The sequence below is a fragment of the Persicirhabdus sediminis genome, from assembly GCF_016595495.1.
Lineage (GTDB): Bacteria > Verrucomicrobiota > Verrucomicrobiia > Verrucomicrobiales > Akkermansiaceae > Persicirhabdus > Persicirhabdus sediminis.
This window is the reverse complement of sequence record NZ_JAENIM010000032.1, coordinates 1-57671: the sequence shown is the minus strand read 5'-3', so window position 1 is coordinate 57671 and position 57671 is coordinate 1. Positions and strand designations below refer to the sequence as shown.

Below are 57671 nucleotides of genomic sequence, written 5' to 3'. Positions count from 1 at the left end.
CAGCAGCTTCATGTCGTAGTGCAGGGCGGTATCGCCAGAGTAGTAGAAAGTGCCGCGCTCAGACTCGATGACAAAGCCACCTGGGTTGCCGCCTGAGTTGCCGTCAGGCAGGGTGGATGAGTGTACGGCATTGACGTAGCGTAGGTTGCCAAATGGGAAATCGAAGCAGCCGCCGTGGTTCATGGCGTGTGAATTGTCGATGCCCTTATGCTGGTACCATGAGACGATTTCGAAATTGGAAATGAGCTTGGCGCCGGATTGTTTGAGAATGGTTTCGGCGTCAGCTAGGTGGTCTTCGTGGCCATGGGAAATGAGCACGAAGTCGGGGTTGATCTCGGCGATGTCAATGTGCTCAGCATTGGGGTTGGCGGAGATGAATGGGTCAAAGAGAAGTTTGTGACCTGAGATATCAACGAGGAAGCAGGAGTGACCGTAATAGGTGATATGCATAACAAAATAAGGCTGTTGGTACAGTTACCAACAGCCTTAAGGAAAATAGGACATCTTGCAACGATGAACGTTACAAAATGAGATTTAGCGAGTTGCTTATTCAGCAGCTGGCTTAGGTACTTCGATAGCAGGAGTTGTTGCGCTAGCAGCTGGCTTTGCTTCTGGCTTCACGATCTCAATGAGCTCGAGGTCAAAGATAAGTGTGCTGTTTGGCTGGATAGCTGGACCTGCACCGCGCTCACCGTAGGCGAGGTCTGCTGGGATGAAGAGCTTCCACTTAGCGCCAACAGGCATGTTTGTAAGAGCTTCTTTGAAACCTGGAATCACTGCGAGAGGCATTGCGAATGGCTGACCTTCTGGTGATGCGTCAAACTCAGTACCGTCGATGAGTGTACCACGGTAGTTTACCATGAAGCGTGTGCCTTCGTCAGCGCCACCTTCTGGTGCTACGTACTTCTCTTCGCCACCTGGCTTGATGATTTCGTACTGGAGGCCAGACTCAGTAGTGATGATGCCTTCCTTTTTCTTGTTCTCTTCGAGGAATTTCTGACCAGCTTCGAGGTTTTCAGTAGCCATCTTGGCTTGCTCTTCAGCAGCGCGTGCTTGCATCTTGGCTTGGAATGCCTGCATTGTCTGCTGCATTTGCTCTTCGCTAAGCTTAGGCTCTGTGCCTGCGTAGCCTTCTCTGAATGCAGCTACGATAGCGTCCGCATCGAGGTCTTCAGGTGTGAGGCCGCCTTGGGCAAACTGTGAACCGAAGCTGTGGCCGATGATGTATGATGCGTTAGCCTTGAGAGTGGCTGCGTCAATAGCTGGTGCAGGAGCTGCTGGTGCAGCAGGAGCTGCTGGTGCGTTTTGAGCTTGAGCGAAACCGATTCCAGCTAGGCCAGTGATCAATGCGATAGTTTTGATTTTCATAAAATTGATAATAAGTATTACGAGATGAGGGAAACTAGGGAGCACAGGATCGTTTGTCCAGATGCATTTTTCCTATAAAACAGCGATGCCAATGTGCAAATATTTTTAAGAGAATCTATGCTAATTGGCAACAATGTGTGATTTCAATCCATTGAACCGAGCAATTGATAATCTAGCATGTGTTTGCTTGAAGCCCATAGGGCACAAGGCGCCAATCTGATAACAGATTTTGTTATGTTAGTTTGGTGGGAAGGGGAATCTACGCGAGCAAAAAAATACGCCTTCTCGAGAAATTCGAGAAGGCGTAGATAGAAATTCTAGCTGGCTATCAGATCAGCATGAGCGCTGGGTTCTCAATCAGCTTCTTAATGTTGCTGATGAACTGAGCGGCTACAGCGCCGTCTACCACGCGGTGGTCGCAGCTTACGCCGATGTCCATGCGCAGACCTGGAACGATCTGACCATCCTTAACCACTGGCTTTTCTACGATAGCGCCGGCGCTAACGATGGCTGCTTGTGGTGGGTTGACAATCGCATTGAAATCATTGATTCCCCACGCGCCTAAGTTAGACAGAGTGATGGTGCCGCCGTCAAATTCAGCTGGCTTGAGTTTGTTCTCACGAGCGCGTCCAGCCATGTCCTTGATCTCTTTAGAAATCTCGAGCATAGATTTTGACTGAGCATTTTTCACTACTGGAGTGACGAGACCGTCATCCACAGCAACCGCTACAGAGAGGCCAACGTTAGCAAACTGCACGATGCTGTCACCATTGTAGGCAGCATTCACAGCTGGCACGGCTTGGCATGAGTTGATGATCGCTTTGACAATGAAATCATTCACGGTGTACTTGTTGCCGTGAGTTTGCTCAGCTTGAGCATTGATCTGCTTGCGCAGCGCCATCATTGGAGCGGCGTCACATTCTACGTGTAGGTAGAAATGAGGAATGGTTGTCTTCGAGGTGAGCAGGCGATCGGCAATGATGCGACGCATGCTAGAAAGTGGTGTCACTGTGTCCTCTGGACCAACGTGTGGCATGATAGCTGGTGACGCTGGAGCTGCGGCTGCTGGCTGGGCTACTGGAGCTGCTGCAGGTGTCGCCGCAGGTGCTGGTGTAGCTGGCGCTGCAGAAGCACCATCGAGGTCAGCTTTGACAATGCGACCGCCAGGGCCTGAGCCTTGCACAGTAGCGAGGTCGATTCCTTTAGCTGCGGCAATCTTGCGAGCTAGAGGAGAAACTCTGAGGCGGGAGCCATCTTCTGAAATTGGTGATACTGAGGTGGGAGCGGCTGATGGTGTAGCTACTGGCTCAGCTGGAGCTGCAGTTGGGCTAGCTGGCGCGGCAGCTGCTGCTGGAGCAGGTGCATCACCGGCTTCTTCGCCGTCTTCGAGCATGATAGCAAGAACTCCGCCTACAACGACTCGAGATCCCTCAGGCATGACGATTTCTACAAGAGTTCCTTCGTCAAAGGCTTCCATTTCCATGGTGGCTTTGTCGGTCTCGATCTCGGCAACAATGTCACCAATCTCGATTTCATCACCAACTTGCTTGCACCATTTAACGAGTGTGCCTTCCGTCATCGTGTCGGAAAGCTTTGGCATTTCGATATTAATAGGCATAGGAGAAAATAAAATTAAATTTGCGTAGCGCATTCATCGGGCATGCAATCGCATATCGCAAGCTCGAATATCAATTTTGGCCAAGGAAATCGCAAGGAAAGAGCGATTTCATCAGCTAGCGGGGTGAATACGTGAGCAGAGCTTGCCGCTGTGGCTAGAGAGAATATCTTGCTCATCTTTTGAGCATTCTTTGCCCTCGGGTTGACTAATGAGGGGAAAATGTGCATTTCGCCGAGGTGGAATTTGTTGATATTGTTGAGTTTGCCGCGGTGGTTGCTTTTGCAGTCTATGGCATCATCCGTGGCGCTGAGCGCAAGATGGACGTTGTCGGTCTGTTTGCGGTAGCATTTATGGCAGCATTTGGCGGTGGTACCGTGCGCGATTTGGTGCTCAACCGTCAGCCATTGTTTTGGGTGGAAAATAGTCACTATACGGTAGTGGTTTTCTGGCTGGCTGTGTTTGCTTCCTTTTTCCCGCGCCTGCTGGTGAAGTGTGAAAAATACCTCGTTTTCCCCGATGCGCTGGGGCTCGGGTTGTGGGCGATTGCTGGCACCGTGTATGCGCAGGAGGCTGGAGCTAGCTCATTCATCTCGGTGCTGCTTGGCGTAACTACCGGTACCTTTGGCGGTGTGCTGGCTGATATTATCTGTAATAAAGTGCCAACGATTTTCCGCAAATCCAACATCTACGCAACCTGTGCCTTTGTGGGCGGGTATTTATACCTCGGGCTGCGGGCGATAGATCTAGCTGAAAATGCAGCCATGTTGATTTCTATCACCGTGACCGTGGTGCTGCGTCTGCTGGCGGTGCGCTACAAAATCATCCTGCCGCAGCGTGAGTATTATGAGGGCGACGAAAAATGACCTGCTTAGCTGACGCGCTCGAGCAGCTAGCTGGCCGCTGATCGCAGCGCTTTGTGATGGACAATCCAGCTGGAAACACAGACCTTGTCGCCGAACTTCAACTCTTTACAGGCTTATTAAAAAGAACTTCAGTCTTCTGCTAGCGACTCGCTATTTAAATCCGCTGCGCACCCATGCCTCGGTGATCACCTTGATCTCTCTGCTAGGCGTCGGTTTGGGCGTGATGGTGCTGGTTGTGGTGATGTCGGTTTTTGGTGGCTTTGAGAAAATGGTCTACGAGCGCGTGCTCTCACACACCGCCCATGTGGAGGTGCGCATGACTAACTGGGCCGCCGTGCCAGATGATCCGGATGCCGAGATCAGCCCTGTAGTAGCTGAGTGGCGTGGTATGCAGAAGCGGTTAGAATCTCTGCCAGGTGTCACCAGCACCTATGCCATCGTGCAGGACTACGCTATCATTGAGGATGCTTATACTCGAGCTATACCATTGCAGGTGCAGGCGATAGATACGGATGATGATGTCCAGCTGGCAGCTCTCGCCGAGGTGATAGAAGCTGGCGACGCCAACATGGGCGTGGGGGATGTTGCGGTGATATCTTCTCTTGTAGCGAAAAATTTAGACCTACAGGTGGGCGACTCTATTCAGGCTCTATCCAGCCGCAACTTGAAAAAAGTGAAACCGATTCTCGAGAGGTTAGATGCTCCGCCAGCCGCTGAGTCATTCCAGCCAGAGATTGAATTTATCAAAACCAGCCTCAACAAGGCGAAGGTAGTAGACGGTGAGCTGGAGATCTATCAGCTGAATGATCTCATCCCTATCAATGGCACTGCACAAATGCTGGCAGACAACCCTCTGCTGCGTGAACAGGAAAAGCAGGTGGTGAATGATTTCCTCGATCTTCTTTATCGTGGTGATAGAGACAGCGATGAGGATCCTGAGAGACGTTTTCCTGCGGGAGCAACAGCTGAGATGGTGACAACTTTAGACCAGCTGGCTGATGTGGATATTGATCAAGCCACGCTGGATGAAATCAAATCTTCAACCGACTTCATCCTGCCTAAAGACCTTGAGGTGATTGGTATTTACACCGATACACCACACGCGCCAGGTCCTCCTCTCATCATTCCTCTACCAGTTGGCCAGTCGCTCTTTGGCATGGGGGACATGGTACAGGGCATTGGCGTGCGCATGGAAAATCCAGCCCTAGCTGAGCAATTTGCTAGAGAAGTAGTGGATCCAGCTATCGCTGATAGTATGTGGGTTGCTTCCTCGTGGATGCAGCGCTACCAGCAGCAATTTGGCCTGATCAAAATGCAGCGCATCATGCTGAGCTTTGCCTTATTTTTCATTGTGATGGTTTCCGCCTTCTCCATCTCAGCGGTGATGTTCACCGTGACGATTCAGAAAAAACGTGAGATCGGCGTGATGAAGGCGCTCGGTGCGACACCATTCCAGCTAGTAAAGGTATTCCTCTATCAGGGATTGATTATCGGCTTCATAGGTACTCTGCTAGGAGTGATCTCTGGACTGCTGGTGATCTGGAACCGCAAGCCAATTCAAGGGCTGATGGAAAAGGTCGGCTTCGATCCATTTCCAGCTGACTTCAATGGCTTCACGGATGGGCTGCCAGCTGAGATCAACTCTATCGAAATCGTCGTTATCAGCGTGATTGCCTTCCTCATGTGTGTGGTCGCTACCATCTTCCCGGTGATTGGCGCTGCCCGTAGTGACGCCGCTCGCTCGCTTCGCAACCAGTAATTTACCAACTAACATGCAAGTTTGGGTATTAAAAGACGGCGAAAAACAAGGGCCAATGGAGACCTACCAAGTGGTGGGGAAAATCCAGCGCAATGAATATTCAGCTGAAGATTTAGCGTGGCACCGCGGATTAGACAAATGGATGCCGCTCGCTGAAATGGGCGCCTTCTCGTCGCATTTCATCAGCCAGCCAGATGGGATCGACTCAGGCGAGGGTGAGTTCGACGATCAACCGTCATTAGATCCCTATCGTGAAATTCTAGCGAAGAAAGGGCCGCCAGCATTACCACAGTCACCACGGCTGATGCGTCGATTTTGGGCGCGCTGGTTAGACCTCATCATTTACATGACGATGGTGTCCGGATACATCTACTTTGCTGATGTGGACATTGTCACTTACTATCAAGAGCCTAGTGAAATGCAATTGTTCTTGCTGCTGCCGTGGTTTGTTATTGAGGCGGCGCTGCTACACATGTTTGGCACCACGCCGGGCAAAGCCATTTTGGGCATCAAGGTGCTCGCTGACGATGGCAATCGTTTGGGTATCGGCGCTGCTTTGTTACGATCTGTGCGCGTCTGGGTGATGGGCCTAGGCATGGGCATGGGCCCAATTTTTGTCATCGCTCTAATCGTTTCGTATTTTTTCACCAAGAAGTTTGGTTATGCCATCTGGGATTTGCGCGCGCGCACCCAAGTCCATGGAACTAACATCGGGCCAGCTCGTATCGCTGTTTATGTGGCCTGTCTATTTCTGGTGGGTACCGTGAATGGCATACTTGCCGAACCGTGGTCACAACAGATGATGAAGGAAATGCTGCCTCCCGAGGTGTACAAAAAATACGAGGAGGCGCTCAGAGCAAGCCAACCAGCTGGGCATACTGAGCCAGCTGAGAAATCCGATCCAGCTGAGAAATCCGATCCAGCTGAGAAATAGCGGCGATTGTTAGTTGGCTGTAGCTAGTTGATGTTAGGTTCTAGCTGCTGCTGATATATTTCGTTTTTTATCCATGTCTGCGAGTTTGTTTTCGTGTATAGGTGTGGGATAGTTGTCTTGTTGTATTACAGGTATCTATCTTATTCTATTTGAACTCTATCCGAGCCCCGTACGTCGGAGGCGAGATACAATTATGAAGAAACGAAACCAATTTTTCTCTGCCGCATGGGCTGCCTCAGCCTGTGCTTGTGTGATGAGTGCTCCGCTGGCGACTTCGCTAGATGCTGCAGACAAACCAAACATCATCGTCATGATTACTGACGATTTGAACTACGAAGCCTATAGCTATACAGGCAACGAGAATTTAAAAACTCCACACGTAGATAAGCTGATAGAAGACGGTGTGTTTTTCCGCCAAGCCTACACGACTCACGCTGTCTGTGCGCCATCGCGTGCTGGATTGATGACTGGCCGTTATCAAGCTAGATTTGGTTATGAGACTCTAACGGGTAATACCGAGGAAGCGGCAAAATTCGATCGTGGGGTAGATACCAAAGAGGTCTTCATTTCAAATATTCTTAAAGATGCTGGTTACACGACAGCGGCAATTGGCAAGTGGCACCTTGGTGTAAATGAAAAGTATCAGCCTAACGCTCGTGGTTTTGACTACGCTTTCAACTTCCTAGGCGGCTGTAGCTACGACAGGTGGGATGGCCTACGTGAGAATGGCAAGCCGGTAGATGGCTCTGGCTACACCACAGACGCCCTTACTGATAGAACGCTATCATTCATCGAAGAAAATAAGGACAAGCCATTTTTCATCTACTACGCGAGCTTCAACGTGCACAGCCCGTATACAGTTGATCCGAAGTACCTACCAGAGGGCGCAACAGTCAATAAGGTGAGAAAGCCAAAGGAAGTTAGTGGTGAATACGATGATCTGCAAAAGGTCTACGATGGCATGATCACAGCCTTTGATGTGCAAGTAGGTAGAATCAACAATAAGCTAGAAGAGTTAGGCCTAGCAGAGAATACTATCGTGGTGATCACTAACGATAATGGCGGCACCAAGATTCGTCCTTGTAAGCAGTTTTCTGGTCATAAGGCGACCTACTACGAAGGTGGAGTTAGAACTCCATTTGCCATTAAATGGCCAGCTCAGCTGAAGGCTGGAACTGTAGATAAAGATAATGTGATTTCTAACCTAGATCTGCTGCCAACTCTAGTAGCAGCTGCTGGAGGCAAGCTCCCAACAGATCGCGACATTGACGGGGTGAACATTTTGCCAGTTCTCAAAGGGGAGTCAAAGATAGCCGATGACCGTCAGCTATTCTGGCGTGCTGGCTCAGGCAGCTTCACTCGTAAGGGGAAATACAAACTGCACTGGCCGCTCAACCGCAAGAAACACGCTGAAGCCTATCTTAAGCTCAAAGGTAAAAAGCAAGGACGTGAAGATCCGCCACTATACGATCCAGCTAACTACGATGCGCCTTTGTTATTTGATCTCAGCGTAGATGAAAAAGAGCAGAACGATATTGCAGCCCAACATCCTGAGATTGTTCAGCAGTTGTGCAAAGATCTTGAGCGCTTTAATACCTTTAAAGAGACTGATAAAATCCAGGGCTCAGGGAAGTAGTTTGTTTCATTGAATTTATTAGGCTCTTTGGTTGTCCTGCTACCAAAGAGCCTTTTTTGTTTTTAGCTGGCAAATTTTCTAGCTGGCTGGCGAATTGGCTAGCGATTTCCAGCAAACGCTTTATTTTGCCTGCATGCAGATGCGCGAGGCAGCCGAGAGGATTTTGATGGCGACCACTCTGGAGGAGAAGTTAGAATTACCGCCAGAAATTGCCATGGACGACCAGCCTGGCAAGGCGTGGAAAACACCGGAGGCGCCGGGACGACCCGCCGAGCTGCGCATTTCAGATAAAGGTGTGCGGGCTGATTTTCCTGGCGTGAACCGTATGGACGAAGATAGCGAACGGGGGAAAATGATGCACTTCCTCTGCAACCACGAATTGATGGCTGCTGAGCTCATGGCATTGGTTCTGCTGAAATTTCCCGACGCGCCCAAGCAATACCGCGCTGGTGTGTATGAGGCGATGCGCGAAGAGCAAATGCATACGCTGATGTACATGCGGCGCATGCGTGATTGCGGCATTGAGTTTGGCGAGCTGCCTGTGAATGATTATTTTTGGCGACTAGTGGCTAACATGGAAACGCCTATGGATTTTGTCACTCGGTTAAATCTCACATTTGAACAGTCTAACTTAGATTTCTCAAAACACTACGCAAAGCTATTTCGTGAAGTGGGCGATGGCGGCACAGCGGCTGTGTTAGAGAAGATTTATTTGGATGAAATCAATCACGTTGGTCACGGCGTGAAGTGGTTCCGTAAATGGAAGGCGCAGGGGCAGAGCGACTGGAATGCATTCAAAACCTATCTGCAATTTCCGCTAGCGCCAGCAAAGGCTAAGGGCATGGCGCCATTTAATGCCGAGGGGCGTAAGCTAGCTGGATTGGATGAGGATTTTATTCGCCATCTAGCTGTGTGCGAGCAGTCACGTGGACGCACGCCAGTAGTGCATTGGTTCAACCCAAATGCCGAATCGTACGTAGCTGCGGCAGCTGGCGGAGGCAACTATCAGCCAAACAAGATGGAGCTAGCGTTAGAGAAAGACCTCCAGCTGATATCTCTGGCGCTGAGCCGCAAAGATGATTTAGTTCTAGTAGATGAACTGCCAGCAGTTAGCCATCTTGAATCGCTTCAGCTAGCTGGCTTTGATTTGCCTGAATTTGCGACGCTGGAAGATTTACGCGAGCGTAAGTTAGGTGGGCTACGACCATGGGCGTGGTCGCCAGATGCGGTGAAATATTTAGCTCCGCTGGCAGATCAGGTTTCAGATAGTGTGGACTTCCAGCTGCAGGATTCTGTACCAGCTGAGTATTTCTCTAAACAGATGGGCGTAAAGCTGCTCACGGCGCTCGGTGATCGTTCAGCTGGAGTTGTTATTGATCGTGTAGACGTGGACGAGTTAGATCAACAGCTAGCTAGTTTACAAACTATCTCGCCAGCAGGCATCTTGCTGAAATCTGACTATTCAAATGCTGGACGCGGTCATCGATTGTTAGTTGATGGTAAACTGGCTGAGGCAGACCGCCGCTGGCTAGAATCTCAGCTGAAAAACCACGGGGCCGTGGTCGCCGAGCCGTATCTGAACAAGGTTTGTGATTTCTCAGTACAATACGAACGTGATACTGCTGGCTGTGTGCAGTTGGTCGGCATGACGCATGTGCTCAATGATAAACAGGGGCGATTTTTGGGCTGCCGCGTGCTGCCAAAATGGGCATCTGGATTAGACCCAGAAGTGGCTAAGTTTTTATTCAGTGAGGCGAAAATTGAGTCACTCTATCGTGAGCAGTTAGCTGAAATACTCGCTAGCCAGCTGGATGGGTATGTTGGCCCGCTAGGTGTAGATGCCATGGTCTATCGAGATCTAGACGACCGACTACAGCTACGTGCTGTGGTGGAGCTCAACTGTCGTGTAACGATGGGGCGTGTAGCTTTGGGATTGATGAAAAAATCAAATCAAGCAGGCGTCTATCGAATCCTTCGTAAGGCAGCACTGGCTGAAGGGGAGTTGGATAAGATGATCCAGGTTGGCGCTACTTGCCTGAATGACCCAAGGCAGGCGAAGGCGTTCATTGGCATTTGGCAGCCCGTTAGCTAGACCACTTTTCTGCTAAAAGAAAAAAAGCTGGTGAACCATGATAGATTCACCAGCTGGCGGAAAGCTTATGAGCTATTTTAGCGGCGACGGCGTCTCAGCGTAGCTGCAGCAGCTCCAAGCCCAAGCAGTGCTAGTGAGGTTGGCTCTGGGATTTTGTCGGACACGGTGATCGTCCAGCTGTTGCTGTCGCGGTCAATGATCCACTCGAGGCCATCTTCTAGCTTAGGCAGTGTGATAGAGTCGAAATCTCCAACAATACCTCCATCAGCTTGGAATAAGGTGTAGCTGTCTCCTGATTTAAAGTCGCCAGTTCCTAGCGTATTAATCACTAGATTGCCACCTAGTGTTAGTTGACCTTTGATTTGGAAAACGTCACTGAGATCCGTTCCTAGCTCTACAGTCATTCTCACATCACCGCCGCCAAAGATGACATTGAGGGCGCCGGTGCTGGTCTGTACAAATGAACCCAGACCGCCTGATCCATCAGCATTAGCTCCTATCGTTAGGTTTTGAACGGTGAGTGTATTTTCAGTGCTGCCACCGGAAAAAAATCTACCGCTACCGCTGAGGTGGTTGATGCTAGTATCTTTCTGTACATCGAGAGCTTGGCCAGTCATGCGTAGCGTTGCATTCGAGAGATCGGCTCCCTGCAGGCGCACGCCGGTGGTAGAGCTGGTCATGGTGATGGTGCCATAGATGGTCGCGCCGCGGTTATTGTCATCACCTCCTTCTAAGTTTAGGTGGGAGATATTTCTAACTTCAAAATCACCATAGACGTCTAAATTGCGGCCAAATGACATGTCTTGTTTTGGGTCATTAGGGTCTCCCTGGATAAACGAATTGATGGTGATGCTGGTATTTGTCGCACTATTGTTTTTGCCCAAGATGCGGAACATCCCACCCTCACCAGCTAGGGTATTGAGGCGCGTGATGCTGTTGACCACGATGTCTTGGTTGACGTTTACTCCTCCATTTTTATCGATGTAAAAAATGGCATCATTACCGTCTTCCCAAGTAGCGTCCTCACCAGTTTCTGAATCCGTCCAGCCGCCGCCATTTTGGATCCATGATAGCCAGTTTCTTTGTTCGTCCTCGCTGCCGATTACTAATGCAGCGTGTGAAAGAGCCATGCCTGTGGCATAGCAAGCCAAGCCTGTGAGTATAGATTTATTGTTCATTGTGCTATTGGTTAGCCATAAACAGCTGGGGATTAGAATCAGCTAGTAAATGGATTTACACTTCAATTATAAGTGTAGGACAGGCGGGGCTCTCAAGGCTAAGCTCAGACTAACAGTCGGATAAACGCATGAGGTAAACGGTTGTATCTCATTCTAACTAAGTTGCTTAGATGTTGGTGTTAGCAGATCTTGTATGAGATTTTTTTTTACTGCCTCAGAGCCGCTCTAAACTGGCTATCAAAGGGTAAGACACACTTTTTCAAAAAAAAGCAGCTAAGCTAACAGTTGTATTAAGCACAGGGAAATCAGCTGTGAATACGGGCACTAGGAGCCAGCTGGCTGGAGATGCAAGCTAGCTGCGATGGGCGATGTCGCAAGTCACTATTATTCAAACAAACGCGGGTAGGATTTCATCGCTAGATCTTTGGATAAGGATAAAATTTCTGGGCTGGATGACGCGCGCAATGCTTCGTCAGCCATGGCTGAGCATTCGGCATGTGACAGCGAACGCACCGCTTGTTTGATGCTCGGAAGCTGGTGTGAGCCGACAGATAGTTCTTCGATTCCTAGGCCGATGAGTAGTGGTGTTAGGTCGAGATCAGCAGCCATTTCTCCACACACGCCGGTCCAGATGCCATGGTTGTAGGCGGCATCGACGGTCATCTTGATGAGGCGGATGACAGCTGGGTGAGTTGGTTTGTAGAGGTCAGCCACGTATGGATTTACGCGGTCAACGGCTACGGTATATTGGATGAGGTCGTTAGTGCCGATAGAGAAGAAGTCTACCTCTTTGGCAATTTCGTTAGCCATGAGAGCGGCAGATGGAATTTCTATCATCACGCCGATATCGATATCTTCGTCGAAGTCGATGCCTTCTTTATCGAGCTCGAGCATGCATTCATCGATGATTTTTTTAGCGCTTTGAACTTCCCGCAGTCCAGAAACCATGGGGAACATCATGCCGATTTTTCCAGCGGTACTCGCTTTGAGAATGGCGCGGATTTGTTCTTTGAACATCGCCTTTCTAGCTAGAGAAACGCGGATGCCGCGCCAGCCGAGAAATGGATTCGGCTCGTTGTGAGTGAGTGGTTCAGCTGAGAGTTTATCACCACCGGCGTCGAGCGTGCGGATGATGGTTTGGTGTGGGCGCATGGCTTTGGCCACACCGGTGTAGACGCGAGCTTGCTGCTCGGAGTCGGGCAGTTCACCGCCGTTGAGCAGATAGAATTCGGTACGATAGAGGCCGATGCCTTTGGCGCCGGACTTTTGCACTTGTGGCAGCTCGTTGATGAATTCGATGTTAGCTGCTAGAGTGATTTCGCGCCCATCAATGGTGGTAGTTTCGCGGTCGCGCAGTGATTCTAGCTCGTTTTGTAGTTTGAGTTTTTGCAGCTGGCGCTCGCGGTAGATAGAAATCGTTTCGGGTTCTGGGTTGAGGATTAATTTTCCAGAATACCCGTCTAGAATGCAGAATGAAAGTGTCTCTACTTCCATCATGGCGCGGTTCAGTCCGACGATACTTGGGATGCCGAGTGAGCGAGATAGGATGGCTGTATGAGAGTTGATGCTGCCTTGCTCGGTGGCAAATCCTAAGACCTTTTTGCGGTCCATTGTGGCGGTGTCTGATGGGTTCAGATCGTAAGCAACGATGATATGGCTGTGGTCTGGGCGGTCGCTATTTTCCTCAGTTTCTTCTTCGAAATTGCGCAGTACTCGCTGACAGATGTCATCGACGTCTGACGCCCGCTCTTTGAGGTACGGGTCGTTGATGCGGCGCATCGCTTCGAGAAAATTTTGCATCACCGCGTAGAATGCGTATTCGGCATTTTGTTTGCGGTTGGCGATGGCGTCTTTGACTCTGCTCAGCAGGGTATTATCCTCTAGCGTCATCAGGTGGGCTTCAAAAATCTTGCCTTCACCTTCGCCTGAAAGTTGTTCAATTTTGGTTTGCAGCTCGTCGATTTGGATCTTTGTTAGTTCGAGCGCGCGCTCAAACCGTTGCTGCTCGGTAGCCACATGTTGGTCTTCAATTTCATACACCTCAGGGGCGGAAAATCCACGGGCGACACAATGCACTGGAGCGAAGGCGATTCCTGGTGAGGCAGGTGTCCCTTGAATGATGATTTCTTTTTTTCTCTCAGGCATGCGGCGTTATCTTGCAGAGAATTAACCGCTGGGTCAAAGGCGAATATATGACAATTTGCAAAAATCCTCTAGTTTTTTGCGAATTATGCATGGATATAGGCAAAAAAAATCGGCACTTGGTAGAAGTGCCGATCGTCATTGAGCTGAATAATCGAGCTGGCTCGTCGCCAGTGCCGGTGAATTTTAGTTTTCTTCAAAGTTGCGTTGGATCAGATCTCCAAGCGCTTTGAGAGCATCATCCGCTTGATCTCCATCAGCGGTCACGAGCAGCACAGATCCGTGTCCAGCTGCCAGCATCATTAGGCCCATGATGCTTTTGCCGTCCGCTTCTTCACCGTCTTTTTCAACTACGATATCGCACGGATAGGCGCTGGCAGTTTTTACAAATTGGGCGGCAGGACGGGCATGGATTCCCAGTTTGTTGTTTACGGTAAATTCGCAGCTTGGCATGATGATGGATCAGTTATTAATGATGACTTCATAAAATATTAGTAAATAGGCATGCATGGGGGAAGGTAAAATTTTGGAAATTTACTTCTATGATCAAGATAACTGTTTCCGCTGATATTTAGCTGACGATAATTCAATGACTTAGATTTTTTCATGGCGAGCTACTTATGAGTGAGCTGCGACGATGTTGTCGTTGCTAGTTAGGCTCAGCGGCACGCTTAGCTAGATGATGTGGGCTATGCGCTGGCTAGCTCGCACTGGGATCTGGTGAGAAATTTCTTTTATTCAGGTGACTGCAAGCTGCTGATCAACAAGCTTTTGTCGTGACTTGTGTCGACTGTCTGAAAAATTCATGAAGAAAGGGGATTGCCAAAAATAAAAATTCTGCTTTATTGGCGCCGCTCTACGCCAAAACAAGCCGAGATGGTGGAATTGGTAGACACGCTAGATTTAGGATCTAGTGCCTTCGGGCGTGCAGGTTCGACCCCTGTTCTCGGTACTTTTTGTTTCGATGCGTAGACTATTTTATTTAGCTGCTAGTAAGTAGCTGTTGGGCACAATTGTTTGCTTAAGCCATATAGGTTTTTCCCCATTGTCGAAACCTGTGCATATTTTGCTTTTGCGCCGCTTGATGTTGTCATCACGAGACTTTTCTGGTCTAGGGTTAGTATGCAACTAGATACAAGGGCACGGGCTGCCCGAATAATGGGGGAGGTTGACCACACCGTGATTCGTGGTCTGGTAAAAATTGCATTATGTGCTTTGGTGGCGTGGTTAGTGGCAATGTGGGCTCACAGCGGCGCGCCGATGTTTGATAACCTAAGTAATGCTGGTAGAACCACATTATGGATTATGGTTTTTGCTGCGCTGATGTGGATTACCGAGGCGATTCCAGCTTATGCGGTGGCCTTGTTAGTGATGGGCATGCAGATTCTCATTCTTGGTAGGCCCGGTGGTGTTTTTGCAGAAGCTGGCGATACCCATGCTTGGCAAGCCTTTGTGCAGCCATGGTCTAGCCCGCTGATGTGGCTCTTTGTTGGTGGTTTCACTCTAGCTATTGCGGCTAGCAAAACTGACCTGGACCAAGCGATTGCGATGCGGGTATTGAAACTTTTTGGAACCAAGCCTGCTGCGGTGTTAGCGGGTTGTATGACGGTGACCTTCGTCTTCAGTATGTTCATGAGTAATACGGCTACGGCGGCTATGATGATTGCTGTAGTGGCTCCTGTAGCTCGTGCGCTGCCAAAGGGGGATCCATTTATCAAAGCTCTCTATCTGGGGATTCCTGTTGGAGCTAACATTGGTGGTATGGGCACTATTATTGGCTCGCCGCCAAATGCGATTGCTGCGGGTGCATTAGAGGCTGCTGGACATTCTATCAGCTTCCTTGGCTGGATGCAGTACGGCTTGCCACCAGCTCTTTTGTTAGCTGTGGTCGGTTGGTATTTCCTGAAAAAACGCTACCCGTGCGAGCAGGAATCCATCGAGCTCAAAGAGGTGGAGAAAAAGGAGCTGGAAGAAGAAGCTCGCAACCCATACTCAATGCTGCACCGCCTCATGGTAGGTATCATCTTTGTTGCTACAGTGGCATTGTGGATGACTGAGAAGTGGCACAAGATGCCAAGTGCGGTGGTTTCCTTTATTCCTATTGTTGGGCTCACTGTGACTGGTGTTCTAACTAGTGCGGATGTACGTAAGCTTCAGTGGGACGTTCTCTTGCTGCTGAGTGGTGGTTTGTCGCTCGGTGTCGCCGTTGCTAAGACCGGTCTAGCAGCATGGTTTGCTAGCTTGTTGCCTGTAGGTCTAGCAGTTTGGATTCTGGTGATTGTTGTTTGTTACCTTGCGGTGGCTCAGTCTAACTTGATGAGTAATACCGCTACCGCATCGATTCTCATGCCTATCTGTATCGGTCTAGCATCTGGTGACCCGACGATGATGGCTGTGGCTGTGGCGCTGTGTTGTTCATGTGCAATGATGCTGCCAATTTCCACCCCGCCAAATGCGGTGGCTTACGCAAGTGGCTATCTAGAAACTCGAGACTTTATCAAGACGGGGGTGATGTACGCTCTCTTGTCCCCGCTCATTATCTATCTCTGGGTCGCGGTTTCAGGTAGCCCTGATTTATGGAAAGTCATTACCAGTTTTTTAACATAATAATTTGTTGGCCATAACAGCTGGCGGGGGCTCCGGTCCTCGCCAGTATTTTTTTGCCCAACTGGCTGGAGTAACTTCTTATTTCCATTCCCACTTCGTGGGATTTTCTTGTTAGCGGGGCTACCGTGGGGGGCGGTCGCAGGCTCCCTTACCCACGGCTAAAGTCTGTAAACCCTGCGGGTTTCGTATGGCTATAATATATGGATCGTTAGATTGGGTCAGTTAGCTGGAGTAGACGCGACGTTATTTTTCAGCTAGCTGGAGTAGCTGTTAGCCCGGCGGGCTGGAGGATTTTAGCCGTGGGTCAGCGAGCTCAGCGAGTGCAACCCACGGAGACGTTTCGTTAGTATGGTCTGCCGAAGGCAGAATGGAGGCTCTGAGGGCGGGGCCAATTAGCTGTCTCAGATTTGTGTTGCTTGATGTGGAGATTTTGTGTGATGATTTAATTAACTTAAATAATTATATCCGTCGCGTATGTGCGCGTGGATTGGTTGGTTCTTTGTGACAGGGAGTGTTAGCCATTTCAGCGGGTGCAGACGCATCATTAATCACTAACCAGCCAACTCTAACGCCATGACGGCCCCAGTCCAAACGAACCTATTTGAAGAAGCCTCACAGTCTAAAAAGAAGAAGATGAAAAAGCCCAGTATCAGCGAATACGGGCTGAAAGCTCCGTCGCAAGTAGCCAAGAATTTTGTGCTGGATACCAATGTGCTGCTGCATGATCCCGGATGCCTTGGGCGGTTTAAAGATAACCATATTTGTATTCCGGTTGATGTGTTAGCCGAGCTGGATCGCTTCAAAAATGAACAATCCGAGCGCGGGGCCAATGCGCGACAGGTTCACCGCAAGCTCACTGAGATGTTTTCGGTTAGCTCTAATGTGACTCACGGCGTGGCGACTGATGGTGGTGGTAGTGTTAGGCTGGTGATTTACGATCCAGATTTTTGTGAAAAGAACTCGTCGGCGCTGGCGCAATTTTTGCGAGTATTTCCCGATCATGAACGAGTCGATCACCGCATTCTAGCAGCTAGCTTGTTGCTGATGGAGTATAACTCAGCGCCAGTGGTGTTAGTGACAAAAGATCTAAACATGCAGCTGAAGGCACGCGCGGTGGGCATTGTCTGTGAGGATTACCTCAACGACAAAGTTGAGCCGCAGGAGGTGACCAGCTACGATCTAGCAACGATTGATGTGGATGGCAGCGAGCTGCAGAACTTTGCTAGCTCGGGCGATTTAGAAGTCGAGCCTGAGCGGGTATCGAACATTGTGCTCAATCAATACGTGATGCTGCGCGCTGGCGAGAAGCAGACGATGCCTGGCCGCTACGATGGTGACAATACTATCGTTAGGTTACAAATTCCTGATGTTTTGAGAATCCCCGACGGTCATCATTTGAAGCCGCTGAATCTCGGTCAAAAGTGCCTGATAGATGCTCTGATGAATCCTAAGATTTCCTGTGTGACCTGCTACGGTCAGGCGGGTACGGGTAAAACATTGGTGGCGGTGGCAGCTGGTTTGCACGAGATGTTCAACCGCCAATACACCGGGCTAACAGTGAGTCGCCCAGTGGTGGCAATGGGTGACCAGTTAGGATTCTTGCCCGGTGGGCTGGATGACAAAATGCGCCCGTGGCTGCAGCCGATTTACGATGCGCTAGATTTTCTCATGCAGCCGGCGACGCAAAAAGGCCCACGCCGCAAGCAGGGGAAAAACCAGCCACAGGGAGGAGACCCATTACGCAAGCCATACGATGAGATGCTAGAGCAAGGGGTGATAGAAATTGAAGCGCTTTGTTATATCCGCGGGCGCTCTATTCCTAATCGATTCTTCATTCTCGACGAAGCCCAACAGCTGACGCCGAAGGAGGCTAAAACCATCGTCACGCGTATGTCAGCGGGCTCTAAGTTAGTCTTAGTTGGTGATCCAGCGCAGATTGATAACCCGTACGTCGACAGCCGCAGTAATGGTCTGGTGTACACCCGCAACCGTCTGAAAGGTCAGCCATTTGCCGCGCACATCGCGCTGAGTAAAGGCGAGCGTAGCCCGCTGGCTGAAGCGGGTGCCCAGCTGATGTAGCTAGCTGATAGGTAGAATTTCTCAGCCAAAGAAAAAGCCTCTAAGCGATTTGCTTAGAGGCTTTTGAAATTTGTTGTTGGAGTGATTACCCTTTGACCTGCTCGTAGGCCCAGTCGAGCCAAGGCACGAGAGCTTCGAGGTCTTCGGTATTCACGGTAGCACCACACCAGATGCGTAGGCCAGCTGGCGCGTCGCGGTAGGCGCCGATGTCGTAGGCGGCTTGCTCGCTGTCTAGCAGCTTGACCATTTGCTTCACTTTATCAGCTTCTAGCTGGAGGCTGAGGCAAACAGAAGTGGTTGAGGCGGTAGCAGGATCTACAGCGAGGTTGCTCACCCAGTCGCGCTCAGCGATGAATTTCTCGATCACCGCAGCGTTGCTGTTAGCGCGAGCGATCATAGCTGGAAGACCACCGATAGAGTCGGCCCAGTCGAGGGCGTCGATGTAGTCAGCCACTGCGATCATGGATGGTGTATTGATCGTTGCGCCTTTGAAGATGCCTTCGATGAGAGAACCACCTTTAGCGAGCGTGAAGATTTTTGGCAGCGGGCGATCAGCTGTGAATGACTCCAAGCGAGCTACTGCGCGTGGGCTGAGGATGACGATGCCGTGGCCACCTTCGCCGCCGAGCACTTTCTGCCATGAGTAAGTGGTGACGTCTAATTTTTCCCAAGGAAGCTCCATGGCAAATGCCGCTGATGTGGCGTCACAGATGGTGAGGCCTTCGCGCTCAGCGCTGATCCAGTCGCCGTTAGGTACGCGCACGCCAGAGGTGGTGCCGTTCCATGTGAATACGCAGTCGTTAGCTGGATTGACCTGTGAGAGGTCTGGCAGTTGGCCGTAGTCAGCAGTGATCTCGTTGACGGTTTCCAGCTTGAGCTGTTTGGTGATGTCGGCAAACCAGCCTTTGCCAAATGATTCCCAGTGGCAGACGTCCACAGCGCGCTCGCCGAGCGCACTCCAGAGGATCATTTCCACAGCGCCAGTGTCTGAGGCAGGAACGATGCCGATGCGGTAGTCGTCAGGGACACCAAGCACCTTGCGGCTTTTATCAATAGCCTCTTGAAGTACTTTTTTGCCAATGGCTGAACGGTGTGAGCGACCGAGGCAATCCGTGTTGAGGTTTGCTAGGCTGTATCCAGGGCGCTTTGCGCATGGACCAGATGAGAAAAAGGGTCTTGCCGGTTTGGTGGTTGGTTTAGCCATAATCTGAATGATGTTGCTTACTCGAAAATCGATGCGAATTAGCGATAAGTTTACTCTGCCGCTTCGTCAAGGGTGGGTTGAATTTATCTTCGAAATTGGCTGTTTAAGAATGTTAAACGGCGATTGGGGAAATGGCGTGATTTGGCTGGTCTAGCTGGCTTGTTAGCGAGATTGATTTAAACGCATTTTTGATCTTGAGGCTATGGTGTGACTTGCTAGATCTAGGAGATGAAATTCACCACTAGTTTATTGACCACCGTTTTTGCTATCAGTTCTCTATCAGCCTCAGAGCTGGAAGTTCCACATATCACCGTGACTGGTATGGCTGAGGAAAGGGTGGCTCCAGATGAAATGAGCTGGAGGCTGCGGGTGGAAAGCAAGGGAGAAAAGGTGGCTGAAACCGCAGAAGTTCACGACAAAAAGGTGGCGAAGGTTTTGGCCTTTCTCAAGCAACAGGGCGGTGATGAAAAGAAGATTAGTACCTCGTCTATCAGTCTTGAGGAAGAAAGGGAGCGCCAAGATTGCAAATACGTGCACCTCGGCTATAAGGCGCAGACGGACATCAGATATGTGAGCCAGGATTTACAAAAATACCGTGAGCTGTGGATTGGGCTATCGCAGCTGGATGGGCTGAGCGTGCGCTCGGTTGAGCTCCAGCTGGCGGATCCGATTCCCCATCAGGAAAGCACTAGGCTAAAGGCGCTAGCTGCGGCGAAAAAGAAAGCGGCAAGCATGGCTGAGGTATTGGATTCGAAAATTGGCAAGCCGCTGATTATTAAAGATAGACCGGTTAATGATGGTTTTTATGGTGTCAGGATTACGAGGAATTCTATAGATTCTGTTTTAGACGGAGCATCCTCAGCTGGATCGCTAGCTGCGGGCACGGTATCTATCAGCTCAACCGTAGAGGTGACCTTTGCGCTGACGTCAGCGGAGTGATATTGAGGGGGTATTAGTAGGGCTGGTTCTTTGTAGTTGGCTGGTTCTTTGTAGTTGGCTGGTTCTTTGTAGTTGGCTGGTGGTTTGCAGTTGGCTGGTGGTTTGCAGTTGGCTGGCGGTTTGCAGTTGGCTGGCGGTTTGCAGTTGGCTGGCGGTTTGCAGTTGGCTGGTGTTTTGCAGTTGGCTGGCGGTTTGCAGTTGGCTGGTGGTTTGCAGTTGGCTGGTGTTTTGCAGTTGGCTGGTGTTTTGCAGTTGGCTGGTGTTTTGCAGTTGGCTGGTGTTTTGCAGTTGGCTGGTGTTTTGCAGTTGGCTGGTGTTTTGTAGTTGGCTGGAGGTTTGCAGTTGGTTGGAGGTTTGCAGTTGGTTGGAGGTTTGCAGTTGGTTGGAGGTTTGCAGTTGGTTGGAGGTTTGCAGTTGGGCTGAAAGCCCTCAAGATCAGAGCCCATGGCTTTAGCCATGGGGGGGAGGTGTTTGAGTATGCGCGCTGAAAGTGCGCTAGAAGGGGTGTTAAGGCGGAGAGGAGGATCTTTGTAAGGAGGCGCCATTTTTGACCAGATGAATGGGAGGTGGTGGTCGCCTTTTCTGGCGCACTTTCAGCGCGCGGGTTTTAGGTTTGGCTTGGCCCCAGGGTTAAAACCCTGGGCTTTGATCTTATGGGCTTTCAGCCCAGCGGAGGAGGTGACCGGCTTTCAGCTAGAATATAATCCTGCTAGCTTTAATTTCGGACAGAGAATGATGTTGTGGCTTTTCAGCTGGGGGGATGTCGCCGGTCTTCGGCTAGAACATGGTCCTGCTAGATTTAATTTCGCACAGAGAATGATGTTGTAGATTTTCAGCCGGGGGGAATGTCGCCGGTCTTCAGCCAGAACATGGTCCAGTTGGCTTTAATTTCGGACAGAGAATGGTGTTGTAGATTTTCAGCCGGGGGGAATGTCGCCGATCTTCAGCTAGAAAATGGTCCTGCTGGCTGAGATTTCAGCTTGAAGGATATTCTTGTGGAAATTCAGGGAAGAGAATGACCTGATGATTTTTAATCACATTCCGGTGGGAGCATTTGTGTATTTTATCCCTAGCTAAGCCAGCTATGCGGGAGGTGATTTCATCATCGATGTGCTACAAGTTGCCCCCAAAAAAAGCTGGCAACTCCGCGGGGGAATTGCCAGCTGGTGAGATCTAGCTGAGGGGATTATTTGGCCGCTTCGAAGGCGGCTTTGATGGCCTCGAGTTCTTCCCAACGGGCGTAGAGTTCGGGCACTTTATTTTTGGCGTCTTCGAGTTCTTTTTGCAGTTGTTGCCAGTTGTCGCCGTGTTTTTCGTAGAAGTCAGGGGCGTTGAATGCCTCTTCTAGCTGGCTGACATTTTCCTCTGCTTCCATGATGATTTCTTCGATGCCCTCGAGCTCGCGTTCCTCGTTCCAGCTGAGCTTGCGTGGTCGCTCGGTGGATTTTTTCGGTGCGGCTTTTGGTTTCTCGGTGAGCTTGGCGTAGCTGGCGGCAGTGGCTTCGCGCTGGGCTTTCTTTTCTAGATAATAGTCGTAGTTGCCGACGTTGTAGCTGACCACACCGTCGCCTTCAAACGCGAGGATGTTGGAGCATACGCGGTTGAGGAAATAACGATCGTGGCTGACGGTGATGACGGTGCCGGTGAAGCCGTCGAGCGCTTCTTCTAGCAGGCGCAGGGTGGATAGATCCAAGTCGTTGGTAGGCTCATCGAGTACAATCACATTGCCACCGCGGCGGAGGATTTTGGCTAGCAGAACGCGTGATCGTTCGCCACCGCTGAGCAGCTCGATTTTGGTATTGATGCGTTCCTCGGTGAAGAGGAAGCGGCGTAAGTAAGCGCGCAGGCCGATGGTTTCTTCGCCGAGGCGGACATTTTCCTGACCTTCACCCACTTCTTCCCAGACGGATTTTTGATCGTCGAGCATGAGGCGCCCTTGGTCGATGAAGTTGATCTCGGTTTTGTTGCCAATTTCTACCGTTCCGTGTGTTGGTTCAATTTGCCCGAGGATGATCTTGAGCAGGGTGGATTTGCCCATGCCGTTGCGGCCGACGATGCCGAGTTTTTCACCTGGCTCGACCTTGAGGTTGACGTCGGCAAAGAGTAACTCGCCATTGTAGCCGTGGGCCACGTCGGTGACTTCAATGACTTTTTTGCCCAGCTTAGGTGGTGTCGGGATGATGAGCTCGACGTTCATTTCCTGCTCAGGAGCCTCTTGGTCTTTGATTTCAAAGTAGCGGTCGAGACGGTCGCGCGACTTGGTGCCACGTGCTTTTGGACGGCGGCGCACCCAGTCGAGTTCCTTTTGTAGGAAGCGCTGGCGTTTGTGCTCGGTATTGGCCTCGTTGGCGGCGCGCTCGGCGCGGGTGATCATGTAGTCGGTGTAGTTGCCTTGGTAGGAAAGACACTGACCGCGGGCGATCTCAACGATGCGGGTGGTGACACGATCGAGGAAGTAGCGGTCGTGGGTAACAAACAGGCAGGTGCCGGTGTAGCGGCCGAGGAATTTTTCCAGCCACTCGATAGATTCGGTATCAAGGTGGTTGGTAGGCTCGTCGAGAATAAGGAAGTCTGGCTGGCCGATGAGCGCGCGGCAGAGTGCGACACGGCGCTTCTCGCCACCTGAGAGGGTGCTGACGATGCGATCTTGGGCTGGCGCATGCAAGTTGGTGATCAGGCTCTGGGCGCGGTGGTCGAGCTCCCAGCCGCCATGAGCGGTGATCTCGTCGAGCAGCTCAGCGGACTGAGCGCTGTCAGCTGGAGTTTCTTCGTATTTCTCAATGAGGTCGAGAATGTGGCGCGCGCCATTGAGCACGTTGTCGAGCACGTTGAGTTCTTCTTCTAGCTCGAAGTTCTGCGGCAGGTAGCCGGTGATCAATCCGCGTTTGCGAGTGAAGGTGCCGGAATCTGGTTTGAGTTCGTCGGCGGCAATTTTTAGGAATGTGGATTTTCCACATCCATTTCTGCCGACCAGACCGATGCGTTCACCGTGATGAATGGCAACCGTGGCGCCGTCGAGCACGACGTGTGAGCTATAGCGCAGGCTAAGTTCGCTGGCGCTGGCAATGGCTTCGAGTGATTTCTCTGACATGTGTGATGGCTGTGTAACTGAATGAGAACAATGCGATCAAGTGCCAAATAAAACTTGCGTAAACTCAAAGTGAGGGAATTTTTTTTATGAAAAAATCACAATTCTGGCTTGCCAGATAGCGGGAGTCTGCTAAATGAAGCGCCCCGCAATACACCCAACTGGTTGGAGTGTATCGGAGTATCTCGTAAAATTATAGGTATCATGGCACGTATTTTCGGTATAGAAATCCCGAACGAGAAGCGCATCGAAGCTTCTCTTCCTTACATCTATGGCGTAGGCCGTTCAACGGCTAAGCGCATTCTTGAGCAAGCTGGTGTGGATGCAGACATCCGTACTGGTGAGCTTTCTGAAGAGCAATTGGTGAAGATCGCACAAGTGATCACTTCTGAGGGCATCATCATTGAAGGTGATCTCCGTCGTGAGAAGCAGACCTTCATGAAACGCCTTCAGCAAATTAACTGTAACCGCGGAATGCGCCACCGTCGTGGACTTCCAGTCCGCGGTCAGCGCACTCGCACAAACGCTCGTACTCGTAAGGGTAAGAAGAGAACTCAAGGCGTAGTAGCTAAGAAGTAATCATTAACTTTTCTCATCATGTCTGAAGAAGAAATCAACAAAACAGAAGAAGCTGCCCCGGCAGTAGAAGAGACTCCTGTTGCTGCTGAAGCTCCTGCCACTGAGGCGCCAGCTGAACAAGCCGCCCCACAGGAAGCCGCCCCAAAGAAAGAAGAACGCAAAGACATCTTTGCTGAAATCGCTGGTGGCGAAGAGGAAAAAGTTAAGGTTTACAAAGCCAAAGGTAATAAGAACGTCCGCACAGGTATCGTTCATATTCAATCTACTTTCAACAATACTCTCGTTAGCGTTACTGACGCCCTTGGCAATGCCATCGGTTGGTCTAGCTCCGGTAAAATGGGCTTTAGAGGTTCTCGTAAGAGCACTGCATACGCTGGCCAAATCGTCGCACAAGACGCATGCCGTCAGGCAATGGGTCACGGTTTGAAAGAAGCAGCTGTTCGCGTTAAGGGACCTGGTTCCGGTCGTGAGTCTGCTGTTCGTGCCGTACAAGGTCTTGGTATCGAAATCACATCTATCCAAGATGTGACAGCGATTCCTCACAACGGCTGCCGTCCTAAGAAAGCGCGTCGCGTCTAATCCTAATCGAAACTATTTAACTAACTTTACTTATGGCACGTTATACAGGCCCTAAAGACAGAATCAACCGTCGCTTTGGTGTGGCATTGTTTGGCCCATCAAAGGCGCTTGAGCGTCGTAACTTCCCTCCTGGTCAGCACGGTGTTCGCGCTGGTCGTCGCAAGAAGTCCGATTACTCAGTAGCACTTGGTGAGAAGCAGAAGCTTCGTTTCCAGTACGGTGTTCTTGAAAAGCAGTTCCGTCTCTACTTTGCTGAAGCACAGCGCCGTCGCGGTATTACCGGTGACGTACTTCTTCAGCTTCTCGAGCTTCGTCTCGACAACGTTTGCTACCGTCTCGGAATCGGCAATACACGTTCAGCAGCACGTCAGATCGTAAACCATGGCCACGTCCAGGTTAACGGTCAGAAAGTGGACATCCCATCTTACCACTGTAAGCCAGGTGATGTGATCACTGTACGCGAGAAGGCATCTTCTCAGCAGCTCGGACTTCGTTTCCTCGACCTGACTCAAGCAGTTCCACTTAAGGACTGGTTGACTCTGGACCGCGCAACCATGAAAGGCCACATCGCTCGCATGCCTGAGCCTGAGGACATGGATGCACAGGTGAACGTGCAGCTCGTTGTTGAGCTTTACTCACGTTAATCGCTCTGCGATATCTAAGTTTACGGGAGCAGCGAATCGTTTTATTACGGTTCGCTGTTTTTTTCGTAAGCCAGAAAACCTCTCAATCACTCCGCAATGGCTCATCGCCAGTTGCGGATTTTTGCTTTAGTGACTCGATGATTGCGCGCGATCATGGGATATACTATAAGCAACGAAGTTCGCAATTAATCCTCATAGAGGAAGACTTGAGCACACTATTACGAAAACTGATTTATGAATTCGGGAAAAGATTTTGAGATTCGGCTGAACTTAAAACACCGGGTGCGATTTACGCGCGACGCATTTGCCGGCAGTAATCGCTTGCTCGATGGATTGCTGGAAACCAATGGTAATGCGAAGATCTTGGTTTTTCTCGACCGTGCGGTAGCGGCTGCTTTTCCCGAGTTGGAAAGCCAGATCCACGATCGCTGTAAGCGTCTGCAAGGGTTCCGTTTCACTGAAACCGTCCTGATTGACGGCGGCGAAGGGTGTAAGCGCGATGCCAATACATTACAGCTGGCGTGGGATAAAATGGAGAATGCTGGCATCGACCGCCATTCCTACGTCTTTTGCATCGGCGGCGGCGCGCTGCTGGATGTGATTGGTTTTGCTGCGGCTACTTGCCATCGCGGTCTGCGATTGGTCAGGTTTCCCACCACCACATTGTCGCAAGACGATAGCGGGGTAGGGGTGAAAAATGGTATCAATGCCTATGGCAAAAAGAATTTCTTAGGGGCATTTAGTGTTCCTTATGCGGTGGTGAATGATTTTGCCTTCCTCTTTTCCCAGCCAGAACACGATTTTCGCGCTGGTTTGGTGGAAGCTGTGAAGGTGGCTCTGGTGAAAGATGGCGATTTTTTCGACTGGCTGGAAGATAATGCACAGCTGCTGGCGAAGCTAAAACCGCACGCGGTGGAAGAAGCGGTTGAGCGATCTGCCATGTTGCATGCAGCACATATTGCTTATGGTGGCGATCCATTCGAAAACGGCAATAGCCGACCACTCGATTATGGCCACTGGGCGGCTCACAAACTGGAGCAAATGACAGAATTTGCCCTCACACATGCTGATGCCGTGAGCATTGGCGTGGCATTAGACACATTATATTCATGGAAATGCGGCTGGCTGGATAAAAAATCGGCCATGCGCGTGCTCGATGTGCTGAAAAACTTACGTTTACCTCGCTGGCATGACGGTCTGGATGAGAAATTAGCCGACGGAACACGAAAATTGTACGCAGGTCTTAATGAATTTCGCGAACATTTGGGTGGTGAGCTGACCGTGTTGCTGCTGCAAGAAGTCGGTCGTGGAGGCGACGCACATGCGATGGATCACGAGTTGCTGGATGAATGCATCGATTACCTACGATTGCTGGAACTTGGCGAGCTCGAGCTGGAGAAATAATTGCTCATAGATACAACCGAATTATGCAGCGCTTAGCCGTTCTCAATGTGGTCGGATTGACCCGCAGCCTGATTGGAAATCATACCCCAAATATCCAGGCATTTGCCGACGCTGGTCAGCTATCGTCATTCAAACCTGCCTTTCCTGCGGTTACTTGCACCGCGCAGTCGACTTACCTTACCGGCTTGAGCCCAGCTGAGCACGGCATTGTTGCCAATGGTTGGTACGATCGCGTCGATGCGGAACACAAATTTTGGAAGCAAAGCAACCATCTGGTACGTGGTGAAAAACTCTGGGAAAGCCTGCGCGCTGACCACCCAGACTTCACCTGCGCGAAGATGTTCTGGTGGTACAACATGTATTCTAGTGCTGACTGGAGTGTGACGCCGCGGCCAATGTATCCAGCTGACGGGCGCAAATTTTTTGACGTTTACACCCAGCCAATGGACATGCGCGAGCAGGTCAAAGCGGACTTGGGTGAGTTTCCATTTCCTACTTTCTGGGGGCCAAAGGCGGACATCCCGAGCTCGCAGTGGATTGCCAAATCAGCCATGTGGGTGGAGGAAAAACACCAGCCAAGTTTGAATCTCGTTTACCTGCCGCATCTCGATTATTGCCTGCAGAAATTTGGCCCCGGCGCCGCAGAAATCCCAGCTGAGCTGGAGCAGATTGACCACGTGGTTGGCGAGCTGATTGATTTCTATCAAGCGCGCGACATCAAGGTGGTCATCCTCTCTGAGTACGGGATTTCCAAGGTCGACCAGCCAGTTTATCTGAACCGTCTGTTCCGCGAAAAAGGCTGGATCACCATCAAAAATGAACTTGGTCGCGAGCTCATGGACTGCGGAGCCAGCAAGGTATTTGCCATTGCTGACCACCAAGTGGCGCACATTTACCTCAATGATGAAAGTCTGCGCGATGAAGTTATTCAGCTGCTAGAATCGACAGCTGGTGTGGAAGAAGTGCGCAGCCAGCAAGATGCTTTTGGCGGCGACTCGCGAGCTGGTGATTTGATAGCTGTGGCTGAGGGCAATGCTTGGTTTGCCTACTACTACTGGCTGGATGACGCGGTGGCTCCAGATTTTGCCCGCTGCATCGATATTCACCGCAAACCTGGCTATGATCCAGTTGAGTTATTCATCGACCCAGAGCTGAAATTTCCGCTGGGGAAAATTGCCAAGTTCTTGATCAAAAAGAAACTTGGTTTCCGTGGGTTGCTAGATGTGATCCCGCTGGATGCCACTTTAGTGAAAGGGTCGCACGGCCGCGATAATGTCGATGCCGACGAACAACCTGTGTACATCAGCCAATCAGCTGGCGTGAATGTGCAGTCAGCCGAGCAGGTATTTGAATGCCTGAAAGCTGAGATCTTGGCCAGCTGATTGGCTGGCGAGCTAGCCGGATGACCCAGCGGAATTTGTGGCGTTTCCAGCTGGGTAAAAAAATACTCTGAGCCGGAAATTTCCAGCTCAGAGTTTACTATGAATTATCCTACTGTGTGATTAGGCGCGGGTATTTCTACGGCGCATGATCATGGCCACACCTGCTAGACCAAGCAGTGCTGCTGAGCTTGGTTCTGGGATTTCAATCACTTTGAGTTCACCTGTAGTAGGGTCAAATTCCCACCCCCAGTTTTCATTGATGCTGGCGAGGTAGCCACCATCGTTGATGCTGTCGAAATCACCTGATGAGTTCGCTACATCGAAGAGTTTGAAGGTGTCACCCAGCTCAAGGTCAGTGCCTGCGATATCTTCGTTGATTTTGAGCAGCAGTTCACCGCCGTAAACAAGGGTGAATGATGCGTCATCTGTGCCGATGAATTGGTCACTATCAAGCGTATCGCCAATCTTAGTGAGGTCGAATTCATTCACGCCAGCTAGCTGGAAGGTATAACGACCTGCATTACCTGGACCTGTATTTTTGTTATCAACATACATGCGGCCAACGCCTGAGCCATCAGCATTCGCGCCGATATTGAGTGACATGGTGATCACGGTATTGGAGCCAGTTCCACCGTCTAGCTCGATGTTGCCATTGCCGCGCAGAGCGCTTAATGAGTCAGAAGCGAGCGTGCTGCTGATTTTCAATGTGCCGCCGTTGAGACCAAGCGCTGCGCCGTTGAATTTAGCCGATTGAGCGATTCTCAGGATGCCACCAGCTGCCACAGTCAGGTTGCTATTGCTAGCGAGCATGGTGTTATTGTTTAGGTGGACTTCAGCTCCTGAGATGGTGCCGCTGCCGCCTAGCTGGGTTCCTATACCGTTAAAGGCGATTTTATCACCTAGATTGCTTGTTAGTTCACCGTTTACCGTGAAAGTCGCGCCGTTACTTCCGGTAAATGCATGGACCTGCTTGGTGTCGCCTATCTTATCGAAATGTAAGTTGTTGACGGTCACATCTTGGCTGAAGCTGAGCCTAGTTGTTGCTCCTGCTGAATTAGTGATGGTCGCGTCGGAGTTATCTGACCAACCTGCTGAGTTGCCGTCGTTGAGCCAACTAGCATCGTGCCAGTCGATAGAATTTCCGTCGGATAAGTCCAGCGAGAGGTTCGCTGCACTTGCGCCGATGATACTGGCGCCGTATAGCATTGATAACAATGTGGTTTTTTTCATAACCGCGGCAGTATTATCGGTGAGTGACAGGAGTCAAAATTGTCCTGTGTGACAGATGTTTGTGTGAGCTTTCGAGTCGTCAGATGGTCGCTATGAAAATCGACAAAATTAACGATTTAGTTGCCCGTCACGTGACTGCGCTTGTTATATTTAGCTAACAGCGAACGGGTTGCGTGTTAGTCTAATGAGTCATTTAGATAGGGGGTATCAGGATGAAAAGTTAGCAATCAGGCGTTTGATGTGCGCTGGGGAAATTGCACGCTAACAGATTACTTGGTGGCCAGCTGGATGGCTTTTTCCAAAATGACGTGAGCGAGGTGCTCTTTGCTGGCTTTGGCGAGTGGTTCTTCGCCTTGCTCGCTGACGAGCACGATTTCGTTGTCATCTGCATGGAAGCCGATATCAGCTCTACTTACATCATTAGCGACGATGAGGTCGCAGTTTTTCCGCTGAAGTTTGTTGCGAGCGTTTGTGATAAGCTTCTCAGTTTCAGCGGCAAAACCTATCAATGTGCCGGTGAAGTTCATCTGCTGGCGAGCTGATCCAAGGATGTCGCGAGTTTTTACCAGCTGGAGGGTGAGAGTGTCTTGATCTGCAGATTTTTTGATTTTCTGCTCGGCGACTTGGGCCATTTTATAATCAGCCACTGCAGCTGCCATGATAGCAATGTCAGCTTTTTTGATCCAGTTGGCGACCGCCTCATACATATCGTCGGCGCTCTCCACGGGGATGAAGTCGACACCGTCTGGCACATCCAGCTGGGTTGGGCCACTGACCAAAATCACTCGGTGGCCCATGGTGGCTGCTGCTTCCGCCAGCGCGTATCCCATTTTCCCCGACGAGCGGTTGGTGAGGTAGCGCACTGGATCAATGGCTTCGACGGTTGGCCCTGCGGTGATGAGAATGGTCATGGTGGGAAAGGTAGTTTTTCAGCTATTAGTGTGCCGTTTTCAGAAAACAGCAAGCGCGTCAGGGAGGGGGGAGGAGTGAGAGTTTAGCTAATTTAGAGTTTTAGCTAAATAGAACTCAACCTTCACCCTCACTCTGCAGACGAAAAGTCTGTTAAGCGTCGGCGCGCAGACGCACGGACTGGCCGTGGGCGTCGAGCCCTTCTACGCGAGCAAATGTCTCGACGTGATCGACGGATTTTTTCACTGCAGCTTGGTCCATTCTGACGATGGATGTGCGGCGCTGGAATTGGTCGGCGCGGATGCCGGAGAATGATTTGCCTGATCCGCCAGTTGGCAGTGTGTGTGATGGTCCAGCGAGGAAATCGCCGACAGCCACAGCAGCCATGTTGCCAACGTAGATGGCACCAGCAGTTTTCACTTTTTCCAGCCAGCTATCTTCATTTTCTACAATGAGAGAAAGGTGCTCTGGCGCGAATGCGTTGCAGATTTCCATGGCTTCATCGAGGTCCTTGGCCTGTAGGCAGAAGGTGCTGTTATCGAGCACGGTTTGCATGTAGTTGGCGCGGCTGAGTGATTTCAGCTGGTCTTGAATGGCGGCATCTACTTTGGCAATCAAGGTATCAGAAGTAGTGACAAATCCAACGATGCTGTCGCCGCCGTGTTCGGCTTGCGCAAGCATGTCAGCGGCGATGAACTCAGGCACGGCTGAGTCGTCAGCAATGATGAGCACTTCACTAGGTCCAGGCAGAAGGTCGATAGAAACCGCGCCAACGAGCTGGCGCTTGGCTTCCACCACAAAGCTGTTGCCTGGGCCGAAGATTTTTTCCACTGGGCGCACCGTTTGGGTTCCCAGAGCTAGCGCGGCAATCGCCTGCGCGCCGCCCACTTTGATGATCTCGGTAGCGCCAGATTGCTGCAGCGCATAGAGCAGTGCTGGGTTGACTTTACCGTCGGCGCCAGCTGGTGTGGCGGCGATGATTTCTTTCACGCCAGCTGCTTGAGCAAAGGCGGCTGTCATCAGCGCGGAGGAAACCAGTGGTGCTTTACCGCCTGGAACGTAGGCGGCAATGCGGTCGTATGGCGTGAATCGTTCGCCAAAGGTCACTCCTTGAGCATTCTCGGCGCTCCAGTTTTGTCTAAAACTGCGGCGGGAAAAATCGTGGATGTTCTGGCGTGATGCTTCAATCGCGGCTTTGACATCGTCATCGACGCTGGCGGCGGCTTCAGCCAGCTCGTCAGCGGAGACAAAAAGTGATTCATCAGTCAGGTGCAGGTGGTCGAACTTTTTCGTATACTCGTAGACGGCTTGGTTGCCGTTTTCCTTAACGTTAGCAATGATATCGCTGACGAGATCTTCGACGCCTTTTTCCGGGATGGCACGGCGGTCTAGAGTCGCCACAAATGACGTATATTCTGAGTCCTTATATGAAAGCACCTTCATGGTGCTTTGCTCATATCATACCCCGCCCAATCTGCAAGCCTTTGAAGAGTGTGTGGTGAATAGAGAGCTGTGAATTCTGGGACGATGAAAGACTCTATTTGGTCTTCACCATTCTGCGTCTGGCTGGAATTTTCATGCACTATTTTGCATTCTAAAATTACTCATCAAACCCTTCGCGCTCCATGACGATGTAGATGGGCCTGCCTTTGACCTCGGTGAATATGCGCGCGAGGTATTCGCCGATGACGCCAAGGCTGAGCAAGATGAGCCCAGACATGATGCAGGTGACGACCATGAGTGAGGCGTAACCGGGCACATCAACTCCCCACATCATGGTTTTGAAGACCATCCAGCCACCAAATGCGAAGGCGATTAGGGCGATGGTAGCACCAATGTAGGACCAGACTTTGAGAGGGAATGAGGTGAAGGAGATGAAGCCTTCCATCGCCAGCTGGAAGAGTTTGCGATAGTTCCATTTGGTGGTGCCAGCGGCGCGCTCAGGGCGGGTGTAATCGAGCGTATACTCGCGGAATCCGAGCGAGGCGAATAGCCCTTTCATGAAACGCGATCTTTCTGGGTAGCTATTGAGCACGTCCAGCGCTTTGCGGTCGATAAGGCGGAAATCTCCGACGTTTTGTGGCAGCTCGATTTCGGAGAACTTGCCCATGATTTTGTAGAAATTGCCAGACGTCCAGCGTTTGGAACGCGAGTCGCTGGAGCGGTCGATACGGCGGGCGAGCACGACGTGGTAGCCTTGCTGCCATTTTTCAAACATCTGGGGGATGAGCTCGGGTGGGTCTTGCAGATCGCAGTCAATAGGGATGGTGGCGCGGCCAGCTGAGTGGTCGAGGCCCGCGGTGAGGGCGATTTCTTTGCCAAAGTTGCGCGATAGGTCGATGAGCTTGATGCGCGGGTTTTGTTTGGCGTGCGCTTGCAGTTTTTCCCAGGTGCTATCGATGCTGCCGTCATTCACGCAGACGATTTCGTAGTCATCAGTGGCGAGCTCCAGCTGTGGGATGATGGTGTCAAAAAAGACTCCGACGACATCTTGTTCGTTGAACATCGGTACGACAATGCTCAGCTGGCAGCTGACCTTGGTTTGAAATCGAGTATGCATGTGGGTGAAGCGGTGGGTGAGCTGCACTATGTGGCGCTTGAGCTGGCGTGCAAAGCGTATTGTGTGGCCTGTGGCGATTTAGGTATAGAGTTTGACGAATTGGGAATATGTGAAAAATGACATGGTACTAGAGGTTCTGGGAGTAGCAGGATGTGCGGGATTTCTGACTTAGTTTGCACATGTGCACGATAGGTTTCATAGTATACCTAATAGCATAGAAGCGAACTACCAAGGGGGCTCAGGTGTCTATGGAGAGGTAATTGTATAATCGATTGACTCGGTGACGCTTTTTCATCAACCAAGCACCCCTTGAGGAGCCATTGCAAATGATCATGAAATCCACAAAATACTGTCTATCTACCGCAATGATTGCGGCATTAGCGTCAAGCATGGCGCTGTCAGCGGCTGATGTGCCGCAACTATTACTGGCTGTTTATAACAAGCGAGAAGCGGTAGTCCGTGAGCCAGACGGTAGCATTTCCCAACGAGTAAAGCTCACCGGCTCATGTCAGGATGCATGGATGCTGGATAATGGTGGTATCGCTGCGTCTGGTGGTGACCTCTGGGTGATGACCGATGCCGATGGTAAGCCGACAACTAGCTACACCGCGCCAGCTCTGGGCAATACCAATAAGGTTGAGCTGCACAACGGCCACTTGATGGATGATGGTTCTGTATGGATTGCTGAAGGGGGCAATAGCCGCTTAGTTCATGTGGGCGTTGATGGAAAAGTGGCCGAGCAGTTTGAATTTAAAGTAGCTGGCAATCATCACGGTCAGTTCCGTAGCTTGCGGAAAACCGACCGCGGCACATTCTGGCTGGTAGCCAAGCAGGAAAATACACTCTACGAGCTAGATAAAGACGGCAAGGTGCTGCGCAAGATCACGCCGCAAACCATGAAACGACAAGGGGTGGAGTGGCGTGCGCTGCATTCCGCAGTCGAGCTGGAAAATGGCAACCTGTTTGTCGGCGGTGGCTACAATAGCTCTTTTTGCGAAATCACCCCAGAGGGCAAAGTTGTCTGGGAGCTGAAGAACTCTGACCTGCCTGACATCAACATGACCTTCTGCGCTGGGGCGGAAATCCAGCCAGACGGAACCATGGTTTTGGCTATTTTTAATAGCTCACATATGGTGATTGCGGTGAACCGCGATAAAGATGTGTTATGGGCTATTGAGGCAGATGACAAATTCGGACGACCAACACACGTGCAAGTTTTGAAAGACGGAAAAGCAAACAACAAATCAATTAGATAAGATGAGAAAATATATAGGAACGGGGATTATTGCTGTTTCCATGCTCAGCATGTCGCTGGCACTGGGAGCTGATGGCGATCTTTATTGTCTCCCAAAAGATGTCACCTTTGATGGGCCAAAGGCGCATGTGACTAGAGGCGAAGATAGCCAGATTACAAGTTGGCCAGGCAATGCGGTGGCTAAGTGGTCATTTGAGGTGCCTGAGAAGATGAAGCGCAATATGCTCATCGAGTACGCAGCTCAGCGCGGAGTACCAGCTGAGCTGTGGGTGAATGGCGAGCGTGTCTTGCATAGACATTTACCAAATGGTGACGATTGGTCAGATTACCGCTTGGTTTCCATGGGGGAGTTGGAGTTGGAGGCAGGCACTCATACGATCGAGCTGAAAACGAGCGCCAAGCATGTGCACGCATTTATCAATTTCAGACAACTTCGCTTCACCAAAGCCGCAGCTCCACCGGAGACCGATATGTTTCCGAAGCTCTACGAAAATAAGGGTAGCTGGGCGGCTTCTATGGCCAACCTGCGCTCTAAGGTGAACTCGGATGAAATCGTGGCTTATCGCACCTATGAAGGTGAACTGCTTGAGTTCTACTTGCATACTGATGATGGCAAGCAAATGTGGGCAGATTACCCACATGAGATGGATTGGTTTCTGCAAGACAACCAAATTCACGGAGAGCTCGGCAGCGGCGTTTATGATGCCCGTAAGGATTTCACAAATTACTTTGATGCAAACCGCTCTGCTGAGCTTGAAGTCAAACTCGTCAAAGAGGTGATCAATGACCTTGGCGACAAAGGCGCTAAGGTAGCTAAGAAACTCGATGCTTTGGTGAAGAGTGGTCAAGGCGCTGGCAGTAGTGAATTGCTCCAGCTGTATGTGGATGCATGTAAGGTGCGCCGCCAAGATCGCATTGCTCCGCTGCTCAACGAGACGCAGCAGATCATTTACGCCACTCACCAAAACTTTGGATCGGTCGCTGGTATCTATACGCAAACTGAAACCGAAGGTTTGCCTGTAGGTGAATCTCAGTTGCGCATCATCGACCTCTCGCCTGAGGGCAATGGCCACTTTGCTAAAGATGAATTATTGTTCGACTCTAAAGGTGGCATCGTGCGCGACCCAGAGCTGTCATTTGATGCCAAAAGGTTGCTATTTGCTTGGCGTAAGACTAATCGATCAATTGGTACGATCGCAGAAAGTGCGCCAGAAACTGGCAACTATTGCATTTACGAAATGGACCTAGCATCGCGTGAGATCCGCGCGCTGACAGATGACGAAAACTACGGTGCTGACATCGAGCCAACTTATCTGCCAAATGGTGACATCATATTCAACTCATCCCGCATTGTGCAGGATGTGACATGTGGCTGGGGTGATTGCTCCAACTTCTTCCTGATGAACAAGGATGGTAAGTACCAGCGCCGTGTCGGTTTTGACCAAACGAATACCACTCAGGCTACCATGCTCAATGATGGACGTGTGGTTTACAACCGCCGTGACTACAACGACCGTGGTCAGACTTACGCTCACTCATTGTTTGCGATGAACCCAGATGGTACCAACCAGACTGAGTTCTACGGGAACCAAACTGCCGAGCCGACTAGCTTTCAGCACACACGCGCCGTACCAGGCAGCCACAAGGTGCTAGGTATTGCTGGTGGTTACCATACCTCTCAGGGTGGTAAGCTGGTGGAAATTGATATCCACAAGGGCCGTCAGAAATATGAAGGTCTGGAGTTCATTGGCTGGGATCACGAGAAGAAACGTCGTGGTGGTGACCACTACGGACGTGAAGGGGATCAGTATTCTTATCCATATCCATTTAGCGAAAATGACTTCCTCATCAGCTACAGCCCACTAGGTGGCTACATGACCACTAAAAGGGGGTTTGTTGATAAGCGTAAGGAGCCAGAGCACATGCGCTACAAGCTCTACTACATGCAGCGCGACGGCACTCGCGAGCTCTTAGCTGCTAACCGCGACTTGTCTGTGCTACAGGCGATTCCTGTGCGCGAGCGTCCAGTTCCAGTATTGAAGCCATCTAAGGTGGATTACAAGAAGGACACAGGTACCATGTACGTGCAGAACGTCTACCACGGGCCAAGTGCTGAAGGCATCGAGCCGGGTAGCATTGATAAAATCCGTGTGATCGAGCTCGACTACAAGCCTGTCACTCTAGGTGGCGCGCTGTGGGGACCTCCTCGCGACGAAATCGGACCTGGTAAAAAGTACTCCAGCTTTGGTGTGCATACCGTGACTCCAGTAGGTGTGGGTTCCGCTACATTTGATGCCAAGCGTATCTTGGGTGAAGTGGACGTGCACGAAGATGGCTCTGCTATGTTTGAAGTGCCAGCTCGTAAGCCAATCTACCTTCAGCTGATTGATAAAAATGGCCACGCCGCGCAGACCATGCGTAGCTGGGCTACTCTGATGCCGGGTGAGAATTTCTCCTGCATCGGTTGTCACGAAGATAAAAAAGATGCGCCACTGCCAAGTGTGAACATGGCAATCAGAAGTGCGCCTCAGCAGATCAAGCCATTCTATGAAACCGACAAGGAAGGATTCAGCTACGCTAAGCTGATCCAGCCAATCTGGGACAAACATTGTATTGAATGTCACGCTCCAGGTAAGGAAGCTAAGGAAATTGATCTGACTCGTACACCTGTGTTCGACCTCGTTGAAGAGCGTGGTGCCAATACCATGAAGCGCGAGCTCTACCAGTCATACCTGACATTGCTCAAAGTGGGCAGACGTCCAGATGGCAAAATGGGTAGCGGTATGCCAAACGAGTGGGTGGATTATTACACCCGTCTAGCTACGGTGGAAGCGACTCCTCCATACTACGCTGGCTCTGCGAATAGCGGCATGATCGAGATGCTGGAAAAAGGCCATCACGATGTGAAGCTCAGCAAGCGCGAGAAAGACCTGATTGCTGCTTGGATCGACCTGAACGTGCCATTTATCGGTGAATACGACGAAAATAACGTTTGGACCGACAAAGAGAAAGCATTCTACGAGCAGCGCATGAAACTGCGTGAGCGCGAAGCTGAGATCGAGAAACGCAATATCATGGAGTTCATCAAAGACGGTCAGCCGTAATTTGATAAAAATAGGGCAGCTGGAAACCAGCTGCCCGATACATGAAAATTATCATTCACCAGCTGCAATGGCCAATGGCCTGACCAGCTGGTGGATTTTTTTTGCCTTGGAAAAGGGGGAACGTGCCGCCTGATCTACTAGCTGGGAAAGAGGATTATTCTCCCGCTTCCACTTTGCCTACAATGCGGCCTTTTTCGAAGTCGAAAGGCGTCATCTCCAGACTCACCTGATCTTCTGGCTGCAGCGAGCTGTGTAGCTCCTCAAGGTAGCTGGGAACGTGGCCAATGATCTTTTTGCCATTAGGCAGAGAGACTTGATAAACGCCATTGTTGTAGCGCTGGATGATGGTGCCCGTGGTCGTGATTGGTGATTCGCTGCTCATAGCTGATGGCTGTATTTAGCAACTGACCCGCGCGATGGAAAGGGTGAATTTTCCCGCCACCTAGCTAGCTACTTAGCTGGCCAACTGACGGGCGTGCGCGGCGGGAATTTCTCCAGCTCAATTACATTGGCAGGTCGATGTCCTGCCAGCTGACGAGTTCAGCAATCGATGCATAGCCGTCGTGGTGCCAGAAGAGTGTTGGGTTTTGCGACTCACCCAGCGCGCACAGCCGGCTGGCTGGTAAATGGCTGAATGACTCGGCGACTTCCGCAGTGAATGGGTGGACAGCCGCAGTCGATAAGTAGCGCAGCTCGGGGCCGAGCTGGCTGAGATCATCGGGCAGAGGTCTGACGTAGATGAAGCGGTTCAGCGGGCTGGCTTTCAGCACAGGTGATTGTTCATAAATCACCGTCCACGAGGTATCATCGGCGCTCTGCCAGATGTCGGCGTCGGGGCAGTTGGCTGCGAGAAATCGATAGGTTTCGCGTGCATTGCTGATCGCTCCAGCTGAGGAAATGTCGATCTCTCCACGTGGGTTTTGGATTTCATATTCTGCCATCACATCGGCCAGTTGGTTGGCAAATTCACGCACGCTGAGCTGATCGCTGGATTTGACGTAAATCGCTTGGCTGGAAAGGCAGCCGTGTTGGTTGTAGCGGCAGATGTCATTCACCGCAAGTTGCGCGAGTTCGCGCAGCGATTTGCCAGCTGGCTCGGCGATGATGCCAATGCTCAGCTTGTGCCCGTGGGTGATGAATTTCTGCCCAGGCTGAATTTTTTTCTGAATCTCCGCCATGCTGGCGTCGGATCCGGTGGCGATCACCGCATCAGCGCGCGCCCACCACGAGTCGGGAATAGTCGGGCTCAGAGTGACTAGTGATTTTAGCTCAGTGGGCAAGGCGTCGACGTAGGCTTCCAACTCCGGCAGGCCGCCTGAGGGAGTTTTGACAAAATTATAGGCCCCCAGGATGAGCCCGTTGAGCAGGCTCTGCATGCCGCCGTGCGGGGTATTGCCGCTGACGATGTGGAGGATATTTCTAGCTGGAATGGCGCGGCTGCGGATGCGCCCGTGCGGGATGAAATGCCCTAGCGCTGAGTGGTTGCCCAGCTCGCCGTCGAGCCAGTGGATGAGGTCGTTGGCGCGGAAGCTGCCGAGGAATTCGCTAAATGGTGCGCTCGCTCTGGCAATCAATCTAGCGCGGTGGTGAAGAGGTGTAGGCATGGTGGTTTCTAGCTGGAAATTATTTGGCGGCTTGCAGTGATTCTTGGGCGCTGCGTGAGCACCCGCGCGGCAATGCGGATGGATCGCGGCCTATTAAGATGAATTGGTTTTCGCCGCAGGAAATGGCGAGGTCTTGGGTGCGGATGGCGCTGACCGAGTGGACATTTGCCAGATCGTAAATCACCAGATATCCCAGCTCACCTTGCGCCACCTCGGCGCCGGTATTTGGGTCGATGACGCGTGTGCGCGTCCATCGTGGACCGCAATGGGCGTTGCCAATGCCTCTGGTATAAAACTGGCTGCTCAGCTCGGTCATGCTGTATTCGTTGACTAGCTGGTCCGGTTGCAGGCCAAGTTTTTCCGCAAACAACGCGTACAGTTCTTCTTTGCTGAGCGAGAACTGGCTGCCTTTGTAACCGCCAGTTTCCAACGCCCAGCTGCCAGCTGGCAGGGTGAATGAGTCGCCAGATTTTTCCATCAGCTGGAATAGGTGTAGAAAGGCGAGCGCCGTGCCCAGCAGGCTTACTGGTTTGTCCGACGCGGCAGCGCGGCGCACGGCATCAACGTCCAGCTGGCCGTCACCGTCGATCAGGTAAATCGAATCGTCAGTGTTGGCTGCATAGCTGCGGCGCAAGCACTCAAACATGTGCACCAGCGACGAATGCGGGCTCAATGAGTGGTTTTTGGTGAAGATCAATGGCTGGCTGATGGCGGGTTGGTCGAGCTCGTGCCACGCGCTCAGAATCGATGATTCGTAAATGTCCAGCGAGGGGAAATAGTGACAACCAAAACTTTCTCCCGTGGTGCCAGAGGTATGGAAAACGTGATTGCAGCTGGTGATATCCACGCTGCTCGGGTTGTGGGCAGCTAGCTTGAAAACATCCGTGGTCACCGCTGGGATGTCGCGCCAGCTGGAAATTTGCTCAGCGGTATCGATGCCCAGCGCGCGGCAGTAATTCTGATACGCCATGTTATGGGCAAATTGGTAATGAAATAGCTCGATGGCTAGCTCGTCAAAGCTGGTCTCGGTGTCACTTTCAGGTGCGCCAATCCAGCGGGTGATTTTGTCTACAATCGCGTCCATTTTAGATGGCTGCATTATAGTGGCGATCACTCACAGCACAAGTGCCGCTTCCAATGGCAATGGGAAATGTCGATAAATCCACCCAGCTGGCGGAAATGAAGGCAAAAAAAATGCTCAGCTGAATGAATCAGCTGAGCATTTGAAATTGTTCTTTTTGGCAACTTACGCGCTAGCGAGTTCGCCAACGTTAACGCGGCGACCACCTTTGTCGAAGTAAACCTGACCTTCTTCGAGAGCGAAGATTGTGTGGTCTTTGCCGATTCCAACGCCTCTGCCTGGGTGCCACTTAGTGCCACGCTGACGGATGATGATGTTACCTGCGATTACTTTTTCACCGCCGAACTTTTTCACGCCAAGACGCTTAGAGCGTGAGTCGCGACCGTTCTTTACGGAACCTTGTCCTTTCTTATGAGCCATAGTAAGTAATGGTTATGAGATTAATTATGCGATGTTGGTGATTTCCAGCTTAGTAAGGGAACGACGATAACCTTTGGTCTTGTGGTAGCCCTGACGACGCTTGAACTTAAAAGCAACGCCTTTTTTGCCGCGGAACTGCTCGACAACTTTGGCGGTGACTTTAGCACCATCGATGAAAGGAGCACCAATAGTGGTGTTCTCTCCGTCATTTACCAAGAGAACCTCGTTAAAGGTAGCCTCTTCACCTGCTTCAACATTGATCTTCTCTACGTCGATCTTGTCGCCTTCTTGTACGCGGTATTGCTTGCCGCCTGTTTTAAAAACTGCGTATGCCATGATTCTATCCCTGGTTGACATGTTTTGTCCGCGGTAGAAGAAGTCTGCCGGCGTGACGGGGCGGGGAATTCACCACAGGGTGGCCTTAGGGGCAAGCATTAATTTCATAAAACCTGCATTTTTCTTTCGGACCATCTCTATGAATGAGTTTTGTTTCTACGGTTGACCAAGCTGGAAACCGTAGGCTAGTGACATTACATGGAAAACGCGAATGTGCAAGTAGTGGCCGGAGCACAGGCTATGATCGACTTAGGGGCGCAGTGGGCCAAGAGCTTCAAAGGCGGCGAAGTGATCGCCCTAGTTGGCGGGCTCGGTATGGGCAAGACGCACCTGTCTAAAGGAATGGCGCGTGGACTGGGCCACGAGGGTGAAGTTACTAGCCCAACCTTTACTTTATTACACGAATACGTCGGCGGACGGCTGCCGATGTTCCATCTCGACCTCTATAGAATGGAATCAGCCGATGAGCTATTGCGCATCGGCTGGGACGAATACCTCGACGAAGGAGGTGTGGTGGTCGTCGAGTGGGCAGATCGATTTGCCGATCTGATGCCACCTGAGACCAATTGGGTGGAAATTACGCCCGACGGCGATGCTGCGCGGCAGGTGAGTGCTCCTTTTGCGGTTTAGATGAGAACACATTATTGCGGCCGTTGCAGTGTGAGCACTTGCAGCTCCCCATAAAGAGGACCTGAACGGCTGCAGGGAGTCGGTAGCTGCCCAGCCAGCGCGCCGCACGTTTGTCGCGGCGGCTTGATGAGGATTTCATGAACGGGCTGCGGCAGTGGCGGCAGAGGATCTTATGAGATTCCGCGCCAGCGACAATCAAGCTGAAGATAATGACGATGGCACAGCAGCCAGCGGCATACAGGTAAACTTGATCGCGCATAAAGTAAGTAAGCGCGAGACAGGTGGCGACGCCGAACATGGCGGCGTAACGCAAGATCAACAGGCTGCTCAAGGTGATGAGTAGCCATGGTGAGGAAAATCGATCCTTTTTTAGGAGTTTAGGATAATGATTCATAATGGGTTAGGTTTATCTTTCTGCTATCTGGCTGGAGGCGAATCTGGCAATGACGGTGATGGGTCACCGGTGAAGTTCATCAGCTAGACTGCCTTCGCGATCGTTTTTGTGACTCGCATCAATGTCGATTGTTGAATTTGGCTTACCAATCTTCAATCGGGCGTGATACGTGTGATGTATTAAGAAGTAGTTCCCTAGGTCAACTAAAACCTTTCACTTAACTTTTATCCGTGTGTTAAATAGCGGTTAAAAATCGTATTGCATCGTCATTGCTGGCGTGTACACCAAGCGGGCAACCCTCACTGATTAGAATCAGCTTATGAATTTGAAATTAACCATCGCCTATGATGGCCGCCCGTTTGAGGGCTGGCAGTCGCAGCCGTGCGGAAATACCGTGCAGGACTTATTAGAAAAAGCGATGGCTGAGGTGGCCAAGCAGCCAGTGCGAATTCAAGGTTCTGGCCGCACTGATTCAGGAGTGAGTGCATTTGGCCAAGTTGCCAGCTTTGTGCCGCCAGCTGAGATTTCCATGAACCCATACAACTGGGTGCCTGCGCTGAATACTAAGCTGCCAGCTGCCATCCGCGTGCTCGACTGCCAAGAAGTCGCCGAAACATTTCACGCTAGATTTTCCGCCAAAGCCAAAACCTACCAATACGAGCTGTGTCTCGAGCCCATCTTGCCGCCGCTCAAAGCTGGCCTCGCTTGGCACCTGCCACGTCTGCTTGATCCCGTCACCTTGGAACAAGCGCTGGAGGTGTATCTAGGCACCCACGATTACAAGGCATTTGCCGCCAACCGAGGCAACGAAACCGCATCGACTGATTACGTGAGAACCATCACCGAGTCGCGCTTTGAGGTGATCGACGGTGGTTACCGCTTAATTTTCACTGGTGATGGATTTATGTACAAAATGGTCCGTCTGATGGTTGGCGCCGCCGTGCAGGTGGCTCAAGGGCGACTGCGCATGGACGATTTCCAAGCATTACTCGACCAAGAGGCATCATTGCCCAATGGTAAATCTCCACTCTGCGCACCTGCCGACGGCCTCAGCCTGGTCAGTGTAGACTATTAAGCCATTTATTAAATCCCACCCTAGATCCTATTTACAGCCAGCTGAAAACGATGACCATCACCGCGCAATCACAGTTTCACGATGAAGTCTACGCCCACGCGTACGCCAAACACGCCTGGCACCGCTGGCGTTTTTGGCTGCTTTTGCGTACACTTGTGGCCATCGGTTGCCTCGCCTACGGCGGCTACACCATGATCATGGTGGGGCCTGAAATGATGGCTGTCTTGTCCATCATGGTTGGCACCTTCGCGCTCGTGCGACCCATCATCTGGAAAATCCTCTACCTGCGCAGAATGCGTGGCTCAGCTGGCTACGGCGAGCTGGTCAGCTACGAATTCTCCCCAGCTGGCATCAGCATGGCTGGCGCCTCATTTTCCTCCGAGGTCGCGTGGGACAAGGTCTACGAGCTGGTTGTTTTTCCAGCTGGAGTTTTGATCTATTTCGATAAACGCCAGCACCTGTGGCTACCTGACCATACCATAGCAGGCGAAACTAGCCAGCTAGCCGAGCTAGCGCGCCAAAACGGCGTCGATGTCGCCCTGCGATAAGATAATCATGGGCTCAGGTAGCTGGCGCCAGCTGGGCAGGCATGGATATTTTCCAGGGAAAACCCGAAAAGAGTTTTGGGGGATTTGAGAGGAATGACCTAGATATATGGGATTAGGCCTCATCTCCGTAAAAAATGCCGTGCATTTTTTTTTGACACCAGCACTGCTAGCACTGCTAGAAAACATGCAGAGATTTCAGCACGGGGCTGCTGGGCTGCCAGCTACAGCCTGATTTTACATCGAATTCTCAAGCTTTAGCGCCGTATGTGCAACCAAAAGATGTACGGCATTTTTTAGATGCAAGCCATTGATTCTGTGCGATATTGGTGATTGTGAAATCTCCAGAACCATTGCATAATCAGCAAAAAACAGCGGAAACGAAGCCGCTAACGCCGCTACAGCTGGCGGATTGTAAAACGGGTTTTTCTGGTGGCGCGGCGGGCATGATTTGTGCGCCGCCGTCTGGCGGGCATGTGCGCATTGTTGGCGATGATCGGCACTCGTATTGTTATCATGTGATGAGCCGCACGGCGGGTGGAGATTACCTGTTTGGCGACCAAGAAAAAGAAGCGTTTTTGCGCATCATGTGGCGTATGGCGCGCTTTTCAGGAATAAAGATCCTGACTTATTGTTTGATGGATAACCACTTTCACTTGCTCATTCGCGTCCCTAGCAGGGTGAAATTCAATGCCAAATTTGAAGCCTATGAGTCACAAGGTCGGCCAGATGAAAGACCGTCGCAAACCAAGCAGCAAGGGGAAGAGCGGCTGATCGAGCACCTGCGAACGCTGTATAGCAAAGCGTACATCAGCCAGCTGCGAGCCGAGCTGGCGCACATGCGTGCCAATGGCATGGAGCGCTACGCTGATGAGCAACTAACTAAATACAAAGAGCGATTTTGTAATTTAGAAAAATTCGTCAAAGAACTCAAAGAGCGCTACAGCCGGTGGTATAACAAAACTCACGGAAGGCGCGGCGCGCTTTGGATGGGCCGTTACAAAAGCGTATTGGTAGAATCTACTAATAAAACCGCCGAACACGAAACTGGTGAAGATTTCACCGCGCTGCACGCCATCGCCGCCTACATCGATCTTAATCCAGTTAGGGCTGGCATTGTTAGCGATCCAAAAGACTACCGCTGGTGCGGTTACGCCGCCGCGCTAGCTGGCAGCAAACGCTGTCGCTACGGGCTCTGCGAGGTGATGCGCGTAGCGCAAACTAGCTGGAAGAAAAACGCCCATCGCTACCGACTCTGGCTGATAGAAGATGCCGCCGTGACTAATGATAATGCCAAATCCCAGCTAGAAAATGAACGTGCTAGAGAGGGCAAAATCTCACCCGCCGAACTACTGCGGCACAAAATAAAATACTTCACCGACGGCGTGGCCATCGGCGGCAAATCCTTCATCAACAATCAATTCAGAACTCACCGCAAAAAGTTTGGCAAGAAACGCAAGCAAGGCGCCAAAGCTATCACCTCAGCTGGCCAGCCAGCTGAAAGTCCTAGCAAACTCTACAGCTTGCGCGGATTTCGCGGTACAAGTTAGGCGAAAGGAAATAGATCAACGAGCTGAAATTTAGCGACAGATCTAGTTAGCTGGATGGCGCTTGTTGCGCCATACTGTCCAGCTGACTTCAACCTGATGTTAGGTATTCTTAGTAAGCACCCTGTGAATAGGTCAGCTCGTAGCTGTGAGTATAAATCTCAAAGACTACGCCAAATGGATCTTCAACGTAGACCATTTTGTATGGTTTTTCGTTAGGGTAGTACTCTCTGATAGGCATGCGTTGTTTGCCGCCGTGGGCGACTATTTTTTCAACTAATGCCTCGATGTTAGGATCCTGCACGCAGAAGTGGAATGTGCCAGTTTTCCAGTACTCAAAGTCGTCTGGTTTTTTGTTATTTTTGAATTCAAATATTTCGATACCGATTTTATCACCAGTAGATAGGTGGGCGATTTTGAATGAACCCCAGTCGGTGCCAAAAACATCAATGCACATTTGGCCGATCGCAGTTTCAGATTCTTCCTCTACTAGAGTAGGTTTCATGATGGTGTACCAGCCCATTACTTCTTCGTAGAATTTGACGGCTTCATCGAGGTTAGGGACGGACAATCCAATATGGGAGAATGTTTTGGGATAATTATTCATGGTTTTGTTATTTTGGTTCTCTTTAGCTGATGGGACTTGTTTGGTATCTGCAAAGGCTGATGATTGACTGAGAATGGCGCCGGTGACTCCAGCTGTCGTTGTATGAATGAACTTGCGCCGAGTTAGATGGCTAGGCTCTGAATTGATGGGTTTGTTATCCATGGGAAATGATGGTTTCTGAAACTAATCCCTAGAGTTTAACCGTTAATGAGTTATCCGCAAGATGTTTCATTAGGTTACCGGCAGCAGCGTGGAGCAATGAGAATTGCACAGAGTGGCGCGCATTGCGCAAAGTTCAAAGTTAGGATGTGGGTGAATTGTTAGCCCAACCGTCAGACAGCTGGCTGGAAGGCTGTCTTGGTGAGGAATGTGTGCGATTCTCTGATGTCGCTATTTTGGCATTGCAGCGGGCGGCTAGCTGGCTCATTTTCTCGGCATGAAGACCGACTTATCGCAGAAGCTCTTTGCAGCCGCTAAAAAAGTGATTCCTGGTGGCGTGAACTCACCAGTTCGCGCATTTCGTAATGTAGATGGAGATCCATTTTTCGTGCGTCGCGCCAAGGGCTCTCGCATTGAAGATGTCGACGGCAACAAGATGATCGACTACGTGGGCACATGGGGGCCAGCGATTCTTGGTCACGCTCCAACTTCAGTGATCGAAGCCGTGCACGCAGCAGCTAAAGAAGGTGTTTCTTTTGGCATCCCTAACCCGTACGAAGTAGAGATGGCTAACAAGGTCGTTGACTGGGTGCCGTCAGTAGAAAAAGTTCGCATGGTGAACTCAGGAACCGAAGCGACCATGTCGGCAATTCGCCTGGCTCGTGGATTCACTGGTCGCGATAAGGTGGTGAAATTTGACGGTTGTTATCACGGTCATGTGGACAGTTTGTTAGTAGCAGCTGGATCAGGTGCGCTGACTCATGGTGAGCCTGACTCAGCTGGTATTCCTAATGCATTTGCCGCAGAAACCATCATCCTTCCGTACAACGACGCGGGTAAGTTAGAAGAGCTCTTTGCTAAAATGGGCGACCAGATTGCAGCGGTGATCGTCGAGGCCTATCCAGCCAATGCTGGATTGATTTTACCTCAGCCGGGCTTCATGCAGCTGATGCGTGACATTACTAAAAAGCACGGAGCTCTCTTCATTATGGATGAAGTGATGACTGGCTTCCGCGTGGCTAAAGGCGGCGTGCAAGAGCTCGAAGGGCTGATGCCAGATCTAACGGCAATGGGTAAAGTGATTGGTGGAGGACTTCCTGTTGGAGCCTTTGGTGGTCGCGCTGACGTGATGGATTTCCTCGCTCCTGATGGTCCTGTCTATCAGGCTGGTACACTCAGCGGCAACCCGCTGGCAATGGCAGCTGGTTTGGCCCAGCTGAGAGAGCTAGATAGACAGTCTGGATACCAGAGATTAGAAGAACTCGGTGCGCGTCTGGAAGCTGGCGTGCGCGGCATTCTGCAGGAAAAAGGTCTCGGTTATAAGTTCAACCGTGTGGGCTCAATGTATTGCCTATTCTTCACTGAGCAGGAGATCATCAACCTCGACTCCGTGATGACTTGTGAGAAAGAGCCATTTAAGAAATACTTCTACTCCATGCTCGAGCAGGGCGTGTATGTGGCGCCAAGCCCGTACGAGACTGGCTTCATCAGCATGGCTCACAGCAATGATGATATCGACGATACGCTAGAGGCCATGAATGTGGCCCTTGGTAAGATCTAATCGTTGGTGATAGATTTCAAATCAATGCCCAGCTGGACTCGTGCCGGCTGGGTCATTTTTTGTAAATTTAGTAGCGTAAACATGATTTGTTAGGTTGGGTGTTGACGAGTTCATGTCAGCTAGCTAGATTTTTGGTAAATGGAAACTAGCAAAAAAGTTGATGGGAAGTTAGCTAGCCGCAGTGGTCATAAGTTAGCTGTTGCGGCGGTCGCCCTACAAGGAGTGCATTTGCTTGCGGTGTTTGCTACCGCTTTTGCGATCATTCTGAGCTTCAATCATCTGAGCGGGGCTGCGGATAACTCAGAGGCAGACATCTCACCGTATATCGACTTTGCATTTAAGGCAGGGGGGACTGGTTTGATGGTTGGCTTACTTGGATCCTTGATTGGTTTCTACGTCTTATGGGGAAAGAAAAACCGTGAACCGTGGTTTTTGAAAAGCTCCGCCACCTTATCATTTGCTTGGCTGCTGAGTTGCTTACCGCTGGCCTTGATTCAGTGGGGAATTTTTGTGCGCGCTAAGGATAATGCTTAATCATACTATTAGCGCGGTTTGCCAAGCCTACGGTTTGACGGCGCAAATGGTATTGTCTGAGTTGATTTCAGCTAGCTAGCTGACCTTTGTTAGCTAATTCGCCTTCTTGGCGGTGGATGAATTGTCAGCTGGTTGTTCTATCGGCGTGAGCTCGCTGCGGTAGCGATAGAATTGCTGTGAGATAGATCTTTTTTGATGAAGCACTTTGATCGTTTTCTGCTGACGAGTCCCTATCGTTAGGTCTGAAATCACGGTGTAGTCAGCGCCTTCAGCCATGGTTGTCCAATCCTTCAAGTTGGTGGATTTTTCAAAGTAGATATTCACATCATCCGCCAAGTGCTCTGCTAGGTATTCAAAGACAATTTGGTTGTCGCCCACCATACGTGGTGTATTTGGTGTTTGATAGGAATCGCTGCGTGGATCGTTACCAGTGACGTAGTCATGGTAGTTAGAATTACCGTTGCCGTTGCTGTCGACCCCAGGAGGAAGCTCTGGATAGAGTTTGGAGAAACTGTAGAGCTCGGCCCCTTCGTAGGCACCTAGGTCGATGACGCCCATGAACCTTGGCTTGCCGATGATATCGGATTCTGTTGGGTTGGCACTGCTTCTAGCTACGCCGTCGCCGCTGTTGAGCGCGGGCGATGTCACTAAAAGTTTGTAGTTGCCGCCTTTGTTGGGCACGGTGATTGGGTGGGCAGGGGAGATGAAATGCGGGTTACTGTCGATGTTGTTACCGCCGTCTAGGCCATTATAGACTAGCCAGTTTTCTGATCCGCCGGATGACTCAATGATAGAATTCTTGATGGTGAATTTCTCACTCCCTGTGGCGTAATCGACCGGTAAGATAGGCACGTATATGGAGACGGCTAAGTTAGAATCACCGATGGTCTTGCCTGACTGGATCAGGTAATTGCTCCACAGGATGGAGTTGTTAATATGCAGCGTGCTATTTTCGTAATAGATACCAGCACCTGTGTAACCTGTGGCATTCTCGGTAATGGTGCAGTTGATGATGTTGGCTACGCTATTGTTAGTGAAATAGCAGCCGGCGGCAAATAAACCCGCGTTGCCAGAAATTAGGCAGTTGATGAGATTGATGGTTGAGTTGTTAGCCGCGATGCCGCCGCCAAACGTGCCGACGTTGCCAATCACCCTGCAGTTGATTAGATCCAGCAGGCTGTCGGTTGCGGTAATGCCGCCGCCTGTTTCATGAGTTCTTTCATTGGAGCTATTGGCGCGTCCATCTTCGATGATGAATCCCTTAAGGGTGGTGGTCGCTATCAGACCAGTAGCGGTGACCACGTGATAGGCATTGCTGTCGGGTTGATCTCCAGCTGGCAGATCGCCAGAGAGGATAGTGGGGTAGAGGTCTAGGTCTCTAGCTGAGATGCTCTGGTCGCCGCCGCGAGGAGGAAAACCGCCCAGCATGGTGACTCCACCGCAGAGCTGGAAGCTGGCAGATCTGGGGTCGTCCGCGACAGCTAGCCGAGTTGGCTGATAGACGCCTGAGGCTACCCAGATTTCATCACCGGGGATAGCCGCGTCCAGAGCTGGCTGGATATCAGCAAAGGCAGTTTGCCAGCTGGAGCCATCGGCATCTGCCTCTTCGTTAGTTTGATCGACATAGATCGTCTTGCTGAGCGCCGGGAGGTGCAGGCAAAAAGTGACAAGCAATATTTGGGTGAAGCGGATAAGGGCCATCGGGTGAAAAGTTTGTGTAGCGGTTTTAATAGGTTCTCTAGCACTTTGGTCCGAGTTCTTTTTCGGGTTCATCTGTTTGTTCCCTTAAGCACAGAAATATGATCTATTGTTTCTTTGATTCGTTAGTTTTGATTTTGTGTGGCTTAGCTCAGCTAGAGAGGCTGTTTTTCGGTTAACGCGTAGAGCTCACACGTTTTAATGATTGTAGGTCAATTTAGAACGGATATGAGTACAGCCGTAATGAATTCAGGTATTTACCCATACTATCAATCTACCAGGCCTAAGGTTAGCATGTGGGTATATTTCATGATCACCTTGTGGTTATTGTTGGCTCTGATGCTTAGCATTCTATTATTGTTAGGCATTGGTGAGTGGGTGACTGCGCGTGGCTATGATTCTGATATGGCTAGGAGGGCATCGATTCTAGCTGGTTGGTTTGCCGCATTGCATTTCTTTGCCTCCATTGGGATTTTGATGAAAAAGCGGTTTGGATATTATACCGCCTTTGTGCTCAGTTTTTTGATGTGTTTCACATTCCCGGTAGGCACGATTTTGGGTATTATTACCTTCCGTGAGTTACTCCGGAGCCGTCAGGCGTTTGGTTTGAATTAATGGATTCACAATCCAGCTGGGAATCGGCGGCTGTGATCGTTATCGAATTTAAAAGGTGTTTGCCAATGGGACTCGTTGACGCCAGTTGGTGTGAAATTTTAGACACAAAAAAGCCTCGTTGAGAGTGATCTCAAACGAGGCATATTGCTAAGCAAGTGGCGGAGCGGACGGGACTTGAACCCGCGACCCCCGGCGTGACAGGCCGGTGCTCTAACCAACTGAGCTACCGCTCCACTTGCTGGCGCGGCGGCAAACTAGGGTAAGTTTCCGCTGCGCGCAATGTTTTTTTTGTCGAAAATGTGACTTTTTAGCTAAGTGACTCAACAGCAGCGTCTAGGCTGGCGGCGTCTTCGATGGAAATCATCGTCACGTTTTTGCTGATTCTGCCCATCAGGCCAGCCAGCACTTTGCCTGGGCCCAATTCGATGAAGGTATCAAAACCTTGCTCGATGAGAAGCTCTACAGATTCGGTCCAGCGCACTGAGCCAGTGACTTGTTTTTCCAGCATTTCGCGGATCTCAGCTGGAGACTCGACGATTTTTGCACCAAAGTTGCAAACCACTGGCAGCTCAGGCTGGGCGATGTCGGCATCAGCCAGCACAGCAGCTAGCTGGTCCTGCGCGCTCTGCATCAGGCGTGAGTGGTAAGCACCAGCAACTGGCAGCTTTTTCGCCATGCGGATCCCGCGGCTTTTTGCTTCAGCTACAGCTTTGTCTACCCCCTCGATGCTGCCGGAAACCACAATCTGGCCAGGAGCATTGAAGTTGGCCACATCGATGTCGCAGTCAGCAGCGAGAGCCGCTACGTCTTCAGGTTTACCGCCGATCATGGCTGCCATAGATCCTTCAGTTGCCGCACAGGCTTCGTCCATAAAGGTACCGCGCTGGGCTACCAGAGACAGGCCAGTTTCGAATGAAAATGTTCCCGCTGCAGAGTGAGCGGTGAACTCACCGAGTGACAGACCAGCACAGGCTTCTGGCTTCAGGCTAGGCACGCGCTCCTTGAGAATGGCAAGCGCAGCGAGTCCATGTAGGTAAAGGGCTGGCTGGCAGCGTGATGTTTTGGTCAGCTCTTCAGCTGGGCCTTCAAACATAATCTCTGAAAGCGAGTAACCAAGCGCCGCGTCAGCTTGCTCAAACAATGCTTTGGCCGCTGGATACGCTTCTACGAGGTCCTTGCCCATGCCCACTTTCTGGGCTCCTTGTCCGGAAAATAATAATGCAACTTTGCTCATGACTGCGCCTACCTAAGCGCAATAGCGGCGATGAGCAAGCTTAAGGTGTGCGTTGCTGGCGCGGCGGGCAGCTCTTACTTGCCGAGTGGTGATGGGTCTGACAGTTTGTGCGCATGGAGAAACGCAAGACATGGATGTCGTGGAGTAGTGGTAAAGATAGTGCGTGGGCATTGCACCAGCTGAGGCTGGGGGATGACTACGAAGTGACGGCATTGTTTACCACAACCAACCAAGAATTTGAGCGGGTGGCAATGCATGGTGTTAGGAATGAAGTTTTGCGCAAACAAGCCGCGGCTGTTGGGCTTCCGTTGATCGAGTTGCCGCTGCCATTTCCGTGTACTAACGAAGACTACGAACGAATCATGGGCGAGTTTGTTAGCCGAGCGCAAGCTGAGCGAGTGGAGTGTATGGCCTTTGGCGATTTGTATTTGGAAGACGTTAGAGATTATCGCATCAAAAACATGGAGGGATCAGGTATTGAACCAGTATTTCCTATCTGGGGAAAAAATACTAGCGAGCTGGCTGATGAGATGTTAGCCGCTGGTGTGAAGACGATTCTCAGCGTGGTGAACCCAGAACAAGTGCCCGCTGAGCTCGCTGGCCAGTACTGGAATCATGAGCTGATAGGAAAACTGCCAGTTGGCGTTGACCCTTGTGGTGAGAATGGAGAATTCCACAGCTGTGTGGTGGACGGGCCGATGTTTGATCGACCCATTCCAGTGGCGATTGGCGAGTCGGTTTTGCGCGATGGATTTATGTTTGCCGACATTGAGTTGGTCTAAATAATCTGCCAGCCAGCTGGAAACTAGCCAGCTAGATGGCAATACAAGTGGATAATTGTAATCGTCAAGCGGGGGAGAGTTTGCTGTGATGTCTAGCATGGACAGCAAGTTTCTAATGATTCGCTAGAAACTGTTGCAGCCAAAGTGATAGAAATTACTAACTGACAATATGAAAATTCCAAAATACTGGGCGCAGGGTGAGTCTGTGGGGCCGTCTCCGCTCGGAGATCTTGGTGAAAAGATGCGCTGTTGGGGCTGGTCGGACGTCAGTGTGGAGGAGGCTACGCGGATGGGCACGAAGCGAGCGCTAGAGGTGAAAAAGCGACTGGCTGATCATGGTGAGCTTGACCGCTACGACTACGGTGTGAACCCGCTGCGCGAGCAATGTTTGCAAGATTGGCGTGAGCTCGGCGAAACTAAGGGAGTCATCATCACTCGCAACAAACAGGGTGTAGAGGTGCTCAATACGGATCGAGTGGTTTTTGTAGATGTGGATTATAGGCAGCTACACATAGCTAGCAGTTTGTTGGATACATTGATCGGGATTTTTGCTAGGAAACCACAGGAGCCAGCTAGAGAGCTGTTTGAGCGCGATGCCATTGCTAAATTGAAGACCGTGTTAGGAAACCGTCCTTCGGCTGGTGTGAGGATTTACCGCACTGCGGGAGGGCTGAGGTATTTGTTTTTGAATCTAGAGTTAGATCCAGCTGGCGACGAAGTTGCTGGCCTGATGCACCACCTTGGCGCGGATCCGCTGTACATGAAGTTATGTGAGAAACAAGCCTGCTATCGTGCGCGGCTGACGCCAAAGCCATGGCGGTGTGGCGTGGATAGGTTACCATTCAACTATCCAACAAAGAATGACGATGAGCAAGGGTTGCGCGAGAGCTGGATCGTTGAATATAAAAAGACTAGCCGAGCGTACGCTAGCTGTGAGTTGGTTGATTGTTGGGGAAATGAACAGACTGATGATTTGACCGAGAGGGTGATAGATTTCCACGACGAGAAATCTGGCGCAACAAGTGGTCGGCCATTGGCGTAGCTGGTGGGAGGCTAGGAGCTTGAGTCAGCAGGAAATCGTCCAGCTAGAAGAATGTGGATTTTTCACACGATCTTCATCATGGCTTCACATTGTGCTGGCATAGTCTTTTTGATTTGGAGCTGCTAACGCAGGGGGAGCCGTCAGCTGAGAGAGTATGAACTTTTGGCAGCGGTGATCCAGTTAGTGGAGAATCTGCTTCCTGCTGGTATTTGGCGGGCCGGAGTTTTTGGTAGGGTATGGGCTCTGGTTTTGGGCCAATGCCAGCGGAGGCAACACACTTCGTGGAGGTCATTAGACGCGGTGAATTTTTCAGCTATGATGGTTGTTTCTTTGTCGGCAGGTATTATGTTGTGGCCATGACACAGACTGGACTGAAAGAGCGGGCGATGGCGGCATTTGATGCGGCTAACGGTGAAGATCCTAATTTGATAGAAGTTGATGGTGAAATGCGCGCGCGCGAGCTGGTGCATGCTGAGCGGGTTTCTGGCTGGGTAAACAAGCTGATGCCTAACGCAAGCGAAGGCTTGCAGCTGGCGGCGAGGTGCCAGCACATTTGCCGCTGGCAGGTACCGCGTTCTAGCCAGCCAATGAACCGCGCTGGTTATCTAAAATGGCGTGAGGGTTTGAAGTCATTTCACGCTGAGAAGTCAGCTGAAATTCTGCGAGACCTTGGCTACGCCGACGAGGTGATAGAGCGGGTAAAGTCTCTCAACCAGAAAAAGAACATCAAGGGCGACGAGGAATGCCAAGTGCTGGAAGATGCGCTGTGTTTGGTTTTTCTGGAGTTCCAATTTGCTAATCTAATCGCCGATACTGAGCATGGGAAAATGATCAAGATTGTGCAGAAAACTTGGGCGAAAATGGGCGAGCGTGGCCAGCAGGCTGCTCTCACGCTGACGTATTCAGATGCTGAAATGGCGGTTCTCAAGGAGGCGTTAGGTCTGTAGTGAGTTTCTAGCTGAAGCTAGCTAGAAGTGAAAATTTCGCTAAGCAATGATCTAGCTGGAATCATCTTTCCCGCTGGAGATTTTTAGAATGCGCCGATGATACCTGCTAGGGTGAGCACGGTTTTAGTATCTGCCTTGAGCAGGTTTTTTCCCGCTGAGGTATTGGGGAAATCGGCAATCAAGAAGGGCGATTGGGTAAACGCGTTAGACTGCGCGTGAATGGTGCCTGTGTGCAGCAGTCCGCCCCAGGGATCAATGTAGCGCACTTTGAAACTGGTGGCATTGCGCGGCAGGCTAGTGGGGATTTCGTAGATCATGACAAAGTGCGAGCGCACTGGCGACCAGGTAACTTTGTTGACAATCTGGCTGTGCTGATAGGCGTAGCGGCTCAGGCTGATGGTAGGCGGGTAGCCTTTTTTCATCGATGCCACCATGAGCTTGTGGCTGCGTTTGAGTAGCTGGCTGTTAGTTTCACGCGCCTGACGGTTGAGGATCTGGTTTTTGATCTTTGGCAGCCAGCGGCCAGCGTTCATTTCGTTAGCAATATCCGTGAGGTCGAGGATATTGATTCCGGCATTAGGATTCCACCGCGGGTGATTTCCCTGCAAGTGGTGGGACGGTTGCTTGCCGTATCTGGCGATCAGCCCGTAAATGCGCGTGCGGCTGTTAGTGCCAGCTTGGCCTACTAGCACGTTTTGCCATTTTTCAGAGCCATAGCTGAGTGAGTTGATCAAGCAAGCGGGGCCACAGGCATTGCCATTGGCGCGCCGTTGGTTGGTGACTTCAGCATGTGGGTTGGGCACCGTCAGCAGCGTTGCCGACGCTGGCTGGAGACTCCCAAGGGAAAAAATGACCACGATAACCCACATCTGCCAGCCACGAACGCGGCGCGCATTTCTAGCTAGCTGGCTGGATGGGTGACCCGGCATGTGCTGGGGGAAGGTGAATTTTTAGATGTAGAACATAGTGGACTCATCGCTGGAGGCGAGGTCGCTGAGGCTGACTTTTTTGAGGCTTTCGGTGAGCTGGGTAGACAGGCCTAGCCAGGCTTTCTCTACAGCTGGGCCAGACTCGCCATCTTTGGTGAGTGAATGGCTGAGCATGCTTGGCTCTACCGCTGTGGTGATATCGAAGAGGGTGATCTCTTTGGCTGACTTGCCCAGTGTGTAACCACCAGTTTTACCACGCTTGGATTCCACTAGCCCAGTGCGTTTGAGATCGTTGAGGATTTGAACTAAAAAGTTCGCTGAGACGGCTTCCCGTTGCGCTAGAGCGTCAAGTCGTGTAAGGGTTTCTCCAGCAGGATGCTTGGCTAGCTGAGCCATGGCGCGACAGGCGTATTCAAGCTTTTGTGAAATTCTCATACAAGAAGTCAATATACTATGGAAAAGGAATTACCCAGCCAGAAACGTGTTAAGTTGTGTTTGAAGCCGCCAGTCGATCTCGATCGCCTGTGGAATCAACTGCGTGATCAGGCAAAACTTGTCGCTGGGGATGAGCCTCAGCTTGCGCGACTTATTGATGATGTAGTGCTTAGCAAGCAAACGTTTGCTGGTGCTCTAGCCGCTAGGCTGGCACGCAAGGTGGCGCGCGAAGACATGCCACGTGAGCAGATGGAGCCGATGTTGTTGGAGGTTTTTGGCGAGCAACCACAAATCGTCCTGCAAGCTGGCTGTGATTTGCTAGCCATCACCGAGCGCGACGCCGCCTGCCATACGCCATTTGAGCCGCTACTTTATTACAAAGGATTCATCGCGGTGACCATTTACCGCGTGGCACATTATTTCTGGACGCACAACCGGCGCAGCCTAGCGCTCTACCTGCAGAGCCTGTGCAGCGAGGTGCTCAATGTGGACATCCATCCAGCCGCTCGCATCGGCTGCGGCATCATGCTGGACCACGGAAATAGCGTGGTGATTGGGGAAACTGCCATCGTTGAGGACAATGTGTCTATTTTGCACGAAGTCACCCTCGGTGGTACCGGCAAAGAAGTTGGCGACCGTCACCCCATCGTGCGCTCAGGCGTGATGATTGGCGCGGGAGCCAAGCTGCTCGGTCGCGTGGAAATTGGCGAATGTGGCAAAATTGGCGCTGGCAGCGTGGTGATCCACGATGTGCCTGCTCATACCACCGTTGCTGGTGTGCCGGCGAAGGTAGTCAGCCGCGCTGAAGATTCCCCAGCGCTATGCATGGATCAGTGTTTTGATGATCAATGCTACGAGGATCAATAAACTCACCCAGCATGAGGTGACTCCAGACCAGTTGACCCATCCAGCTGGCTGGAAATTCCCCCCAGAAAAACCCGGAAATGAATTCTTAATTTGAGTCGGGATGTCTGTGTTTATAGGGGGTCGATGGATTTACTGTGAAAAAATGCCGGGCATTTTTTTCCGGCTAAGGTGGTCAGCCGCGCTGAAAATTCCCCAGCGCTATGCATGGATCAGTGTTTTGATGATCAATGCTACGAGGATCAATAAACTCAGCTAGCATGAGGTGACTCCAGACCAGTTGACCCATCCAGCTGGCTGGAAATCCCCCCCCAGAAAAACCCGGAAATGAATTCTTAATTTGCGCTAGGATGTCCTTATTTATAAGGGATTGGGTGATTTGATGTGAAAAAATGCCGGGCATTTTTCCTGAACATTCTGGTTTCAATCTATCTGAAATAAAGATAGAAGCCATATATGCATACTGGAACACCTCCCTCCGTTAAGGTCGAAATCCAAGATTCCGTAACGACGGACCTTTTCTCCAGAGAAGAATTTGCCACCTCACTAGAGGACTATCTCCATATAGATAAGGACTTTGTCGATGGCAGTCTAGTAGTCGCTTTAGATGGGGAATTTGGTTCAGGCAAAACCCATTTTCTCGAGATGTGGAAAAAACGCTTAGAGAAGATTAGAAAAGATGGACCCAAACAAGAATTCATGCCTGTCCCTTTGTATCTCAATGCTTGGGAAAGTGATTTTTGTAACGATTCACTCTCATCCATTATACATGGAATTTTGGATTTAACGGATCAAATAAAGGACGCAGATGAAGGTGATATTGAGAAGTTTAAAAAGGCAGCTAAAACCATTGGATTCTTTGCTATGGGGCTAGCGAATGAATTCATAAAACAGAAGTTAGGCGCAGACATCGCCACAGCCAAAGGTTTTGCTGAAGGCGTTGATGAAGAAATAGTTCTATCTACTTTCAGTCAAGACTACCTGAATAGAAATAAAGCACTTAACGACTTCAAAGGTCTACTCCGTAAGATCTTTCATGGTAAAACAACTAAAGCTCTTGTTCTCGTCGATGAACTCGATAGATGTCGACCTGATTATGCCGTCCACTATTTGGAAACGATCAAGCACTGATCTTCCCCTCAAATTTCGTACAGCAAGTGTCCTTTAATTTTTTTAGTTGAATTAGGCTGCTAGAGCAACCTGATTTTGTTTTTTGAGGTACTCAAATGGCGATATATAGCCCAGTGATGAGTGGCGTCTGTAGGTGTTATAAAAGCCCTCAATGTACTCAAAAATAGCTTTGCGAGCTAGTTCTCTGCTTGCGAAATAGCCACAGCTAGGAAGTAGTTCTGCTTTAAGTGAGCCGAAAAAACTCTCACATGTTGCATTGTCGTAGCAGTTTCCTTTGGCTGACATCGACTGCTTGAACTTATGATCTCCGAGTAACTTACGTAGTTTGCAGCTTGTGTACTGGCTGCC

General features: G+C 50.8%; 52 protein-coding genes and 2 tRNA genes (1 of these 54 running past the window's edge). 29 read left to right on the top strand and 25 right to left on the bottom strand.

What is annotated here, in order from left to right:
• The 3 genes from JIN82_RS06230 to JIN82_RS06220 all read right to left on the bottom strand — a co-directional run.
• Positions 1–450, bottom strand: partial view of a metal-dependent hydrolase gene (locus JIN82_RS06230; RefSeq protein WP_200310772.1) — the 5' portion only. Its footprint begins 249 nt before the window's first position; only the first 450 of its 699 coding nucleotides appear in the window; the start codon lies at positions 448–450; the stop codon falls past the left edge of the window.
• Between the two features lie 96 nt (positions 451–546).
• Entirely contained in the window at positions 547–1368 is an 822-nt protein-coding gene (locus tag JIN82_RS06225; protein ID WP_200310771.1) for an FKBP-type peptidyl-prolyl cis-trans isomerase N-terminal domain-containing protein, read from the bottom strand.
• Between the two features lie 328 nt (positions 1369–1696).
• Positions 1697–2986: a pyruvate dehydrogenase complex dihydrolipoamide acetyltransferase gene (locus tag JIN82_RS06220; RefSeq protein ID WP_200310770.1), complete on the bottom strand. Its 1290-nt coding sequence runs from the start codon at positions 2984–2986 to the stop codon at positions 1697–1699.
• 221 nt (positions 2987–3207) lie between these two features.
• Between JIN82_RS06220 and JIN82_RS17570 the strand changes: the two genes are divergently transcribed.
• The 5 genes from JIN82_RS17570 (at position 3208) to JIN82_RS06195 (ending at position 10270) form a co-directional block, all read left to right on the top strand.
• Positions 3208–3849, top strand: coding sequence for a trimeric intracellular cation channel family protein (locus tag JIN82_RS17570; protein ID WP_200310769.1), 642 nt, complete (start codon positions 3208–3210; stop codon positions 3847–3849).
• 181 nt (positions 3850–4030) lie between these two features.
• Positions 4031–5608, top strand: a complete 1578-nt coding sequence (locus tag JIN82_RS06210; protein WP_325099476.1) for an ABC transporter permease — start codon at positions 4031–4033, stop codon at positions 5606–5608.
• A 13-nt stretch (positions 5609–5621) separates the two neighbouring features.
• Positions 5622–6542 carry an RDD family protein gene (locus tag JIN82_RS06205; protein ID WP_200310767.1) on the top strand — a complete coding sequence of 307 codons (921 nt, stop codon included), beginning with the start codon at positions 5622–5624 and terminating at the stop codon, positions 6540–6542.
• A gap of 193 nt (positions 6543–6735) precedes the next feature.
• Positions 6736–8178, top strand: coding sequence for a sulfatase-like hydrolase/transferase (locus JIN82_RS06200; protein WP_200310766.1), 1443 nt, complete (start codon positions 6736–6738; stop codon positions 8176–8178).
• A 133-nt stretch (positions 8179–8311) separates the two neighbouring features.
• Positions 8312–10270: a DUF455 family protein gene (locus JIN82_RS06195; RefSeq protein WP_200310765.1), complete on the top strand. Its 1959-nt coding sequence runs from the start codon at positions 8312–8314 to the stop codon at positions 10268–10270.
• A gap of 77 nt (positions 10271–10347) precedes the next feature.
• Here JIN82_RS06195 and JIN82_RS06190 read toward each other — a convergent pair whose 3' ends face one another.
• From JIN82_RS06190 to JIN82_RS06180, 3 genes are all read right to left on the bottom strand, one after another.
• Positions 10348–11448, bottom strand: coding sequence for a PEP-CTERM sorting domain-containing protein (locus tag JIN82_RS06190; RefSeq protein WP_234041810.1), 1101 nt, complete (start codon positions 11446–11448; stop codon positions 10348–10350).
• A gap of 384 nt (positions 11449–11832) precedes the next feature.
• Positions 11833–13593, bottom strand: a complete 1761-nt coding sequence (gene ptsP / locus JIN82_RS06185) for a phosphoenolpyruvate--protein phosphotransferase (RefSeq protein ID WP_200310763.1) — start codon at positions 13591–13593, stop codon at positions 11833–11835.
• 183 nt (positions 13594–13776) lie between these two features.
• Positions 13777–14043 (bottom strand): HPr family phosphocarrier protein, encoded by a 267-nt coding sequence (locus JIN82_RS06180; RefSeq protein ID WP_200310762.1) that lies wholly within the window; start codon positions 14041–14043, stop codon positions 13777–13779.
• Positions 14044–14460: 417 nt separating this feature from the next.
• Here JIN82_RS06180 and JIN82_RS06175 point away from each other — a divergent pair.
• The 3 genes from JIN82_RS06175 (at position 14461) to JIN82_RS06165 (ending at position 18276) form a co-directional block, all read left to right on the top strand.
• Positions 14461–14542: transfer RNA gene (locus JIN82_RS06175), tRNA-Leu, on the top strand.
• A gap of 206 nt (positions 14543–14748) precedes the next feature.
• Positions 14749–16197, top strand: a complete 1449-nt coding sequence (locus JIN82_RS06170) for an SLC13 family permease (RefSeq protein WP_200310761.1) — start codon at positions 14749–14751, stop codon at positions 16195–16197.
• Between the two features lie 573 nt (positions 16198–16770).
• On the top strand, positions 16771–18276 hold the full coding sequence (locus JIN82_RS06165) for a PhoH family protein (protein WP_200310760.1): 1506 nt from the start codon (positions 16771–16773) through the stop codon (positions 18274–18276).
• 85 nt (positions 18277–18361) lie between these two features.
• Here the strand turns inward: JIN82_RS06165 and JIN82_RS06160 are convergent, their stop codons facing one another.
• On the bottom strand, positions 18362–19480 hold the full coding sequence (locus JIN82_RS06160) for a phosphoserine transaminase (protein ID WP_200310759.1): 1119 nt from the start codon (positions 19478–19480) through the stop codon (positions 18362–18364).
• A gap of 228 nt (positions 19481–19708) precedes the next feature.
• Here JIN82_RS06160 and JIN82_RS06155 point away from each other — a divergent pair, with 228 nt between their 5' ends.
• Both JIN82_RS06155 and JIN82_RS06150 read left to right on the top strand, forming a co-directional pair.
• Entirely contained in the window at positions 19709–20419 is a 711-nt protein-coding gene (locus tag JIN82_RS06155) for an SIMPL domain-containing protein (protein ID WP_200310758.1), read from the top strand.
• Between the two features lie 72 nt (positions 20420–20491).
• Entirely contained in the window at positions 20492–20743 is a 252-nt protein-coding gene (locus JIN82_RS06150; protein WP_200310757.1) for a hypothetical protein, read from the top strand.
• 862 nt (positions 20744–21605) lie between these two features.
• On the opposite strand, the gene JIN82_RS06145 is transcribed toward JIN82_RS06150, so the two are convergent.
• Positions 21606–23510 carry an ABC-F family ATP-binding cassette domain-containing protein gene (locus JIN82_RS06145; protein ID WP_200310756.1) on the bottom strand — a complete coding sequence of 635 codons (1905 nt, stop codon included), beginning with the start codon at positions 23508–23510 and terminating at the stop codon, positions 21606–21608.
• Positions 23511–23711: 201 nt separating this feature from the next.
• Between JIN82_RS06145 and rpsM the strand changes: the two genes are divergently transcribed.
• From rpsM to JIN82_RS06120, 5 genes are all read left to right on the top strand, one after another.
• The gene (gene rpsM / locus JIN82_RS06140) at positions 23712–24086 is read left to right on the top strand and encodes a 30S ribosomal protein S13 (RefSeq protein WP_200310755.1); all 375 of its coding nucleotides are present in this window, start codon (positions 23712–23714) and stop codon (positions 24084–24086) included.
• Positions 24087–24104: 18 nt separating this feature from the next.
• A complete protein-coding gene (rpsK, locus tag JIN82_RS17155) occupies positions 24105–24665 on the top strand; it encodes a 30S ribosomal protein S11 (RefSeq protein ID WP_200310754.1) in 561 nt (186 codons plus the stop codon).
• A 32-nt stretch (positions 24666–24697) separates the two neighbouring features.
• Positions 24698–25309, top strand: coding sequence for a 30S ribosomal protein S4 (gene rpsD, locus JIN82_RS06130; protein ID WP_200310753.1), 612 nt, complete (start codon positions 24698–24700; stop codon positions 25307–25309).
• A gap of 234 nt (positions 25310–25543) precedes the next feature.
• Positions 25544–26713 carry a 3-dehydroquinate synthase gene (locus JIN82_RS06125; RefSeq protein WP_200310752.1) on the top strand — a complete coding sequence of 390 codons (1170 nt, stop codon included), beginning with the start codon at positions 25544–25546 and terminating at the stop codon, positions 26711–26713.
• Positions 26714–26736: 23 nt separating this feature from the next.
• Positions 26737–28095 (top strand): alkaline phosphatase family protein, encoded by a 1359-nt coding sequence (locus tag JIN82_RS06120; RefSeq protein ID WP_200310751.1) that lies wholly within the window; start codon positions 26737–26739, stop codon positions 28093–28095.
• Positions 28096–28215: 120 nt separating this feature from the next.
• On the opposite strand, the gene JIN82_RS06115 is transcribed toward JIN82_RS06120, so the two are convergent.
• The 4 genes from JIN82_RS06115 to JIN82_RS06100 form a co-directional block, all read right to left on the bottom strand.
• The gene (locus JIN82_RS06115) at positions 28216–29325 is read right to left on the bottom strand and encodes a PEP-CTERM sorting domain-containing protein (RefSeq protein WP_200310750.1); all 1110 of its coding nucleotides are present in this window, start codon (positions 29323–29325) and stop codon (positions 28216–28218) included.
• 269 nt (positions 29326–29594) lie between these two features.
• On the bottom strand, positions 29595–30236 hold the full coding sequence (coaBC, locus tag JIN82_RS06110; protein WP_200310749.1) for a bifunctional phosphopantothenoylcysteine decarboxylase/phosphopantothenate--cysteine ligase CoaBC: 642 nt from the start codon (positions 30234–30236) through the stop codon (positions 29595–29597).
• A 151-nt stretch (positions 30237–30387) separates the two neighbouring features.
• Positions 30388–31677, bottom strand: a complete 1290-nt coding sequence (gene hisD / locus JIN82_RS06105) for a histidinol dehydrogenase (protein ID WP_200310748.1) — start codon at positions 31675–31677, stop codon at positions 30388–30390.
• A gap of 157 nt (positions 31678–31834) precedes the next feature.
• Positions 31835–32794: a glycosyltransferase gene (locus JIN82_RS06100; RefSeq protein WP_200310747.1), complete on the bottom strand. Its 960-nt coding sequence runs from the start codon at positions 32792–32794 to the stop codon at positions 31835–31837.
• A gap of 332 nt (positions 32795–33126) precedes the next feature.
• On the opposite strand from JIN82_RS06100, the gene JIN82_RS06095 reads away from it, so the two are divergent.
• Positions 33127–34050, top strand: a complete 924-nt coding sequence (locus JIN82_RS06095) for an NHL repeat-containing protein (protein ID WP_200310746.1) — start codon at positions 33127–33129, stop codon at positions 34048–34050.
• Between the two features lies 1 nt (position 34051).
• Positions 34052–37153 (top strand): HzsA-related protein, encoded by a 3102-nt coding sequence (locus JIN82_RS06090; RefSeq protein WP_200310745.1) that lies wholly within the window; start codon positions 34052–34054, stop codon positions 37151–37153.
• Between the two features lie 154 nt (positions 37154–37307).
• Here JIN82_RS06090 and JIN82_RS06085 read toward each other — a convergent pair whose 3' ends face one another.
• The 5 genes from JIN82_RS06085 to rplU all read right to left on the bottom strand — a co-directional run bounded on the left by JIN82_RS06085 (position 37308) and on the right by rplU (position 40594).
• Positions 37308–37535: a S1 domain-containing protein gene (locus JIN82_RS06085; RefSeq protein WP_200310744.1), complete on the bottom strand. Its 228-nt coding sequence runs from the start codon at positions 37533–37535 to the stop codon at positions 37308–37310.
• 121 nt (positions 37536–37656) lie between these two features.
• Positions 37657–38757, bottom strand: a complete 1101-nt coding sequence (locus tag JIN82_RS06080) for an acyl-CoA reductase (RefSeq protein ID WP_200310743.1) — start codon at positions 38755–38757, stop codon at positions 37657–37659.
• Positions 38758–38776: 19 nt separating this feature from the next.
• On the bottom strand, positions 38777–39856 hold the full coding sequence (locus tag JIN82_RS06075; RefSeq protein ID WP_200310742.1) for a LuxE/PaaK family acyltransferase: 1080 nt from the start codon (positions 39854–39856) through the stop codon (positions 38777–38779).
• A gap of 147 nt (positions 39857–40003) precedes the next feature.
• A complete protein-coding gene (gene rpmA / locus JIN82_RS06070; protein WP_200310741.1) occupies positions 40004–40258 on the bottom strand; it encodes a 50S ribosomal protein L27 in 255 nt (84 codons plus the stop codon).
• Positions 40259–40282: 24 nt separating this feature from the next.
• Positions 40283–40594: a 50S ribosomal protein L21 gene (gene rplU / locus JIN82_RS06065; protein WP_200310801.1), complete on the bottom strand. Its 312-nt coding sequence runs from the start codon at positions 40592–40594 to the stop codon at positions 40283–40285.
• 198 nt (positions 40595–40792) lie between these two features.
• Between rplU and tsaE the strand changes: the two genes are divergently transcribed.
• The gene (tsaE, locus tag JIN82_RS06060) at positions 40793–41224 is read left to right on the top strand and encodes a tRNA (adenosine(37)-N6)-threonylcarbamoyltransferase complex ATPase subunit type 1 TsaE (RefSeq protein ID WP_200310740.1); all 432 of its coding nucleotides are present in this window, start codon (positions 40793–40795) and stop codon (positions 41222–41224) included.
• Here the strand turns inward: tsaE and JIN82_RS06055 are convergent.
• Positions 41172–41618, bottom strand: a complete 447-nt coding sequence (locus tag JIN82_RS06055; RefSeq protein WP_200310739.1) for a hypothetical protein — start codon at positions 41616–41618, stop codon at positions 41172–41174. The genes tsaE and JIN82_RS06055 overlap by 53 nt on opposite strands.
• A gap of 319 nt (positions 41619–41937) precedes the next feature.
• On the opposite strand from JIN82_RS06055, the gene truA reads away from it, so the two are divergent.
• The 3 genes from truA to JIN82_RS06040 all read left to right on the top strand — a co-directional run bounded on the left by truA (position 41938) and on the right by JIN82_RS06040 (position 44788).
• Entirely contained in the window at positions 41938–42693 is a 756-nt protein-coding gene (gene truA, locus JIN82_RS06050) for a tRNA pseudouridine(38-40) synthase TruA (protein WP_200310738.1), read from the top strand.
• A gap of 50 nt (positions 42694–42743) precedes the next feature.
• Positions 42744–43241 carry a hypothetical protein gene (locus tag JIN82_RS06045; RefSeq protein ID WP_200310737.1) on the top strand — a complete coding sequence of 166 codons (498 nt, stop codon included), beginning with the start codon at positions 42744–42746 and terminating at the stop codon, positions 43239–43241.
• 332 nt (positions 43242–43573) lie between these two features.
• On the top strand, positions 43574–44788 hold the full coding sequence (locus JIN82_RS06040) for a transposase (protein WP_200310736.1): 1215 nt from the start codon (positions 43574–43576) through the stop codon (positions 44786–44788).
• Between the two features lie 109 nt (positions 44789–44897).
• Here the strand turns inward: JIN82_RS06040 and JIN82_RS06035 are convergent, their stop codons facing one another.
• Entirely contained in the window at positions 44898–45392 is a 495-nt protein-coding gene (locus tag JIN82_RS06035; RefSeq protein WP_200310800.1) for a lactoylglutathione lyase family protein, read from the bottom strand.
• 436 nt (positions 45393–45828) lie between these two features.
• Here JIN82_RS06035 and hemL point away from each other — a divergent pair, with 436 nt between their 5' ends.
• On the top strand, positions 45829–47112 hold the full coding sequence (gene hemL, locus JIN82_RS06030; protein ID WP_200310735.1) for a glutamate-1-semialdehyde 2,1-aminomutase: 1284 nt from the start codon (positions 45829–45831) through the stop codon (positions 47110–47112).
• 138 nt (positions 47113–47250) lie between these two features.
• Positions 47251–47646, top strand: coding sequence for a hypothetical protein (locus tag JIN82_RS06025; RefSeq protein WP_200310734.1), 396 nt, complete (start codon positions 47251–47253; stop codon positions 47644–47646).
• A gap of 93 nt (positions 47647–47739) precedes the next feature.
• On the opposite strand, the gene JIN82_RS06020 is transcribed toward JIN82_RS06025, so the two are convergent.
• Positions 47740–49419, bottom strand: a complete 1680-nt coding sequence (locus JIN82_RS06020; RefSeq protein WP_234041808.1) for a right-handed parallel beta-helix repeat-containing protein — start codon at positions 49417–49419, stop codon at positions 47740–47742.
• 153 nt (positions 49420–49572) lie between these two features.
• Here JIN82_RS06020 and JIN82_RS06015 point away from each other — a divergent pair, with 153 nt between their 5' ends.
• Positions 49573–49959, top strand: coding sequence for a hypothetical protein (locus tag JIN82_RS06015; RefSeq protein ID WP_200310732.1), 387 nt, complete (start codon positions 49573–49575; stop codon positions 49957–49959).
• A 156-nt stretch (positions 49960–50115) separates the two neighbouring features.
• Here the strand turns inward: JIN82_RS06015 and JIN82_RS06010 are convergent.
• Positions 50116–50192, bottom strand: a tRNA-Asp gene (locus JIN82_RS06010).
• A gap of 74 nt (positions 50193–50266) precedes the next feature.
• A complete protein-coding gene (gene fabD / locus JIN82_RS06005; protein WP_200310731.1) occupies positions 50267–51193 on the bottom strand; it encodes an ACP S-malonyltransferase in 927 nt (308 codons plus the stop codon).
• A 113-nt stretch (positions 51194–51306) separates the two neighbouring features.
• Between fabD and JIN82_RS06000 the strand changes: the two genes are divergently transcribed.
• The 3 genes from JIN82_RS06000 to JIN82_RS05990 all read left to right on the top strand — a co-directional run bounded on the left by JIN82_RS06000 (position 51307) and on the right by JIN82_RS05990 (position 53964).
• A complete protein-coding gene (locus JIN82_RS06000; protein WP_200310730.1) occupies positions 51307–51975 on the top strand; it encodes a Dph6-related ATP pyrophosphatase in 669 nt (222 codons plus the stop codon).
• A gap of 169 nt (positions 51976–52144) precedes the next feature.
• Entirely contained in the window at positions 52145–53017 is an 873-nt protein-coding gene (locus tag JIN82_RS05995; protein ID WP_200310729.1) for a hypothetical protein, read from the top strand.
• 356 nt (positions 53018–53373) lie between these two features.
• The gene (locus JIN82_RS05990; RefSeq protein WP_200310728.1) at positions 53374–53964 is read left to right on the top strand and encodes a DUF4202 domain-containing protein; all 591 of its coding nucleotides are present in this window, start codon (positions 53374–53376) and stop codon (positions 53962–53964) included.
• 83 nt (positions 53965–54047) lie between these two features.
• On the opposite strand, the gene JIN82_RS05985 is transcribed toward JIN82_RS05990, so the two are convergent.
• Positions 54048–54893, bottom strand: a complete 846-nt coding sequence (locus JIN82_RS05985; protein ID WP_200310727.1) for a hypothetical protein — start codon at positions 54891–54893, stop codon at positions 54048–54050.
• A 21-nt stretch (positions 54894–54914) separates the two neighbouring features.
• Positions 54915–55328, bottom strand: coding sequence for an RrF2 family transcriptional regulator (locus JIN82_RS05980; RefSeq protein ID WP_200310726.1), 414 nt, complete (start codon positions 55326–55328; stop codon positions 54915–54917).
• An 18-nt stretch (positions 55329–55346) separates the two neighbouring features.
• Here JIN82_RS05980 and cysE point away from each other — a divergent pair, with 18 nt between their 5' ends.
• Both cysE and JIN82_RS05970 read left to right on the top strand, forming a co-directional pair.
• Positions 55347–56195 carry a serine O-acetyltransferase gene (gene cysE / locus JIN82_RS05975; RefSeq protein WP_200310725.1) on the top strand — a complete coding sequence of 283 codons (849 nt, stop codon included), beginning with the start codon at positions 55347–55349 and terminating at the stop codon, positions 56193–56195.
• Positions 56196–56648: 453 nt separating this feature from the next.
• On the top strand, positions 56649–57323 hold the full coding sequence (locus JIN82_RS05970) for a KAP family P-loop NTPase fold protein (protein ID WP_200310724.1): 675 nt from the start codon (positions 56649–56651) through the stop codon (positions 57321–57323).
• 51 nt (positions 57324–57374) lie between these two features.
• On the opposite strand, the gene JIN82_RS05965 is transcribed toward JIN82_RS05970, so the two are convergent.
• Positions 57375–57671 (bottom strand): integrase core domain-containing protein (locus JIN82_RS05965; RefSeq protein ID WP_200310085.1); only part of this gene is annotated, 297 nt, incomplete at its 5' end.

Excerpts from the sequence above, each read along its gene's own strand:
- JIN82_RS06225 (WP_200310771.1), bottom strand. The coding sequence starts at position 1,368 with ATGAAAATCAAAACTATCGCATTGATCACTGGCCTAGCTGGAATCGGT.
- JIN82_RS06220 (WP_200310770.1), bottom strand. The coding sequence starts at position 2,986 with ATGCCTATTAATATCGAAATGCCAAAGCTTTCCGACACGATGACGGAA.
- JIN82_RS06205 (WP_200310767.1), top strand. The coding sequence starts at position 5,622 with ATGCAAGTTTGGGTATTAAAAGACGGCGAAAAACAAGGGCCAATGGAG.
- JIN82_RS06200 (WP_200310766.1), top strand. The coding sequence starts at position 6,736 with ATGAAGAAACGAAACCAATTTTTCTCTGCCGCATGGGCTGCCTCAGCC.
- JIN82_RS06195 (WP_200310765.1), top strand. The coding sequence starts at position 8,312 with ATGCAGATGCGCGAGGCAGCCGAGAGGATTTTGATGGCGACCACTCTG.
- JIN82_RS06190 (WP_234041810.1), bottom strand. The coding sequence starts at position 11,448 with ATGAACAATAAATCTATACTCACAGGCTTGGCTTGCTATGCCACAGGC.
- ptsP (WP_200310763.1), bottom strand. The coding sequence starts at position 13,593 with ATGCCTGAGAGAAAAAAAGAAATCATCATTCAAGGGACACCTGCCTCA.
- JIN82_RS06180 (WP_200310762.1), bottom strand. The coding sequence starts at position 14,043 with ATGCCAAGCTGCGAATTTACCGTAAACAACAAACTGGGAATCCATGCC.
- JIN82_RS06170 (WP_200310761.1), top strand. The coding sequence starts at position 14,749 with ATGGGGGAGGTTGACCACACCGTGATTCGTGGTCTGGTAAAAATTGCA.
- JIN82_RS06165 (WP_200310760.1), top strand. The coding sequence starts at position 16,771 with ATGACGGCCCCAGTCCAAACGAACCTATTTGAAGAAGCCTCACAGTCT.
- JIN82_RS06160 (WP_200310759.1), bottom strand. The coding sequence starts at position 19,480 with ATGGCTAAACCAACCACCAAACCGGCAAGACCCTTTTTCTCATCTGGT.
- JIN82_RS06155 (WP_200310758.1), top strand. The coding sequence starts at position 19,709 with ATGAAATTCACCACTAGTTTATTGACCACCGTTTTTGCTATCAGTTCT.
- JIN82_RS06145 (WP_200310756.1), bottom strand. The coding sequence starts at position 23,510 with ATGTCAGAGAAATCACTCGAAGCCATTGCCAGCGCCAGCGAACTTAGC.
- rpsM (WP_200310755.1), top strand. The coding sequence starts at position 23,712 with ATGGCACGTATTTTCGGTATAGAAATCCCGAACGAGAAGCGCATCGAA.
- rpsK (WP_200310754.1), top strand. The coding sequence starts at position 24,105 with ATGTCTGAAGAAGAAATCAACAAAACAGAAGAAGCTGCCCCGGCAGTA.
- rpsD (WP_200310753.1), top strand. The coding sequence starts at position 24,698 with ATGGCACGTTATACAGGCCCTAAAGACAGAATCAACCGTCGCTTTGGT.
- JIN82_RS06125 (WP_200310752.1), top strand. The coding sequence starts at position 25,544 with ATGAATTCGGGAAAAGATTTTGAGATTCGGCTGAACTTAAAACACCGG.
- JIN82_RS06120 (WP_200310751.1), top strand. The coding sequence starts at position 26,737 with ATGCAGCGCTTAGCCGTTCTCAATGTGGTCGGATTGACCCGCAGCCTG.
- JIN82_RS06115 (WP_200310750.1), bottom strand. The coding sequence starts at position 29,325 with ATGAAAAAAACCACATTGTTATCAATGCTATACGGCGCCAGTATCATC.
- coaBC (WP_200310749.1), bottom strand. The coding sequence starts at position 30,236 with ATGACCATTCTCATCACCGCAGGGCCAACCGTCGAAGCCATTGATCCA.
- hisD (WP_200310748.1), bottom strand. The coding sequence starts at position 31,677 with ATGAAGGTGCTTTCATATAAGGACTCAGAATATACGTCATTTGTGGCG.
- JIN82_RS06100 (WP_200310747.1), bottom strand. The coding sequence starts at position 32,794 with ATGCATACTCGATTTCAAACCAAGGTCAGCTGCCAGCTGAGCATTGTC.
- JIN82_RS06095 (WP_200310746.1), top strand. The coding sequence starts at position 33,127 with ATGAAATCCACAAAATACTGTCTATCTACCGCAATGATTGCGGCATTA.
- JIN82_RS06090 (WP_200310745.1), top strand. The coding sequence starts at position 34,052 with ATGAGAAAATATATAGGAACGGGGATTATTGCTGTTTCCATGCTCAGC.
- JIN82_RS06085 (WP_200310744.1), bottom strand. The coding sequence starts at position 37,535 with ATGAGCAGCGAATCACCAATCACGACCACGGGCACCATCATCCAGCGC.
- JIN82_RS06080 (WP_200310743.1), bottom strand. The coding sequence starts at position 38,757 with ATGCCTACACCTCTTCACCACCGCGCTAGATTGATTGCCAGAGCGAGC.
- JIN82_RS06075 (WP_200310742.1), bottom strand. The coding sequence starts at position 39,856 with ATGCAGCCATCTAAAATGGACGCGATTGTAGACAAAATCACCCGCTGG.
- rpmA (WP_200310741.1), bottom strand. The coding sequence starts at position 40,258 with ATGGCTCATAAGAAAGGACAAGGTTCCGTAAAGAACGGTCGCGACTCA.
- rplU (WP_200310801.1), bottom strand. The coding sequence starts at position 40,594 with ATGGCATACGCAGTTTTTAAAACAGGCGGCAAGCAATACCGCGTACAA.
- tsaE (WP_200310740.1), top strand. The coding sequence starts at position 40,793 with ATGGAAAACGCGAATGTGCAAGTAGTGGCCGGAGCACAGGCTATGATC.
- JIN82_RS06055 (WP_200310739.1), bottom strand. The coding sequence starts at position 41,618 with ATGAATCATTATCCTAAACTCCTAAAAAAGGATCGATTTTCCTCACCA.
- truA (WP_200310738.1), top strand. The coding sequence starts at position 41,938 with ATGAATTTGAAATTAACCATCGCCTATGATGGCCGCCCGTTTGAGGGC.
- JIN82_RS06045 (WP_200310737.1), top strand. The coding sequence starts at position 42,744 with ATGACCATCACCGCGCAATCACAGTTTCACGATGAAGTCTACGCCCAC.
- JIN82_RS06035 (WP_200310800.1), bottom strand. The coding sequence starts at position 45,392 with ATGAATAATTATCCCAAAACATTCTCCCATATTGGATTGTCCGTCCCT.
- hemL (WP_200310735.1), top strand. The coding sequence starts at position 45,829 with ATGAAGACCGACTTATCGCAGAAGCTCTTTGCAGCCGCTAAAAAAGTG.
- JIN82_RS06025 (WP_200310734.1), top strand. The coding sequence starts at position 47,251 with ATGGAAACTAGCAAAAAAGTTGATGGGAAGTTAGCTAGCCGCAGTGGT.
- JIN82_RS06020 (WP_234041808.1), bottom strand. The coding sequence starts at position 49,419 with ATGAACCCGAAAAAGAACTCGGACCAAAGTGCTAGAGAACCTATTAAA.
- JIN82_RS06015 (WP_200310732.1), top strand. The coding sequence starts at position 49,573 with ATGAGTACAGCCGTAATGAATTCAGGTATTTACCCATACTATCAATCT.
- fabD (WP_200310731.1), bottom strand. The coding sequence starts at position 51,193 with ATGAGCAAAGTTGCATTATTATTTTCCGGACAAGGAGCCCAGAAAGTG.
- JIN82_RS06000 (WP_200310730.1), top strand. The coding sequence starts at position 51,307 with ATGGAGAAACGCAAGACATGGATGTCGTGGAGTAGTGGTAAAGATAGT.
- JIN82_RS05995 (WP_200310729.1), top strand. The coding sequence starts at position 52,145 with ATGAAAATTCCAAAATACTGGGCGCAGGGTGAGTCTGTGGGGCCGTCT.
- JIN82_RS05990 (WP_200310728.1), top strand. The coding sequence starts at position 53,374 with ATGACACAGACTGGACTGAAAGAGCGGGCGATGGCGGCATTTGATGCG.
- JIN82_RS05985 (WP_200310727.1), bottom strand. The coding sequence starts at position 54,893 with ATGCCGGGTCACCCATCCAGCCAGCTAGCTAGAAATGCGCGCCGCGTT.
- JIN82_RS05980 (WP_200310726.1), bottom strand. The coding sequence starts at position 55,328 with ATGAGAATTTCACAAAAGCTTGAATACGCCTGTCGCGCCATGGCTCAG.
- cysE (WP_200310725.1), top strand. The coding sequence starts at position 55,347 with ATGGAAAAGGAATTACCCAGCCAGAAACGTGTTAAGTTGTGTTTGAAG.
- JIN82_RS05970 (WP_200310724.1), top strand. The coding sequence starts at position 56,649 with ATGCATACTGGAACACCTCCCTCCGTTAAGGTCGAAATCCAAGATTCC.